48 protein-coding genes, 1 tRNA gene, 3 pseudogenes and 3 riboswitches (2 of these 55 running past the window's edge) are annotated in these 57,252 nt (G+C 66.8%); of the genes and pseudogenes, 24 read left to right on the top strand and 28 right to left on the bottom strand.

The window, feature by feature from the left end:
- Positions 1-101: the beginning of an ECF transporter S component gene (locus ACQCSZ_RS22380; RefSeq protein WP_427005790.1), read on the bottom strand. It extends 532 nt beyond the left edge of the window; only the first 101 of its 633 coding nucleotides appear in the window; the start codon lies at positions 99-101; its stop codon lies beyond the left edge, outside the window.
- A 67-nt stretch (positions 102-168) separates the two neighbouring features.
- Positions 169-310, bottom strand: a riboswitch (TPP riboswitch).
- A 118-nt stretch (positions 311-428) separates the two neighbouring features.
- On the opposite strand from ACQCSZ_RS22380, the gene ACQCSZ_RS22375 reads away from it, so the two are divergent.
- On the top strand, positions 429-998 hold the full coding sequence (locus ACQCSZ_RS22375; RefSeq protein WP_427008421.1) for a heme-degrading domain-containing protein: 570 nt from the start codon (positions 429-431) through the stop codon (positions 996-998).
- A gap of 36 nt (positions 999-1,034) precedes the next feature.
- Positions 1,035-1,298, top strand: a complete 264-nt coding sequence (locus ACQCSZ_RS22370; RefSeq protein ID WP_427005789.1) for a DUF4235 domain-containing protein — start codon at positions 1,035-1,037, stop codon at positions 1,296-1,298.
- Positions 1,299-1,408: 110 nt separating this feature from the next.
- Here the strand turns inward: ACQCSZ_RS22370 and ACQCSZ_RS22365 are convergent.
- Positions 1,409-1,994: pseudogene (locus ACQCSZ_RS22365) on the bottom strand (recombinase family protein).
- A 278-nt stretch (positions 1,995-2,272) separates the two neighbouring features.
- On the opposite strand from ACQCSZ_RS22365, the gene ACQCSZ_RS22360 reads away from it, so the two are divergent.
- Together ACQCSZ_RS22360 and ACQCSZ_RS22355 are read left to right on the top strand one after the other, a co-directional pair.
- On the top strand, positions 2,273-2,689 hold the full coding sequence (locus ACQCSZ_RS22360; RefSeq protein ID WP_427005788.1) for a hypothetical protein: 417 nt from the start codon (positions 2,273-2,275) through the stop codon (positions 2,687-2,689).
- Positions 2,686-2,898 carry a helix-turn-helix transcriptional regulator gene (locus ACQCSZ_RS22355; RefSeq protein WP_427005787.1) on the top strand — a complete coding sequence of 71 codons (213 nt, stop codon included), beginning with the start codon at positions 2,686-2,688 and terminating at the stop codon, positions 2,896-2,898. The genes ACQCSZ_RS22360 and ACQCSZ_RS22355 overlap by 4 nt, the downstream gene beginning before the upstream one ends.
- Positions 2,899-4,076: 1,178 nt before the next feature.
- Here the strand turns inward: ACQCSZ_RS22355 and ACQCSZ_RS22350 are convergent.
- A complete protein-coding gene (locus tag ACQCSZ_RS22350) occupies positions 4,077-4,982 on the bottom strand; it encodes a hypothetical protein (RefSeq protein ID WP_427005786.1) in 906 nt (301 codons plus the stop codon).
- 864 nt (positions 4,983-5,846) lie between these two features.
- Here ACQCSZ_RS22350 and ACQCSZ_RS22345 point away from each other — a divergent pair.
- Positions 5,847-6,305, top strand: a pseudogene (locus ACQCSZ_RS22345) (FAD-binding oxidoreductase); the annotation flags it as partial.
- Positions 6,306-6,589: 284 nt separating this feature from the next.
- Positions 6,590-7,078 (top strand): BBE domain-containing protein, encoded by a 489-nt coding sequence (locus ACQCSZ_RS22340; protein ID WP_427005785.1) that lies wholly within the window; start codon positions 6,590-6,592, stop codon positions 7,076-7,078.
- A gap of 166 nt (positions 7,079-7,244) precedes the next feature.
- On the opposite strand, the gene mnhG is transcribed toward ACQCSZ_RS22340, so the two are convergent.
- From mnhG to ACQCSZ_RS22310, 6 genes are read right to left on the bottom strand one after another with little or no spacing between them, the layout of a single operon-like run.
- On the bottom strand, positions 7,245-7,655 hold the full coding sequence (gene mnhG / locus ACQCSZ_RS22335; RefSeq protein WP_427005784.1) for a monovalent cation/H(+) antiporter subunit G: 411 nt from the start codon (positions 7,653-7,655) through the stop codon (positions 7,245-7,247).
- Positions 7,645-7,923: a monovalent cation/H+ antiporter complex subunit F gene (locus ACQCSZ_RS22330; RefSeq protein WP_427005783.1), complete on the bottom strand. Its 279-nt coding sequence runs from the start codon at positions 7,921-7,923 to the stop codon at positions 7,645-7,647. Before ACQCSZ_RS22330 ends, mnhG begins: the two co-directional genes overlap by 11 nt.
- Positions 7,920-8,465 (bottom strand): Na+/H+ antiporter subunit E, encoded by a 546-nt coding sequence (locus tag ACQCSZ_RS22325; RefSeq protein WP_427005782.1) that lies wholly within the window; start codon positions 8,463-8,465, stop codon positions 7,920-7,922. The genes ACQCSZ_RS22330 and ACQCSZ_RS22325 overlap by 4 nt, the downstream gene beginning before the upstream one ends.
- On the bottom strand, positions 8,462-10,135 hold the full coding sequence (locus ACQCSZ_RS22320) for a Na+/H+ antiporter subunit D (protein WP_427005781.1): 1,674 nt from the start codon (positions 10,133-10,135) through the stop codon (positions 8,462-8,464). The genes ACQCSZ_RS22325 and ACQCSZ_RS22320 overlap by 4 nt, the downstream gene beginning before the upstream one ends.
- Positions 10,132-10,683 carry a Na(+)/H(+) antiporter subunit C gene (locus ACQCSZ_RS22315; protein ID WP_427005780.1) on the bottom strand — a complete coding sequence of 184 codons (552 nt, stop codon included), beginning with the start codon at positions 10,681-10,683 and terminating at the stop codon, positions 10,132-10,134. Before ACQCSZ_RS22315 ends, ACQCSZ_RS22320 begins: the two co-directional genes overlap by 4 nt.
- Positions 10,680-13,700 (bottom strand): Na+/H+ antiporter subunit A, encoded by a 3,021-nt coding sequence (locus ACQCSZ_RS22310; RefSeq protein ID WP_427005779.1) that lies wholly within the window; start codon positions 13,698-13,700, stop codon positions 10,680-10,682. The genes ACQCSZ_RS22315 and ACQCSZ_RS22310 overlap by 4 nt, the downstream gene beginning before the upstream one ends.
- Positions 13,701-13,841: 141 nt before the next feature.
- Here ACQCSZ_RS22310 and ACQCSZ_RS22305 point away from each other — a divergent pair, with 141 nt between their 5' ends.
- The 3 genes from ACQCSZ_RS22305 to ACQCSZ_RS22295 are packed head-to-tail and all read left to right on the top strand — an operon-like array spanning position 13,842 to position 16,956.
- Positions 13,842-15,245: an MFS transporter gene (locus tag ACQCSZ_RS22305; protein ID WP_427005778.1), complete on the top strand. Its 1,404-nt coding sequence runs from the start codon at positions 13,842-13,844 to the stop codon at positions 15,243-15,245.
- A 38-nt stretch (positions 15,246-15,283) separates the two neighbouring features.
- A complete protein-coding gene (locus ACQCSZ_RS22300; RefSeq protein ID WP_211880885.1) occupies positions 15,284-15,766 on the top strand; it encodes a cation:proton antiporter regulatory subunit in 483 nt (160 codons plus the stop codon).
- 5 nt (positions 15,767-15,771) lie between these two features.
- On the top strand, positions 15,772-16,956 hold the full coding sequence (locus ACQCSZ_RS22295) for a cation:proton antiporter (RefSeq protein ID WP_427005777.1): 1,185 nt from the start codon (positions 15,772-15,774) through the stop codon (positions 16,954-16,956).
- A gap of 69 nt (positions 16,957-17,025) precedes the next feature.
- On the opposite strand, the pseudogene ACQCSZ_RS22290 reads toward ACQCSZ_RS22295, so the two are convergent.
- From ACQCSZ_RS22290 to ACQCSZ_RS22240, 11 genes and pseudogenes are all read right to left on the bottom strand, one after another.
- Positions 17,026-17,262: pseudogene (locus tag ACQCSZ_RS22290) on the bottom strand (MFS transporter); the annotation flags it as partial.
- Positions 17,263-17,647: 385 nt separating this feature from the next.
- Positions 17,648-18,658, bottom strand: coding sequence for an alpha/beta fold hydrolase (locus ACQCSZ_RS22285; protein ID WP_427005776.1), 1,011 nt, complete (start codon positions 18,656-18,658; stop codon positions 17,648-17,650).
- A 13-nt stretch (positions 18,659-18,671) separates the two neighbouring features.
- Positions 18,672-19,541: a 3-hydroxybutyryl-CoA dehydrogenase gene (locus tag ACQCSZ_RS22280; protein WP_427005775.1), complete on the bottom strand. Its 870-nt coding sequence runs from the start codon at positions 19,539-19,541 to the stop codon at positions 18,672-18,674.
- Complete coding sequence (locus tag ACQCSZ_RS22275; protein ID WP_427005774.1) at positions 19,538-20,308, bottom strand: enoyl-CoA hydratase/isomerase family protein; 771 nt, start codon at positions 20,306-20,308, stop codon at positions 19,538-19,540. The genes ACQCSZ_RS22280 and ACQCSZ_RS22275 overlap by 4 nt, the downstream gene beginning before the upstream one ends.
- On the bottom strand, positions 20,305-21,465 hold the full coding sequence (locus tag ACQCSZ_RS22270) for an acyl-CoA dehydrogenase family protein (protein ID WP_427005773.1): 1,161 nt from the start codon (positions 21,463-21,465) through the stop codon (positions 20,305-20,307). The genes ACQCSZ_RS22275 and ACQCSZ_RS22270 overlap by 4 nt, the downstream gene beginning before the upstream one ends.
- 58 nt (positions 21,466-21,523) lie before the next feature.
- Entirely contained in the window at positions 21,524-23,626 is a 2,103-nt protein-coding gene (locus ACQCSZ_RS22265; RefSeq protein WP_427005772.1) for an acetate--CoA ligase family protein, read from the bottom strand.
- Complete coding sequence (locus ACQCSZ_RS22260; protein WP_427005771.1) at positions 23,627-24,439, bottom strand: SDR family NAD(P)-dependent oxidoreductase; 813 nt, start codon at positions 24,437-24,439, stop codon at positions 23,627-23,629.
- On the bottom strand, positions 24,436-26,295 hold the full coding sequence (locus ACQCSZ_RS22255) for an ABC transporter ATP-binding protein (RefSeq protein WP_427005770.1): 1,860 nt from the start codon (positions 26,293-26,295) through the stop codon (positions 24,436-24,438). Before ACQCSZ_RS22255 ends, ACQCSZ_RS22260 begins: the two co-directional genes overlap by 4 nt.
- Positions 26,292-27,191, bottom strand: coding sequence for an ABC transporter permease (locus ACQCSZ_RS22250; RefSeq protein ID WP_427005769.1), 900 nt, complete (start codon positions 27,189-27,191; stop codon positions 26,292-26,294). The genes ACQCSZ_RS22255 and ACQCSZ_RS22250 overlap by 4 nt, the downstream gene beginning before the upstream one ends.
- Positions 27,188-28,138 (bottom strand): ABC transporter permease, encoded by a 951-nt coding sequence (locus ACQCSZ_RS22245; RefSeq protein WP_427005768.1) that lies wholly within the window; start codon positions 28,136-28,138, stop codon positions 27,188-27,190. The genes ACQCSZ_RS22250 and ACQCSZ_RS22245 overlap by 4 nt, the downstream gene beginning before the upstream one ends.
- 20 nt (positions 28,139-28,158) lie before the next feature.
- Positions 28,159-29,727, bottom strand: coding sequence for an ABC transporter substrate-binding protein (locus ACQCSZ_RS22240; protein ID WP_427005767.1), 1,569 nt, complete (start codon positions 29,725-29,727; stop codon positions 28,159-28,161).
- Between the two features lie 286 nt (positions 29,728-30,013).
- Between ACQCSZ_RS22240 and ACQCSZ_RS22235 the strand changes: the two genes are divergently transcribed.
- Entirely contained in the window at positions 30,014-30,631 is a 618-nt protein-coding gene (locus ACQCSZ_RS22235) for a TetR/AcrR family transcriptional regulator (RefSeq protein ID WP_427005766.1), read from the top strand.
- The gene (locus ACQCSZ_RS22230; RefSeq protein ID WP_427005765.1) at positions 30,624-31,316 is read left to right on the top strand and encodes an NUDIX hydrolase; all 693 of its coding nucleotides are present in this window, start codon (positions 30,624-30,626) and stop codon (positions 31,314-31,316) included. Before ACQCSZ_RS22235 ends, ACQCSZ_RS22230 begins: the two co-directional genes overlap by 8 nt.
- A gap of 86 nt (positions 31,317-31,402) precedes the next feature.
- Here ACQCSZ_RS22230 and ACQCSZ_RS22225 read toward each other — a convergent pair whose 3' ends face one another.
- The 6 genes from ACQCSZ_RS22225 to ACQCSZ_RS22200 form a co-directional block, all read right to left on the bottom strand.
- The gene (locus ACQCSZ_RS22225; protein ID WP_427005764.1) at positions 31,403-33,067 is read right to left on the bottom strand and encodes an amidohydrolase; all 1,665 of its coding nucleotides are present in this window, start codon (positions 33,065-33,067) and stop codon (positions 31,403-31,405) included.
- On the bottom strand, positions 33,064-34,545 hold the full coding sequence (locus ACQCSZ_RS22220; RefSeq protein WP_427005763.1) for an MFS transporter: 1,482 nt from the start codon (positions 34,543-34,545) through the stop codon (positions 33,064-33,066). The genes ACQCSZ_RS22225 and ACQCSZ_RS22220 overlap by 4 nt, the downstream gene beginning before the upstream one ends.
- Before the next feature lie 141 nt (positions 34,546-34,686).
- On the bottom strand, positions 34,687-35,952 hold the full coding sequence (locus ACQCSZ_RS22215) for an ROK family protein (protein ID WP_427005762.1): 1,266 nt from the start codon (positions 35,950-35,952) through the stop codon (positions 34,687-34,689).
- 85 nt (positions 35,953-36,037) lie between these two features.
- On the bottom strand, positions 36,038-36,499 hold the full coding sequence (locus ACQCSZ_RS22210; RefSeq protein WP_427005761.1) for a benzoate/H(+) symporter BenE family transporter: 462 nt from the start codon (positions 36,497-36,499) through the stop codon (positions 36,038-36,040).
- A 627-nt stretch (positions 36,500-37,126) separates the two neighbouring features.
- Positions 37,127-37,702: a dCTP deaminase gene (dcd, locus tag ACQCSZ_RS22205; protein ID WP_427005760.1), complete on the bottom strand. Its 576-nt coding sequence runs from the start codon at positions 37,700-37,702 to the stop codon at positions 37,127-37,129.
- A gap of 129 nt (positions 37,703-37,831) precedes the next feature.
- Entirely contained in the window at positions 37,832-38,278 is a 447-nt protein-coding gene (locus ACQCSZ_RS22200) for an SRPBCC family protein (protein WP_427005759.1), read from the bottom strand.
- A gap of 273 nt (positions 38,279-38,551) precedes the next feature.
- Here ACQCSZ_RS22200 and ACQCSZ_RS22195 point away from each other — a divergent pair.
- From ACQCSZ_RS22195 to ACQCSZ_RS22135, 13 genes are all read left to right on the top strand, one after another.
- Positions 38,552-38,625 (top strand) — tRNA-Gly (locus ACQCSZ_RS22195).
- Between the two features lie 112 nt (positions 38,626-38,737).
- Positions 38,738-38,887: a hypothetical protein gene (locus ACQCSZ_RS22190; protein WP_427005758.1), complete on the top strand. Its 150-nt coding sequence runs from the start codon at positions 38,738-38,740 to the stop codon at positions 38,885-38,887.
- The gene (locus ACQCSZ_RS22185; RefSeq protein WP_427005757.1) at positions 38,884-40,044 is read left to right on the top strand and encodes a N(5)-(carboxyethyl)ornithine synthase; all 1,161 of its coding nucleotides are present in this window, start codon (positions 38,884-38,886) and stop codon (positions 40,042-40,044) included. The genes ACQCSZ_RS22190 and ACQCSZ_RS22185 overlap by 4 nt, the downstream gene beginning before the upstream one ends.
- Before the next feature lie 119 nt (positions 40,045-40,163).
- Positions 40,164-40,261: riboswitch (glycine riboswitch) on the top strand.
- Position 40,262: 1 nt separating this feature from the next.
- Positions 40,263-40,368, top strand: a riboswitch (glycine riboswitch).
- A gap of 50 nt (positions 40,369-40,418) precedes the next feature.
- Entirely contained in the window at positions 40,419-43,283 is a 2,865-nt protein-coding gene (gene gcvP / locus ACQCSZ_RS22180) for an aminomethyl-transferring glycine dehydrogenase (RefSeq protein ID WP_427005756.1), read from the top strand.
- A gap of 10 nt (positions 43,284-43,293) precedes the next feature.
- Positions 43,294-44,406 (top strand): glycine cleavage system aminomethyltransferase GcvT, encoded by a 1,113-nt coding sequence (gene gcvT / locus ACQCSZ_RS22175; RefSeq protein ID WP_427005755.1) that lies wholly within the window; start codon positions 43,294-43,296, stop codon positions 44,404-44,406.
- A gap of 85 nt (positions 44,407-44,491) precedes the next feature.
- Entirely contained in the window at positions 44,492-44,875 is a 384-nt protein-coding gene (gene gcvH, locus ACQCSZ_RS22170) for a glycine cleavage system protein GcvH (protein ID WP_427005754.1), read from the top strand.
- Complete coding sequence (gene glyA, locus ACQCSZ_RS22165; RefSeq protein ID WP_427005753.1) at positions 44,872-46,203, top strand: serine hydroxymethyltransferase; 1,332 nt, start codon at positions 44,872-44,874, stop codon at positions 46,201-46,203. The genes gcvH and glyA overlap by 4 nt, the downstream gene beginning before the upstream one ends.
- Before the next feature lie 174 nt (positions 46,204-46,377).
- Complete coding sequence (locus tag ACQCSZ_RS22160) at positions 46,378-47,775, top strand: L-serine ammonia-lyase (protein WP_427005752.1); 1,398 nt, start codon at positions 46,378-46,380, stop codon at positions 47,773-47,775.
- Between the two features lie 280 nt (positions 47,776-48,055).
- Entirely contained in the window at positions 48,056-49,066 is a 1,011-nt protein-coding gene (lipA, locus tag ACQCSZ_RS22155; protein ID WP_427005751.1) for a lipoyl synthase, read from the top strand.
- Positions 49,067-49,103: 37 nt separating this feature from the next.
- Complete coding sequence (locus ACQCSZ_RS22150) at positions 49,104-49,937, top strand: methylenetetrahydrofolate reductase (RefSeq protein ID WP_427005750.1); 834 nt, start codon at positions 49,104-49,106, stop codon at positions 49,935-49,937.
- The gene (gene cycA, locus ACQCSZ_RS22145) at positions 49,927-51,387 is read left to right on the top strand and encodes a D-serine/D-alanine/glycine transporter (protein WP_427005749.1); all 1,461 of its coding nucleotides are present in this window, start codon (positions 49,927-49,929) and stop codon (positions 51,385-51,387) included. The genes ACQCSZ_RS22150 and cycA overlap by 11 nt, the downstream gene beginning before the upstream one ends.
- A gap of 3 nt (positions 51,388-51,390) precedes the next feature.
- Complete coding sequence (gene purU / locus ACQCSZ_RS22140) at positions 51,391-52,245, top strand: formyltetrahydrofolate deformylase (protein WP_427005748.1); 855 nt, start codon at positions 51,391-51,393, stop codon at positions 52,243-52,245.
- Between the two features lie 242 nt (positions 52,246-52,487).
- Positions 52,488-52,847: a hypothetical protein gene (locus tag ACQCSZ_RS22135; RefSeq protein ID WP_427005747.1), complete on the top strand. Its 360-nt coding sequence runs from the start codon at positions 52,488-52,490 to the stop codon at positions 52,845-52,847.
- Between the two features lie 152 nt (positions 52,848-52,999).
- Here ACQCSZ_RS22135 and ACQCSZ_RS22130 read toward each other — a convergent pair whose 3' ends face one another.
- The gene (locus ACQCSZ_RS22130; protein WP_427005746.1) at positions 53,000-56,530 is read right to left on the bottom strand and encodes a proline dehydrogenase family protein; all 3,531 of its coding nucleotides are present in this window, start codon (positions 56,528-56,530) and stop codon (positions 53,000-53,002) included.
- 246 nt (positions 56,531-56,776) lie between these two features.
- A protein-coding gene (locus ACQCSZ_RS22125; RefSeq protein ID WP_427005745.1) for an amino acid permease crosses the window boundary here: on the bottom strand, positions 56,777-57,252 show its 3' end. Its footprint extends 988 nt past the window's final position; 476 of the gene's 1,464 nt are visible here — the last part of the coding sequence; the start codon falls outside the window, past its right edge; the stop codon is at positions 56,777-56,779.

Genomic DNA, 57,252 nt, shown 5'->3' with positions numbered 1-57,252 from the left:
ACGCCGCCGGCGACCGCGATCAGTGCGGCCACCACAATGTCCACCACACGCCAGTTGTAGCCGGACCGGGTGAGCGTCTTCCGTGCAGAAATATCAGTCATGTCGTCCTCCTGAGGAACAGGAGGGGAGACGGCTCCGGCGGGCCGCGGCTTGTGCCGCCGCCCCGGGCCCCCTGAGAACTCGACTCCCTTGCGCCGGTACTAACCGGATCAGGTTCGAGGGTCTGCGGCTGTCCGCACTCTCAGCGCCCACCGTTGGTTTCCCTGGATTCCTCCAGATGCCCGACGGCGGCGCTCCCCTGTCGTATTAAAATCATGTCGTATTAAGATCGCCCTTATGGGCATTGCTTAGTTTACACCTGCCAGGCCGCGTTTCCCCGCGCTGACTGGCCACGGCTCACTGACCGGAAGCTGAATCTCTTGACGCACATACCAGCCACACCAGCCTCTTCCCCCGGCCAGGACCCGGCCGATGACCGGGCCTATGACCCTGACTCCGCCGGACCGCAGCCGCAGGGGTCCCTGGCGGCGCTCATCGGGCGCATCCTGGCAGAAATGGACGAGCTGCAGTTCCAGTCGTTCAGCAAGGACGACGCCCTGGACCTCGGACTCCTCCTGGTTGAATTCGGCAGGCAACGCTCGCTGCCCATCGCCATCGACATCAGCAAGGGCGAGCAGGTGCTCTTCCACGCGGCGCTGGAGGGCGCCACCCCGGACAACGAACTGTGGGTCAGGGCCAAGCAGCGCACGGCCGCACGGTACGAGGTCCCCTCGCTGCTGGTAGGCCTCCGGGCACGGGCTGCGGGCGGAAGGATCGAGGACAACGCCTGGTTCGACCAGAAAACGTACGCCGCCCACGGCGGCGCCTTCCCCATCTATGTGAGGGGCACCGGGGCGGTTGCCACTGCCGCGGTCTCGGGCCTGCCCCAGAAGGCTGACCATGAACTCGTCGTGGAGGCCCTGTCCGAAATCCTCGGCCGCACCGGGACGCTAGGCTAGGGGCAGCCCTGTTCCCTCCCGCAAGGAGTCCGAAGAATGAACATCATGATCAAACTGCTCGGCACCGGCATCAGCCTCCTCGCCGGATTCGCCGGGACCAAGCTCGTGGACGCGGTCTGGGAGAAGTCCACCGGCAACAAGCCGCCCAAGGGCCACGACGACGACATTCCCACCACCCTGCGCTCCGCCCTGACCTTCGCGCTGATCTCCGCCTCGGTCAGCGCCATCATCCAGGTCCTCGCCAACCGCGGCACCCAGCGCGCGATCACGCGCTTCGCCAAGACCCAGGACCTGGTCTAGGCGCAACATCTGGGCGGACTCCCGCCGGCTTCGGGGTCTGAGACTGGTAAGGAAATTCACGTCTAGGCCGGCGGTGCGAATTCCGGCTTCGGATGGCGGAATCTCTCGGTTTAGACGGTGGTGTCGCCGGCGCGTTTGATGGCACGGTAGGCGGTTGAGCGCGCTACCGCGAAGAGTTCGGCAAGTTCCACCGTCGTGTGTGTCCCCGCCCGGTGAACGGAGACCAGGCGGGCTTCCTGTGTCTTGGAAAGCTTGGGCTGCTTCCCCCGGAGGCGGCCCTTTGCCTTGGCGACCGTCTTGCCTTCGCGGGTCCATGCGCGGATCAGGTCGGCTTCGAATTCGGCGACCATGGCCACGACGATGAAGAGGAGCCGGCCGACGGGATCGGTGGGGTCGTGGACGGAGCCCCCGATGCTCAGCTTGACTTCGCGGCGGGTGAGTTCGTCGACAATGTCCTTTGCATCGCGCAGCGACCGGGGCAAGACGGTCGAGTTTGGCCACGACCAGGGTGTCCCCGGCCCGGCAGGCGGCCGGCGCTTCCCTGAGTCCAGGCCGGACCCGGTTGGCGCCGGTGAGGCCCTGGTCCCTGAAGGTCTTCTCCGGCGTCACCCCGAGGGTGGCCAGGGCGTTTTTCTGGGCGGTGAGGTCGTGGTCGTTGGTGGATACGCGGGCGTCTCCGATGAGGAGTCCGGTCATGGTGTTGAATGTACCGTTTGTCCCCCCGTCACCGGGCATTTTCTCGGTCGGGTCCTACGGGAATCGGCCGGCCGCGGAAACACGGCGATCGAGATTCGAAAATTTTGGGTGGCGCTTGCGCCGTTGGGGGACCGGCTTGCGGGACCGCTCAGTGGAAGGTGGGCCAGGGCAACTGGGGCGAAGTCCGCACGCGGTTAGTGCCACGGAGACATGTGCCCACCCGATACAGATGACAAGCATCCTTGACAGGAGTGAGGTCCGACTTCAAGATAGGAGCCATGACAAACAAACTTGACAGCCAGGATCGTAGTGAGGGAGACCGCGCAAGATCCCGCGCGTATCAACTGGAATTTTGGGCGGGCATAGTCGCCTACGCGGTGGTGCTCTCCGGCGTGTTGCTGTGGGGCGACTTAGACGGCGATAGTCCGTGGCGGTTCCTATGGGCGGTCCTGCCGGTGCTCCCCGGGCTCTGGATCGTGCGGGCGGTTGTGCGCCACGTGCGGCGGATCGACGACTATCAGCGACTCCTCCTGTTGCAGGGGTTCGGCGGGGGGTTCGCTGTCGCCATGATCGTTTCCGTGACGTTGGCTTTCCTGGAGATTGCGGGGCTCAGGGTTCCTGGCGTTGGGTGGATCATCTACGGTGCGGGAATGCTTGGTTGGATTATCACCGGCGCCGTCGTTGGAAGGCGATGAATAACCATCTCAAGACACTGCGTGAGGGCCGTGGCTGGACTCAGGGGGCACTCGCTGACCAGCTCGGCGTTTCACGACAGACGGTGAACGCGCTGGAAACAGGCCGCTACGATCCCGCTTTGCCCTTGGCCTTTCGTATCGCCCGGTTATTCGCTCAACCCATTGAGTCCATATTCACGCCGCCCGAGGAATCAGACGTCCCTACCTGAAGTTGATCTGGCGAGGAAACCAGCCACTTCCATGAGCCGCGGACTGGAGAAGCTGAACAGTCCTCCCTCCTACCGCTTCGATGTCCGCTCAGGGTTCCCTAAATGGCCCCAGCCGCGGCGGCGGGGTAGCCCTATTCCGCACCGATCAATAGCATGAGGTGTGGCCACGCCAAGTGAAAGTTCAAAGTTGATCAGGCGCCTAACGGTTGTCCTGCTCGGTCTTTCTCTTTTCGCTACGTCTTGCGCCGGAACGGGGCCTGCGGGTGGGGGCGGCGAAACTGCCCTGCCGCCCACGCATGAGCCGACGCCAATCCAACCGCCTACTGGCTCACTGGTCAGTCCTGAAGCTGCGCCGGCGGACGGAGCGATCTCTCATGCTGCCAGCACGCTGAGTCGGGAGCTGGCAGGGGATGCTGAATTCGCCTCAGTCGAAGTGATCAACGGGAACCGAATTATCGTTCATTGGCACGGCCCGGTGGGCGCGAAGCTACGGGACCTACTGGCCCGGTTTCCAAGCATCGACATTTCAGTCCAGCCCGCCGACTGTTCCCCTGAGCAACTTAGCGATTTTGCCAGCGAGCTGTTGGCCTCAGACCCTGCTGTGAACATTCACTTCGGTATCGCCTGATGGGTCGCACCTGACCCTCACGCTGGATGAATCAGTCAGGGCCGCATCGGACATCGCCAGCCTGGAGCGGAAGTACTCGAAGGCAGCTGGGTGCCCGGACAAAGTGGAATTCGGGGGTATTGCCCCACTCGGCGGGTAATCCACACCCAATACGGAACGTCGTAAGGCATACCCGACCGCAACCCTCGACAAAAATCATCTGCAATCTCCGCGCGGTGTCCGCTCAGGGTTCCCGTTACGGGATCCGGGCATGCGGCCATTTACCGCTGCGAAAACGCGGCCATCTATCGGTGTAAGTCACAGCTTCTGTCCACGATGAACGTTTGTAGCGGAAACGGACGAATATGGCACAGTGCGAAGAGACTACCGGAACGTGATGACAGCCAGATCGCCGTCATCACGGACGCCATTCTCGACGACGAGCACATCGACCTCGAGTTCGACTTCCCCCACCCTGCTGAACCTCCCTTCCAGCTGGTCAGGTTCGGGCTTCTTCCGACGGGATCTCAGCCCACATGCCCCGGTGGCCAGTCCGCGTATGGCAGCGGCGTTATGAAGCTTTGATAATGACATCGTCGAAATAGCTGTCGCCCACCTGCCGGGGGTGCTCCGCTCCCAGCTGCACCCGGGTCAGCGTCGTGAACCCTGTGCTGACCTGGTTGCTGTAGAGGAGCCTGGCGTCGAACCAGACCTCAACGGTGGAGGCGGCACCGTTGGCCACCACGTGCATCACCACCTTGTGCCAGGAGCCGAGCTGTACCGCCAGTCCAAGGTTGGTGTACCCGTAAGTGCCCGAAGGGGACGCTACGCGCAGCCACAGCTGGCCGTTGCCGTTGTCCCGGAAAACATCGGCCACACGGATGCCACCATTGAAGAACCGGAAATACGGGACGTTGTTTCCTACGTTGCCCGCCGTCGTGATGTTGAACCAGCCGTCGGCGTAGGCGCCCGAGGAGCCCCCCGGCAGGGTTGCTGACATGTTTGCCACCGAGCCTGAGTCATCCGTGACGTGCAGGAAGGCCGCGCAGCCCCCTGAATGGTGCTGGTCGGAGGTGACAGAGGCCGTCCCGGTCCTCGACGTGCTGGCAATAAATCCCTCCAGCGTTCCGGATTCGAAACTGGTTGCCACCACGGGTACACCCGGGTACTGGTTGGAAGGTGGCGGCGTGCCGCGCTGGCAGACCAGGGCCGGGGCCTTCTTGTTGTTGTTCTTGTTGCTGTTGTTGTTCTTGTTGTTCTTGTTGCTGTTGCTGTTGTTGTTGTTGCTGTTCTTGTTGTTCTTGTTGCTGTTGCTGTTGTTGTTGTTGCTGTTCTTGTTGCTGTTGTTGTTGTTGCTGTTCTTGCTGTTGTTGCTGCTGCTGTTGTTGTTGTTGATCGATGTGGTGGCTGTTGCGACCATCGGGGCGGCGAACATCAGTGCGATGGCTGTGGCGAACGCGAGCAGGGTTTTTTTCATGGGTCTCTCCCCGGAAATTGTGTCCCCGGTGTTTATTGGGGCGGTGAAGCCCGGCGCGGCGAGACCGGCCGCTTCAGGCGCCGGATCTTTCCGGCGCCTGCATCATAGGACACGGTTGTCTCTCTGTCACGAGTAGCGGGTACTCGCTCCCCCGGTACTCCCGGCCAGGGCGGGGAGCGGAGCGTGCAGCACGGAACGGTTGGCAACACTCTCCTCGCTCTGCAGACCAAGGCTTCCGGGCCGCTGGGGATCCGGGCCCGGTATTGCCGGGGCGCGGTCGGGGCAGACCGCGCCCCGTGCGAGCCAGGAGGCCTGCAGCGTTCCGCCACTGGCCCGTTGTCTCACAACCGGTCGTTTCCGCAGTGCCTTCTTCCCCGGTGGCTCCTCGATGGATACCTATTTCGGTCCTGGAGAGACAAGTCTTTGTCCCAGGGACTCTTGGAATCGAATCAAGTACCCTTCCGGATCTGCAACCAGAAACTGCGTGACGCCAGCTTCGTGCTCGCCAGTTCTGTACCACTTAGCCTCGGGAGCCATGAAGAGCGGCCAACCTTCGCCATCGAGTGACTTCACGAGTGGCTCGATCGACGGGACTGAAACCTGAAAGTTGATGCCGCAACCGAGTGGCCGTTCAAGAGGCCCGGTGATCCAGTTCCGACCCATGCCTGCTTGCTCGAGCATGACGTGCGCCTGAGGTGTACTACTGATGTGAGACACAGTTTGAAAGGATTGTGCTCATGTCTGCCCGACCAACCTATTCCGATGAGTTCAAGGCCGATGCCGTGAATCTGGTCATTTCCTCCGGTCGTTCACCAGCCTCGGTGGCCCGAGCTGGGGATCTCCGGAACCGCGCTGAAGCGGTGGGTGCAACTGCACCGGGAAGGAGAGACCGGGGCCGGCGGCAAGCCCGATGATCCAGTGGATCCCGCGAATTACCTTATTGTCCGGCCTTCGTCTGCTGACCACGTCGCCCATGCCATCGGCTTCGCCCGCGCCGAAGGGCTCGAGATCTCCGTGCGGGGCGGCGGCCACAGTTATGCGGGCAACGCGGTCTGTGACGGCGGGCTGATGATCGACCTCGCCTTGATGAACCGGGTCAGCGTGGATCCCGCTGCCAGGCGGGCAGTATGCGGCGGAGGCACAATCTGGCGCGGCCTGGACGCCGCGACTCAGGAGCACGGGCTGGGCGTCACCGGGGGAACGGTCAGCAGTACGGGCGTCGCCGGCCTGACGCTGGGCGGCGGCATGGGGTGGCTGACGCATCGAAGTGGTCTCAGCTGCGACAGCCTCGTATCCGCCGAGCTCGTCACCGCTGACGGGCGCATTGTCACCGCTGCAGCGGACAGTAACCCGGACCTGTTCTGGGCGCTTCGCGGCGGCGGCGGGAACTTCGGAGTGGTGACAAGATTTGAGTTCGTGCTAAGCGAGGTCCCGCCATTGGCCCAGGTCGGTCTGTTCTTCTGGGGTCCGGATCAGATGGGCAAGGCTCTTCAGTTCTGCCGTGAGTTCCTGGCTGCGCTGCCTGCCGACATCATGCCGCCGTCGTCGCGCCTGTGCGTCGGATGGCTCCTCCACCGCTCTGGGAACTCGTCACCCCGCTCCCTTACGTGCAGCTACAGCGGCTCTTCGATGAAGACTCGCCGCCGGGCGTTCTTGCTTATGAGAAGTCCCTCTACCTCGACGAGCTCACTGACGAAGCGATCGAAGTCCTTGCGGCTCATCTACCGCTCATGTCCTCGCCGATGTCCGACACTCCTATTTTCCCGCTCACCGGCGCCTATCGGAGTGTGCCGGACGGGGCCACCGCCTTTGGCGGAAGCCGGAAGGGCGGCTGGCTGGTCAACATCGCAGCCGCGGCGGACCAGCACGACGTTTATGATGCAGAGCGGGCAAGAGTCCGCCGCTTTTACGAGGCGCTGCGCCCGCATGCCACCGGTTCGGGCGGCTATGTGAATCTGATGTCGAATCCTGAGGAAGAGCTGGTGCGTGACACTTACGGGCCGGAAAAATACCGCCGCCTGCAGTCCCTCAAGAAGCTGTGGGATCCGGACAACATCTTCCACCGCAACGCCAACATCCGATCGGACGCCGTGTAAATATCTGCCCGTCCTTACCCGCGAACCCATAGCGGGCCAGGCATTCATCCGGCCCGCGGGTGCCGCTGGATCCCTTACAGTGAATTTTCGTACCGATCCTCCTCGGACCCCGGCTCCCCGGGGCCCCTCACCGGAAACCGGTCACCGAAACCGGCCACGGTTCCGGCTACGGTTCCGGCTTGCGCCGCGCGTCGTCGTCGAAACCGCGCTTGCCGGCCGCCTGCTGCACCACGGCCTCCAGCTCGTCGGTGCTCAGCAGCTCCGGGTGCAGGTGCTTGGTGCGGTACCCTGCCCGGCCCACCATGTGGGCGGACACCGGCACCGTGAGCAGCTGGAAGATCCAGGCCACCGCCAGCACGGGCCACACCCACCAGGTGCGCAGCTGCAGCCCCACCGCGACGAGCAGCAGGAACAGGCCCAGCACCTGGGGCTTGGTGGCGGCGTGCATCCTGCTCATGAGGTCGGGAAAGCGCAGCAGCCCGATGGCCGCGGCGAGCGACATCAGCGCGCCAAGCACCATGAAGACCGCCGAGACGGCGTCGATCACGGCGTCGGCGGAGAGCGGTTCAGGATTCATTGACGTTCCCCCGCCGGTCCGCGACGAACCGTGCCACCGTGACGGAGCCGACGAACCCGATGATCGAGATCGCCACCAGCAGCATCAGGTTGTTCAGGTGCCGGTTGACGGCCATGTCGATGCACAGCGCCGCCCCGAAGATGGCCAGCAGCACATCCGCGGCGAGCACCCGGTCCAGCAGGGACGGACCCCTTCCGATCCGGATGATCGCCCCGGCCGCGGCCAGGGACAGCACGACGGCGGTCACGGTCAGGACAAGCTGCATCATGCGGCCGCCTCCTGGTTGAGTGCGGATAGTTCGTCCTTTGTCCCCATGATGCGGATGAGTCCGGCCTCGGTGTCCCGGACGTCCTTGCGGAGCCTGGCGGCGTCCTCGGCGTTGCGGACATTGATGCCGTGGATGTAGAGCGTGGACGTGGACCTGTCCACCTCCACCACGAGCGAACCCGGAATCAGTGAGATCACGTGCCCGGTGGCGGTCACCAGGAGATCGGAGTGGCTCCGCAGCGGGACGGCGACGACGGCGCTGATCACCTTGGGCCCGCGGGCCACGGCCAGGTACAGGACCTGCCAGCTCGCTGCCACGACTTTGGCCAGGAAGATGCCGGCAAAGACGATGGCGCGCAGCACGTTGAAGCGGCCGCCGAGCTCCACCGGGGGCAGGTAGAACAGCCTGGCCACCACCACGGCGACGAGGGCGCCGAACAGCAGGTTGCCCGGGCTGAAGTCCTGCCACAGGGCGCCCCAGACGAACAGCAGCCAGATGAGCAGGGGCAGCTCCTGGCGCAGCGAGACGCGCCGCCGGCTCATTTCCCGCCGCCCTGCTGCTGGCTGCCCGGCGTAACGCCCGGCGTAATGCCCGGGACGCTCCCGGGATCCCGGCCGGGCCCGGGCTGGGCGATCGCCGGCACGGGCGCCTCCTCGCCGAGCACGGCCTGGATATAGGATGACCGGTCCAGCATCTCCTGGGCCGACTGGTCGGCCACCTTGAACAGCGGTCCGGCGAAGACCGTCAGGCCCACGCCCAGCAGCACCAGCCCCAGGGTGGATCCCACCATGGTCCGCGGCAGCAAGGTCACGTTGGTCCTGCCCGCACGGTCGCCGGTGGCCGAATCCTCCGGGGCCGCGAGCAGCACCGGATCGGGATGCTCCGCGTCCGAGGGCTTGCGCCAGAACGCACGGTTCCAGACCCTCGCCACGGCCAGCAGGGTCAGCAGGCTCGTCAGCACTCCCCCGATCACCAGGGCGTACGCCAGCGGGGTGCCCAGCTGGACCCCGGCCTGCAGCAGCCCGAGCTTGCCCAGGAACCCGGAGAACGGGGGGATGCCGGCCAGGTTCATGGCCGGGACGAAGAACAGCACCGCCAGCAGCGGCGAGAGCTTGGCCAGCCCGGCCACCCGGTCCACCGAGGAACTGCCGCCCCGGCGCTCAATCAGCCCCGCCACCAGGAACAGGCTGGTCTGGATGGTGATGTGGTGCGCCACGTAGAAGACGGCGGCGCCCAGCCCGGCGGCCGTGGACATGGCCAGGCCGAACACCATGTAGCCGATATGGCTGACCAGCGTAAAGGACAGGAGCCGCTTGATGTCGCTCTGCGCCAGGGCGCCGAGGATCCCCACCACCATGGTCAGCAACGCCGCAATCATCAGCGGGGTGTTGAGCGTGTCCCCCGGGAACAACAGCGTCTCGGTGCGCACCATCGCGTAGACGCCCACCTTGGTCAGCAGGCCGGCGAACACGGCCGTGACGGGCGCGGGCGCCGTCGGGTACGAGTCCGGGAGCCAGAAGGACAGCGGGAACACGGCGGCCTTGATGCCGAAGGCGACAAGCAGCATGACGTGCAGCAGGGTCTGCGTGCCCTGGTCCAGGCCCGCCAGTTTGATCGCGAGATCCGCCATGTTGATGGTTCCGGTGGCGCCATAGACCATGGCGATCGCGATCAGGAACAGCACCGAGGACACCACCGAGACCACCACGTAGGTCACGCCGGCACGGATCCGCGGGCCCGTCCCGCCGAGGGTCATCAGCACGTAACTGGCGGTCAGGAGGATCTCAAACCCCACATAGAGGTTGAACAGGTCCCCGGACAGGAAGGCGTTGGACACCCCGGCCACGAGGATCAGGTAGGTGGGGTAGAAGATCGAGACCGGCGCGTCCCGGTCGCCGTCGGCCATGCCCTGGCCGGCGGCGTAGATCAGCACGGCGAGGCTCACGGCGGAGGACACCACCAGCATCAGCGAGGAGAACTGGTCCACCACCAGCACGATGCCCCACGGCGGAAGCCAGCCGCCGATATTCACCGCCGCGGTGCCGCCCTCCCAGACGGAGGCGAGCAGCCAGCACTCCAGCAGCAGGGTCAGGGACAGCAGCCCGATGCTGACCGCCCGCTGGGCCCGCGAGTACCGGATCAGCAGGAAGGTCAGGGCGGCGCCCAGGACGGGAAGTACGACGGCGAGCGGGGCAAGACTGGCGATGTTCACCCTCCGCCTCCTTCCGGGTGATGGGTCAGGTTCTGCGATCCGGGCCGTTCTTCCGCCGCGGCGGCCTCGGCCGGGATCAGGCGGCCGCCCGCCAGCACGCCGGCAGCGCTGGTGCCCGCGGCGGCGTCCATGGCCAGCGGGAATTCCGAGGTTTCCACCGGAACTATGGAGTCGTCCTCCGCGTCGAAGCTGGGCGTCTCGGCCACCCGGCGGTCCTCGGCGTCGTCCTGGATGTCATCCTTGCGGCCCAGCACCCAGGTGCGGTAGATGATCCCCAGCATGAACGCCGTGACGGCGAAGGAGATCACGATCGACGTCAGGATCAGGGCCTGCGGCAGCGGATCGTTGTAGTCCCGCGGGTCCGTGTCCTTGTTGAAGATCGGCGCCAGCCCGGCGTAGCCGCCGGTGGCGAGGATCAGCAGGTTGGTGGCGTTGGCCAGCATCATCAGGCCCAGCAGGACGCGGGTGAGGCTGCGCTCCAGGATCAGGTAGATGCCGCACGCGTACAGGGCTCCCATGACCGCCAGCAGGGTCAGGTTGACGCTCATGCTTTCCCCTTTGCCGTGGTTTCGGCGGGAATTCCGCCGGCTTCCTGGTCTGCGTACGGCTCCGCAGGGTGTTCCTCGAAGTGCTCGTCGATCTCCGCGCCCAGGCTGCGGAGCACATCCACGACCAGGCCGACGACGACGAGGTACACGCCGATGTCGAAGATCGTCGAGGTGACGAACTTGATGTCGCCGAAGACGGGCAGCCACAGCTCGACGATGGCGCTCTGAAACACCTGACCGCCCAGCAGCAGCGGCACCACCCCTGCGGCCGCCGCCGTGGCGAGGCCGATCCCCAGCAACGTGCCGGCCCGGACGGGGGTGGCCTCGCGCAGCTCGAAGCGGCCGCCCGCGAGGTACCGGATCGTCAGCGCCAGGCCGGCGGTCAGGCCCCCGGCGAAGCCTCCGCCGGGCAGGTTGTGCCCTGCCAGGAGCAGATAGACGGAGAAGACGATCACGGAGTGGAAGATCAGCCGGGTGACCACCTCGAAGATGATCGAGCGGCGTTCCGGTGCCATGGTCCGCCCGGCCACCAGCCAGGCGTCGCGGCTGGCGGCGGCGAACCGGCGGCTCATGGCCAGCGCGGCGTCGGCGCGGGTGTTGCCCCGGGCGCCCCTCCAGCGGCCCACCGTTCCTTCGGCCACGGTCGAGGACGCCTGGAGGCGGTCTCCGCGACCGCGGACGAAAATCAGGCTGGCAACACCTGTCGCGGCCAGTGCCAGCACGGAGATCTCGCCGAAGGTGTCCCAGGCGCGGATATCCACCAGGGTGACGTTGACGACGTTCAGGCCCCCGCCGCCCTCGTAGGCCAGTTTCGGGAACTCGAGCGAGACCGGCAGCGCCACGCGGGCACCGAGCGCGTGGATCGCCACGAAGACCATGGTGATCCCGAAGGCCGCGCCGATGATGACGCGGATGACCCGGTATTTTCCGCCCATGCGGTCCCGCAGCCTGGCGGGGAGGCTGCGCATGGCGAGGACAAATGCCACCAGGATGATGGTCTCGACCAGCATCTGGGTCAGCGCGAGGTCCGGGGCGCCCTGCAGGGCAAACATCAGGGCGATGCCGTAGCCGCTCACGGAGACCATCAGCACGGCCAGGAAGCGCTTGTTGGCACGCACGGCGGCCAGCGCGGAGATCACGATCCCGGCGCCAGCCACGAGCTGCAGCGGGGAGTTGGGGTCGATGAAGTACAGGCCGTCGGGCAGCGGCCTGTCGGCGAGGACCAGCGCCGCGAGCGGGAGCACGGTGGCCACGGTGAGGATGACGGAGAGGTAGAAGAACAGCGAACCGCGCTGGGTCCGGCCGGTCACCCAGACCGCCGCGTCGTCAAGCGCGCCGATGGCCTGCTGGTAGGCGCGGTCCCCGTCGATCCAGCCGGGGACCAGGCCCTGCAGCCGGGCAACGGCGTCGCGCCCGTAGAACATCGCCAGGCCGAGCGCAAAGGTCAGGGCGGTCAGTCCGAGCGCCGGGGTGAAGCCGTGCCACAGGGAGAGATGACCGGCCGCGCCCGCCGCGGAGCCGCCGTCGGGGTCCGTGCCGCCGTGGCCGGTGCCGGCAAAGAGCGCCGCGTACGGCTGGATCCAGCCGTCCACGGGTGCCGGCCACAGCCCGTAGATGACCGTCAGGAGGCTCAGGAGGGCGGGGGCGGCGAGGAACGCCGGCTTGATCGGCTTGAACGGTGTGGCTTCGACGCCGGGCTTCACCGCGAAGGCGCCCCACATGAAGCGGGCGCTGTAGGCGAAGGTCAGGATGGAGCCCAGGACAAGCCCGGCCAGGATCAGCAGGCCTGCCGGCGAGCCGGTTCCATAGTGGACGAACGCCTCGAAGACGGACTCCTTCGCCACGAACCCCGCCAGCGGCGGCACTCCTGCCATCGAGGCCGCACCGATCCCGGCCACCACGGCCAGCGCCCGGGCGGAGCCGTAGACCCCTGAAAGTTTGCGGATGTCGCGGGTGCCGGCCTGGTGGTCGATGATGCCCACCACGAGGAACAGGGCGGCCTTGAAGAGCCCGTGGGCCAGGAGCAGGGCGAGCCCGGCGAGCGCCGCGCCGGGCGTGCCGAGTCCCACCACCATGGTCAGGAAGCCCAGCTGGCTGACGGTGCCGTAGGCCAGGATGAGCTTGATATCCGTCTGCCGGAGCGCCCGGTACCCGCCCACCAGCATGGTGGCCAGGCCCAGGCCCAGCACCAGGGGCAGCCAGAACGCCGTGTCCGCAAACCCCGGGGCGAGCCGCGCCACGAGGTAGATGCCCGCCTTCACCATGGCGGCGGCGTGCAGGTAGGCGCTCACCGGAGTGGGTGCCGCCATGGCGCCGGGCAGCCAGAAATGGAACGGGACCAGGGCCGACTTGGTGACGGCACCGATCAGGATGAGGACGACGGCGGCGCCCACGGCCGCCCCGGCCGGTCCGGTGGCCAGGGTGGGGGCCTGCGCCAGGATGGCCGAGATCCGGTAGGTCCCGGCGCTGAAGCCGATCATGATCAGGCCCACGAGCATGGCCAGCCCGCCGGCGGTGGTCACCATGAGCGCCTGGAGCGCCGAGCGGCGTGCGGCCAGCCTGGTGCGAGCGTAGCCGATCAGCAGGTAGGACAGCACGGTGGTCAGTTCCCAGAAGATGAACATCAGGAGCAGGTCGTCCGCGGTGACCAGCCCGAACATCACCCCGGCGAAGGCGAGCAGCTGGGCGCCGAAACCGCCCAGGTAGTCATCCTGGTCCTTGAAGTACCGGGCGCAGTACACGAGCACCAGCGCACCCACCCCGAGGACCAGCAGCGACATGACCCAGGCCAGGGCATCCATCCGGAAGGCGAGCTCAAGCCTGAGCTCGGGGATCCAGGGCAGCACCTCTTCCGTAAACCCGGCGTCCGAATAGACCTGCCCCTGCTGCAGGAGCAGCCAGAGGAAGGAGCCGGCGGGAACCGCTGCGAGCGCGTAGAACGAATTCCTGCCGAACTTCCGGAAGAGGAGCGGCGCCACAGCGGCCACCGCAAAGTGCACGGCAAGGACTGTGATCACTGGTATCTCCGCAACGTCAGGGTTTCGATTGTCAATAGGTTGGAGCAGGCGGTCATTCGTTGGGTTCGGTATCGACAGTTTACCAAGCGTTGACAAATGCTTTACACACTGATTCCGGCGGAGGCGGCTACCATTCAGGCTATGAACCCCGCAGCGGCCCCCGGTGCCACCCGCCCGCCCTCGGAAGTCGAATCCGGGAGCCAGGCCTCCCACAAGGGGCGAGTCCTGGCGTGGGCCGCCTGGGACTGGGGCTCGGCGGCCTTCAACGCCGTCATGACCACCTTCGTCTTCACGGTCTACCTGACGTCCGGGTCCTTCGGCGGCGGGGACCAGGCCTCGGCGGTCCTGGGCAGCGCACTGGCCACCGCCGGCGCCGCCATTGCCCTGCTGGCACCTGTCACCGGGCAGCGCTCGGATGCAGGCGGCCGGCGCAGGCTCTGGCTGGGCGTCAACACGGCCGCCGTCGCGCTCCTGACGGGCCTGTGCTTCTTCGTCTTCCCGCGGCCGGAATTCCTGCTGCTTGGCGTGACGCTGATTGCGCTGGGCAATGTCTTCTTCGAATTCGCCGGCGTGAACTACAACGCCATGCTGGCGCAGGTCTCCACCCCCGGGAACATCGGCAAGGTGAGCGGTTTCGGCTGGGGAATGGGGTATCTCGGCGGCATCGTGGCGCTGCTGATTGTGCTCCAGCTGTTCGTCCAGCCCAGTTTCGACTGGTTCGGCTCGTCCACCCAGGACGGCCTCAACATCAGGCTCGTGGCCGTTTTTTCCGCCCTCTGGTTCTTCGTCTTCGCCCTGCCGGTGCTGTTCGCCGTGCCCGAACTCCCCAAAGCCGGGCCGGGCGCGCGCCCCGGCTTCCTGGCGTCCTACGGCCTGCTCCTCCGCCGCATCAAGGCGATCTACCGGACGAGCCCGCACACCATCTACTTCCTGCTCGCGAGCGCCGTCTTCCGGGACGGGCTGGCCGCCGTCTTCACTTTCGGCGGGATCATTGCCGCCGGCACCTTCGGCTTCGAACTCAAGGACGTCATCTTCTTCGCCATCTTCGGCAACATCGTGGCGGCGGCCGGGGCCATCGCCGGCGGCTTCCTGGATGACAGGATCGGCCCGAAGGCGGTCATCATCGGCTCCCTCGTGGGGCTCCTGACCGCGGGCACGGTCATCCTGGTCCTCGGCAACGGCAGCTATGTGTTCTTCGGCCTGGACTGGTCCGGCAGCACCACGTTCTGGATTTTCGGCCTGTTCCTGTGCCTCTTCGTGGGGCCTGCCCAGTCCTCCTCGCGCGCCTACCTCGCGCGCCTCGCCCCGCATGGCGAGTCCGGGGAGCTCTTCGGCCTCTACGCCACCACGGGCCGGGCCGTGAGCTTCCTCGCCCCGGCACTCTTCACCCTCTGCATCACCATCGCGTCCCCGCTCGTGGCTCCCGGCGAGGCCCAGCGCTGGGGCATCCTCGGCATCATGGTGGTGCTGCTGGCGGGGCTGCTGGTACTCCTGCCGGTCAGGCCGCCGGGAAAGACGGAAATCGCCGTCGTGCCGGAAGCCTGAGGCCGCCGAAACACCGGCGGGCGGACTAGGCTGGAGCCATGAACGTGGACGAGGTAGACCTCCCAGGCCTGGGCCGGCGCAAGGACTTCATGACCGCCTCGGGGCGCCGGATCGGCGTCGTCGAATACCGCGAAGGCCAGACAGAACTGATCGTCTCGACCTGGGACGATCCGGACACCTGCCAGGCGTCCATCCCGCTGACCGCCGACGAAGCCGCGACCCTGGGCAACCTGTTGGGCGGCCAGCGGCTGGCCATGCAGCTCTCGGAAGCGCACCGGGAAGTCCCGGGGATCGTCACCCGCCAGTTTTCGATCGGCGCGGAATCCCCCTTCCATGACAAGGCGATGGGAGATGCCTGCATCCGTACCCGCAGCGGCGTCTCCATCGTGGCCATCATGCGCGAAGGTGAGGTGCTCCCCTCGCCCGGACCCGACGTCGTCCTGCACCCCGGTGATCTCCTTGTCGCCGTGGGAACGCAAGAAGGCCTGGACACGGCGGCCGGCATCCTGCGCAACGGCTGAGCGGCATGGATCCGCTCGCACTGACCCTGATCGAGCTGGGGGCCGTCGTGTTCTGCCTCGGCATGCTGGCCAGGCTGGCCGGGCGGATCGGGATGTCCCCCATCCCGCTGTACCTCGTGGGCGGCCTGTTCTTCGGGGCGGGCGGACTGGTCAAACTCGAAGGCATGCACGAGTTTGCACATCTTTCCAGCGAGATCGGCGTGATCCTCCTGCTGCTTATGCTCGGCTTGGAATATACGGCTGCCGAGCTGGTGACGGGCCTGCGGCGGTCCTGGCAGGCCGGCGTCCTTGACCTGGTACTGAACTTCCTCCCCGGCGCCGGGCTGGCGGTGATGCTGGGCTGGGGGGTGGTGGGCGCCATGGTGATGGGCGGCGTCACCTATATTTCGTCCTCCGGCATCGCGGCCAAGGTGATCACGGACCTCGGCCGGATCGGCAACCGTGAAACACCGGTGATTCTGTCCATCCTGGTTTTCGAGGACCTGGCCATGGCCATCTACCTGCCAATCCTGACGGCCACCTTGGCCGGAGTCAGCTTCCTGGTGGGCCTGCAGACGGTGGGGATTTCCCTCGCCGTCGTCAGCCTGGTGCTGCTGGTGGCCCTGCGCCACGGCCACCATGTGTCCAAGGCTGTGCACAGCGAAAACTCCGAAGTGTTCCTGCTCAACCTGCTGGGCCTTGCGCTGCTCGTGGCCGGGCTGGCTGCCGCCATGCAGGTCTCGGCGGCCGTGGGCGCCTTCATGCTCGGGATCGCCATTTCCGGCGCGACGGCGCACAGCGCCACCCGAATCCTCGAACCCCTGCGGGACCTCTTCGCGGCGATCTTCTTCGTCGTCTTCGGGCTCAACACCGATCCGCGGACCATCCCGCCGGTCCTCGGCTGGGCACTGCTGCTGGCCCTCGTGACGGCGGCCACCAAGATGATCACCGGAATCTGGGCGGCGAAACGCGCGGGGATCGGCGTGCCGGGCCGGTTCCGCGCCGGGGCGGCGCTGATCGCCCGGGGCGAGTTCTCAATCGTCATCGCGGGCCTTGCCGTCGCCTCCGGCGTCGTTCCGCCGCAGCTGGCAGCCCTGGCTACCGCCTACGTGCTGATCATGGCCATCGTGGGTCCGCTGGCTGCCCGCTTTGTCGAACCGCTCGTGAAGATGCCGCGGCCCGCGAAGCCTCAGGCGGTCGGCGCGGCCTGAGCCGCCGTACGCGGGGAAGGGCGGCCAGGTAGCCGCCCGCTGCGGTTCCGCACCGAACAGCAGGGCAGAGATGGCCGGCACCGTGTTGTTCGCGGCCCGGGCCTGAAGCCAGGGAAGGACGACGACGCCGAGCAGCGCCCCGGCGCCCAGGGCGCCCAGCAGCAGCCGGAACCCCGCGGAGCCCATGGTCAGGTGTCCATCGGCGGCGATGGACACCAGCGCCCAGAGCGCGCTGGCCGGAATCGTGAAGGGCGCTGTGTGCAGCAGGATGCGCTTGATCCGCGGGCCCGCGCGGATAAAACGGATCCCGGAAAGAGGGCTTCGCTAACCTTTTCGCGGCCCGCGATGTCCACCGAAGCACCTGGACGTCACGCGCCACGCCGAGCTCCGCCATGAGACCCGAACCCTCGGAAAGTTCTGGGCAGTCGCCTGCACGCTGGGTGGGATGGTCGGGCGCCGGATCGCTTCGGAGAGCGACCAGCCGCCGGCCTGCGGCAGCATGGAGTCCTGCGTGGTCTTGGTCAGCGAGAACATCGTGAACAGCGCTCTCGGAACATGGCTAGTTATCACCGCCCGTGCGCATCTTGGTAGATACTCTGTGAAGATTGCTCGAGTACTCGACACCCGCCAACCACACGGAGGTTGCGTGTGGCACTGCGGGCCGACCCTGAACAGGCGACAGCACCGCCTCTTAGCGCTGCGCCCACACCGCTAGGCCCAGGGTGCCTCCCGATGCCAGGAACTGCTTCTGGTGCTCAGGTTCAATCAGCAGGGTCTGCCCGTCCCGGCTGGCGACGATCCGGCTGCCCAGGAACGCGACGTCCACCATGATCTGGTCCCAGTGCCGGTACTGCACATCGTGCCCTTCGCCCTGGTAGATCCGTTCCACCACGTCGCGCCGGACACCCGCAGTCCCCGTGCGTGGCGTCCCGACGTCGAGTGCGACCTTCCAACGGTCCATCTGCACCAGCGGGACGAGTTCATCGGCGCTTCCCCAGTACAGGAACAGCGGCGCCCGGACCGCTGACAGATCCGGCAGTGGGGTGGTGGCATATAGCTCAAAGGCCTGCTGCAGCCCCTCCGGCGCCCGGTCCCGTCCCTTGGCGAACAGGCCCCGGGTGGCTTCTTCGATCACGGAATCGTCGAAGCCCGGTATCGCGTGCACGGAGCTTTCGGCCGGGAAACGCCACCAGGCCACGGGATCCGCAGCTACCTCCGCAGCGTCGAAGCGGACTCCCACGCCCTCGATCAACTCCCCGAAGGCGCAGGCCAGGTGCAGGGAGCGGATCCCGTCCGGCCGGGCAGCCACCAGTTGGGCCGCGTAAGGTCCGCCGCCGGAAATGGCGATCAACGATACCTGCCCGATTCCCAGCAAATCCAGCAGGGACCAAACGTCATCGGCATACTCCGCGAAGCCAACGGCGGGATCGAATTCGCTCTGACCCAGGCCGTTGCGCTCCACGGAAACCACCCGGATTCCCAGTTCGTGCCGGAAGGACTGCGCAAACTCCAGCAGCCGGAAGGCCCGGACCGTGGTGCCCGCCCCGCCGAGGAACAGCAGCGGCACCGCTCCGGCGTCCCCGTCGTCTATGTAGTTCACGGTGCGGCCGGACGCCACCATGGCGCTGCGCACCTCCGGCCCGAGCGGATCAAAGCCGGAATTCCGGACCTGGATCCCCTCCATGGCAGCCAATACATCCATTAGGGGGTGTCCTTCAGTTGTAGTCGTAGAAGCCGCGGCCGCTCTTGCGGCCCAGCATGCCCGCATCCACCATGCGCAGCAGCAACGGCGGCGGCGCGTAGTGCGGTTCCTTGAATTCCTCGTAGAGCGAGTTGGCCACGTGAAGGGTGGTGTCGAGCCCCACGAGGTCGGTCAGCTTCAGCGGTCCCATCGGATGTGCGCAGCCGGCCACCATCCCGGTGTCGATGTCTTCCGCGGAGGCATGGCCGGCCTCCACCATGCGGATGGCGGAAAGCATGTACGGGATGAGCAGGGCGTTGACCACGAAACCGGCGCGGTCCTTGGAAACGACGACCCTCTTGCCCAGGCCCTCCGCGAAGGCCCGTGCACGCGCCACGGCGTCCTCGCTGGTCTGCAGCCCGGTGACCAGTTCTACGAGCGGCAGGACGGGCACGGGGTTGAAGAAGTGCACCCCGAGGACCCGGTCAGGGCGTGCGGTGGCCGCCGCGATCCTGCCGACCGGCATGGAGGAGGTGTTCGAGGCCAGGACCGCCTCCGGGTCCTGGACGACGGCGTCGATCCGGCGGAAAGCATCAAGCTTCAGTTCGAGGACCTCCGGGACCGCCTCGATCACGAGTTGCCGGTCCGTGAACGAGCCGATGTCCGCGCTGAAGGCGATCCGGGCCAGGACGTCGTCGCGGACGGCGCTGTCCAGCCGGCCGGAGGCGACGGCCTTCTCCAGCGATGCGGTGACGCGTTTGCGACCGCGCGCGACGGCGTCGTCGTTCGCTTCCACCACCACGACGCCGGCGCCGGAGCGGGCGCAGACCTCGGCGATCCCGGAGCCCATGAGACCGCAGCCGAGGACGCCGACCCGTTCGAAACCCCCGACGCCGGCGCTCACTGCCCGCCCCCTGCCGGGCGGTTGAGGGCGGCGTAGGCCAGCTGTTCGATCAGCAGCGAGGCCGAGGCCGAGGACTCGGCGGCAGTATCGATGGCTGCCTTGGTCCACGCCACCGCCATGGCCGGTTTCCCGGCCAGCACGGCGGCCCGTTCCAGGGCGACGGGGAGGGCCTCACCGGCCGGTGCCACTTCGCGGACCAGGCCCAGGCGGTGGGCCTCGGCGGCCGTGAAGCGTTCACCGAACAGGATGATCTCCTTGGCGATGGCCGGCCCGGCCGCCCGGACCAGCCGCGTCAGCCCGCCGGAGCTGGGCAGGATCCCGAGCCCCACCTCGGGCAGACCGAAGCTCGCGGTCTCGTCCGCGATCCGGATGTCGCAGGCCAGCGCCAGCTCAAAGCCGGCTCCCAGGCAGTATCCGGATATCGCGGCCACCGTGGGCTGCGGCAGCCTGGCCACCGTCTCGTAGAGCGAGCCGCTGCCCCGGTAGTAGGCCGCGATCCGCTCCGGCGTCATTTCCGGCAGCTCTGAGGTGTCTGCCCCCGCGGAGAAGGCCCGTGCGGAGCCGGTGAAGACGATGGCCGCGGCTCCGGCCACGGCTGGCGAGCGCAGGGAGCCGATCAGCTCCTGTTCCAGGGCCGTGGAGAGGGCGTTGAGCTTGCCGGGCCGGTTCAGCTGCAGCACCGCCACGGTGCCGTGGTGCTGCACTCTCACGAGGGGTTCGCCGCCGTCCGCCGGGGCCGGGGCCGTCACCGGGGCCGTGGACGTCACTGGGGCGCCGCGCCCGCGTAGGCCAGCAGGCCCTCGGCGCCGCGCTTCTTGATTTCGTTGCCGATGATGATGGTCTGGATTTCGGAGGTGCCTTCCCAGATGCGGTCCACGCGCAGTTCACGCCACAGCCGCTCCACCGGGTTTTCGCGCATATAGCCCCGGCCGCCGAAGATCTGCAGGGCGTTGTCCACGCAACGGTTGGAGGCCTCGGAAGCGCCGAGCTTGATGACGGCGGCTTTGGCGTTGAGCAGTTTGCGGTCCATGCCCTGGTCCGCTTCCCAGGCCACCTGGTAGGTCAGGGCGCGGTTGGTCATGATATCCACGGTGTTCTTGGCCAGCATGTTCTGGACCAGCTGGAACTCGATGATGGGCTGGCCGAACTGGACGCGCTCCTTGGCGAACTCGGCGGCCAGCAGGGTGGCCCGCTCGGCCGCCCCGATGGTGCGGGCCGCGATCATGAGGCGTTCCTCGACGAACCAGTCGCGGGTGAGGTCGTAGCCCTGGCCGATTTCGCCCAGAATCTTGTCCGCGCCGACGCGCACGTCCTCGAAGAGGAACTCCGGGTGCTCATAGACGAAGGTATGGGTGTAGCGCGGGGTCCGCGTGACCGAGACGCCCGGCAGGTCCTTGTCCACCAGGAACATGGTGGGTGCCCCGTCCACGCGGGCCAGCACCAGGATGAAGTCGGCGGCGTCGCCCACCGTGACGAAGAGCTTTTCGCCGTTGATCAGGTAGGAGTCGCCATCCTTGACGGCGGTGGTCTGGATGTTCTGGGGGTCCGAGCCGGCGTCGGGTTCGGTGATGGCCACAGCGTCGCGGCGCTGGCCGAGGATTTCGGGGATGAGGTATTCCTCGCGCTGTGCCGGGGTGCAGGCCTTGAGGGCGTTGGCCGGGCGCCACAGGGTGTCCCACAGGACGCCGGTCAGCTTGCCGACCTCTTCGGAGACGATGGCGTGCTCCAGGACGTTCAGGCCGGCGCCGCCCCATTCGGCTGGCATGTTGATGGCGGCCAGGCCGTGGTTGATGACCAGCTGCTTGACCTTGGCGTGCTGGTCCTCGGTGAGGCCGTTGTTCATTTCGCAGTCCAGCTCGTACTGCATCATTTCGTTGGTCCAGGCGGCAGCGCGCTGCTTGAGTTCGATCTGCTGGGGAGTCATCCGGAAGTCCATGGGGGTCCTCTTTCTCAAGTGGGGGTGTTGGTTGTTCAGGACCGGCTCAGGCGAGCACGATCCGGGCGTCGAGGGCGATAGCTCCGGACGGCGTCGCTGCCACCGGGTTGCATTCGATCTCGTTGATTTCGGGGTGCGCCGCAGCCAGGTCCGAAAGCCTGGCAACGACGTCGGCGGCGGCGTCCAGATCCACCGGCGCCCGGCCGCGGGCTCCGGTCAGCAGGGCTGCCCCGCGGAGGGACAACAGCATGTCCTTGGCCTGCTGCGACGTCACCGGTCCGAGAGCGCAACGGACGTCGTGGAGGATTTCGGCGAAAACCCCGCCCAGGCCGACCAAGACAAGGGGTCCGAAGCGAGGGTCGCGGCGCACGCCGACCAGAAGCTCCACGGCGCCCGAGAGGTCAGCCATTTCCTCGATGGAGCACGACGGCGGTGCGAGCCGGGCGGTGACGTCCCGCCAGGCGGCCAGAAGTGCCACTTGGTTGTCGATGCCAAGGATGACGCCGCCGCGGTCCGACTTGTGTTCGTCGCCGAGGGCCTTGAGCACGAGCGGGTATTTCAGGGACTCCGCGGTGCGCAGCAGTTCGTCCTCCGTGGCGACTTCGGCGGCCGCGACGAACGGGATGCCTGCGTCGGCCAGGAGCCCGCGGGACGGGTAGTAACCGGCGTCCTGGACCTGTGCCACGGCCGCGGGCAGCTCCGGGATGCCGGTGGCCGGTTCGCTGCGGCGGCGGGCCAGCCGGCCCAGCACCCAGGCGGCCTCCTCGATGCCCCGGTAGACGGGGATGCCGCCGTCACGCAGGGCGTCGGCCGCCGCCGACTGCCAGTTCATGGTCTGCACGACGACGGTGCCGCCCTCGGCTGCCGTGTCGACGGCCATCTGCCGGGCGGCCTCGATTTCGCGCTCGGCCAGTTCCGGCCCGTAGCTTCCGTAGCCGCCGAAGTAGCCGCTCATGAGGGTGGCGTCGACGTCGTCGCTGGTGGTCAGGTGCCCCAGTACACGCTGGAAGCACATGATGTCCTGTTCCCCGCCGCCGGCGACGTCCACCGGATTGCTCACCGCGGCTGTCGGCGGCAGTTCCGCAGCGACCGCGGACTGCAGTGCGGCGCCGAACTCGACGACGTCGAGCCCCTGCGCGGCGGCACTGTCACTGGCCACGGAAGCCTGACCGCCGCCGTCGGCGAACACGGCGGTGCGGGCGCCCTGCGGCACACGGCTGCGGACGAGGGCCTGGAGCAGATGGGCCATCTGGGCGGGTGAAGTGACCTGTTCGATTCCGGCGGCCCGGCAGGCGGCCTCCACCACGATCCCGGAGGACACCATGGCGCCGGTGTGCGATTTGGCGTTCCGGACCGAGGCGTCCGTGGCCCCCACCGTCAGCAGGACCACGGGCTTTCCGGCCTCCGCCGCCCGCTGGGCGGCGCGGGCGAAACGGCGGCCGTCCAGGAAGTCCTCGCAGTACACGGCAATCGCGGCGGTGCCATCGTGGCCCACATAGGCGTCGATCAGGTCGGCGGCGTCGAGGTCGGCCTGGTTGCCCAGGGAGGCGAAACGCGAGACGCCCAGCCCGTGGTCCACCAGGAGCCCGGCGAGTTCCAGGGCCAGGTTGCCGCTCTGGGAGATCACGCCGATGTTGCCCACCGGGAATTCGTTGGAGGCGAGCTTGAGGGAGCTTGTATGGTCCAGCACGCCCAGGCAGTTGGGACCCAGCATCCGGGCCCCCGCGGCACGGACCTTGGCCGTGATCCGGTCCTGCATCGCGCGCCCTTCCTCGCCGGCTTCACCGAGCCCGGCGCTGATGCCCACAATGGCCTTGGCGCCGCCCGCCAGCGCGTCGTCAACAGCCTCCTCGAAACCCGCGGCCGGGACGGCGATGACGGCGAGATCGACCGGGCTGCCGACGGCGGTGACGCTGGGTACCGTGGGCAGGCCCAGGACGGTAGGACGGGTGCGGTTCACGAGGTGCACCGGGATGGTGCCCTTGAGGGCCTGCACGGCGATCCAGTTGCCGTACTTGCGAGTGTCGTCGCTGGCGCCGATGATGGCGACGGCATTGGGCGAGAAGAGCGCGTCCAGGCCGGCGGAGGTTGCCTCGGCGGCGCCGTTGCCGGCGTCCGGCAGCGCGGACGGGTCCAGGGTGACGGTCATTTAGTACTCCTTTGCGGGGACGGGCCGGCCGGATCCCCAGGCGTCGGCACCGCCGTCGATGGCGATGGTGGTTCCAGTGATATAGCGGGCCGCGTCGGTGGCCAGGAAGGTGATAACCTCCGACACGTCTTCGGGCTGGCCGAGCCGGCCCAGGGGCACGCCCTGTTCCCACTCAGCCCGGGCCTCGGGCGGGTACTGCTCCAGGCCCTCGCTGATGATGCTGCCGGGCGCCACCGCCACCGAGCGGATCCCGTAGCGGCTCCATTCAAGAGCCAGTCCGGCGGCGAGATTCTCGACGGCTGCCCTGGCTGCGGTGGCATGCACCATGCCGGGGATGCCGCGGCGCGGCGAGAAGGCCATGAAAACCAAAAGGCCGGAGCGGCTGGGGATCATGCTGCGCGTGGCAACCTCGCGGGTGAGGTTCCAGACACTCTCCACGGACAGGCGGTGCACGGCACGCCAACCGCTGAGCGAAATGTCCTCGGCCGGAGCCTGGAACTGACCGCCGGCGTTGTTGACCAGGACGTCGATCCTGCCGAACGTCGCCAGGGCCTCGTCCACGAGTTCTGTGGCGTGCTCGGGTTCCCGGATGTCGCCCGCCACAACGTGTGCCTCGTTCCCGGCTGCGCGGACCAGTTCGGCCGTCTCCTTGAGCAGTGCTTCGCGGCGGCCGGCCAACACCAGGCTGGCGCCGCAGCGGGCCATGGACAGGGCCGTGGCCCGGCCGATGCCGGTGCCGCCGCCGGTGACGAGGACCACCTTGCCAGCAAGGGCCTCCGGGTGGAAGCTCGCCTTGGGCTGGGCGCCGTTCACAGGGGCCTCACGGGCAGCAGCCGGGAGTCAGCCGCATTGACCTGTGCGGCGCTGCCCAAGGAGAGCCCTGTGACCCCGCCAACGAGGCCAGCCGGAAGCTGGAAGTTGGGTGTGGCCTTGATCAATGACTGTGTATAGCGGTGCTGCGGGTTGGCGAACACGCCCTCCACCTCTCCGAATTCGACGATCCGGCCGCGCTCAAGGACGGCCACCTGCTGCGCGATGTTGCGCACCAGGGCAATGTTGTGGGTGATGAACAGCAGGGTCAGGCCCATCTCGGCCTGCAGCGTCCGGAGCAGGTCCACCAAGGACGACTGGACGGAGACGTCCAGGGCCGAGGTGATCTCATCGCAGATGAGGACTTCGGGTTCGGTGGCCAGCGCACGGGCGATCGCGACGCGCTGGCGCTCGCCACCGCTTAGCTGGTCCGGGTAGCGCAGGGCGTGGTCCGGGCGCAGCGAGGCACGCTCCAGGGCCGTGGCCACGATCTCCTTGCCGTTGCGGACCTTCCCGCGCACCGCGGTGACGGGCTGCAGGATCAGTTCCTCCACGGTCCGGCGCGGGTTCAGCGATTCGTAGGGGTTCTGGAAGATGTACTGGATCCGGCGGCGCTGTTCCTTGCTGCGCTTGAAGCTGCTCGCTGCCAGGTTTTGGCCATCGAGGGCCAACGAACCGCTGAAATCGTGGTGAAGACCGGCGATGCAGCGGCTCAGCGTTGTCTTGCCGGAACCGGACTCCCCCAACAATGCCACGCAGTCTCCCGCATAAACGTCCACGTTGATGTCCTGCAGCACGGTGTTGCTGCCGTAGCCGGCCTTGAGCCCTTCAATGCGGACCACCGGCTTCTCGTCCCCGGCCCGTGCGGGCCGGACCGCCCAGCTGCGGGCGGGGACGGCCGGGAGGGGCAGCTCTGCCTTGAAGCAGCGCACCGCGTGACGGGGCCCGACGTCGGTGGTCCCGGGAGCGGCCGCGCTGCAGGCCTCGTCGGCGAGCGGACAGCGCGGGGCGAAGGAGCAGCCTGCCGGCCTGGCCAGTGGCGACGGTGCGTGGCCAGGGATTCCGATCATGGGGCGCAGGGCGTCCAGGTCCGGCACCGCCAGCAGAAGGCGGCCCGTGTAGGGGTGGCTGGGGTTGGCAAGGACCTGCGCGGTGCTGCCGATCTCGACAATCCGGCCGGAGTACATGACGGCGATCCGGTCTGCAAGTTCGGCCACCACGGCCATGTCGTGGCTGATGTAGACGGCGGCGCAGTCATAGGTCCTGCACATCTCGCGGACAGTCTTCAGGACGTGTTCCTGGGTACTGACGTCAAGGCCCGTGGTGGGCTCGTCCATAACGATCAGTGCCGGGCGGGCGGTGAACGCCATAGCGATGGCGACCCGCTGCTGCTGTCCACCGGAAAGCTGGTGCGGATACCGCGCCAGGAAGTCGTCGTCGTCGGGCAGGGCCACTTCGCGCAAGACCTCACGGACGCGCTCCAAAACCTCTGCGGCGCTTCCCGAGAGGCATTCCTTGAGCTGAGTGCGGATGCGCAGGGCCGGGTTCAGTGCGGACGCCGGCGACTGTGGGATGTACGCCACGGTCTGCCCGCGCAACTCACGCACTTCGCGCCAGTGCAGGCCCGCGAGTTCCTTTCCGGCGACGCTGACGCTGCCGCCGCCTACCCGGGTGCCTTCCTTGCAGTAGTTCAGCAGGGCCAACCCGAGGGTGGTCTTGCCGGAGCCGGACTCCCCCACGACGCCAAGGATTTCGCCGGGGCGGACCTCCAGGGAGAGTTCCTCGATGATGCCGGCCAGTGACGGTACGCCGACGATTGTCAGCTGGTCCACGACGAGGGTGGGTGATGGGCTGCTCATGCCTTGACTCCTTCGTCGCTGCCGATTGATGCCTTGGCCAGGCCATCCGTGACCAGGTTGGTGCCGACGGTCAGGATCGCGATGGCGATGACCGGCAGCGCCACGGACCACGGCGATATCGTCAGGGCGATCCGGTTTTCGTTGATCATGAGGCCCCAATCGGCGGTGGGCGGCTGCATGCCCAAGCCGAGGAAGCTTAGGCCAGCCACGAGGCCGATCGAGTAGGTCAGGCGGAGGCCGAATTCCACGGCCAGGGTGGAGCTGATGTTCGGGACGATTTCGCCGAGCATGATCCGCCAGCGCGGGATCCCGACTGATTCGGCGGCCTTGACGAAGTCGCGTTCCACCACGGAGAGCGCAGCCCCGCGGACCACGCGGGCCACGCGGGGAAGGTGCCCCAAGCCCACCATGAGCACCAGCAGCCACAGCTGCGGGCCGATGATGGACAGGAACAGCAGAGCCAGCACGATCTGCGGGAAGGCCAGGGCGACGTCGCCGGTGCGCATCAGCACCTCATCCAGCCAGCCGCGCCGGTAGGCAGCCAGCACCCCCATCAGGGCACCGAGTCCGACGCCGAGCGCGGTGGCCACGAGGGACAGGATCATGAGCGTCTGGCCGCCCGCGAGGAACCGCGAGAGGACGTCGCGGCCCAGGTTGTCGGTGCCGGCAGGTCCCCCAACGCCGGCTGGAGAGAAGGGCGGTGCGACGAAGTCGGTGGGCGAATGCGGAGCCACAAAGGGGCCGAAGAACGCCACGGCCAGTACGACGGCTGTGAGCACCACGCCGATGACAGTGCGCCTGGACTTGAGCGCGCGCCGGAATAAGCCTTGCTTGCGCTTGGCTCGGGCCGATGGGGCCTGGAGGCGGATGGCGTCGTCGGCGATTGCGTTGCTCATGCTGCGGTCCTCACTTTCGGGTTGGCGGCGAGAGTCACGACGTCGGCGAACAGGTTCACGACCACGTAGAACAGGGCGATGATGACGGTCAGCGCCTGGACCACCGGCATATCCCGATTCGTGACGGAGTCGATGAGCTGGAAGCCCACGCCCGGAAAGCGGAAAAGATACTCAACGATCACGACGCCGCCGATCAGCCACGCCAGCTGCAGCGCGATCACCTGGGCCACCGGGCCTATGGCGTTGGGCAGGGCATGGCGCAGGATGACCGTGCGCTCGGGCAGGCCCTTGAGCCGGGCCTGCTGGACGTACTGGCTGTCCAGGACTTCGAGCATGGTGGCCCGCATGATGCGGATGATGTACGGCGAGACAGCCAGCACGAGCGTGAGCACCGGCAGTACCAGCTGGGCGGGGTTGCTCCAGACCTGTTGGCCCGGGACCAACACAAACACGGCGGGGAAGAGGTGGAACAGACCTGTGGCCAGGAGCAGCACCAGCAGCACCCCCACCACGAATTCCGGCAGCGAGGCCAGGACCAGAGTGATGAGGCCGGTGGCGTGGTCCACCTCCGTATCCTTCTTCAGGGCGGTCCAGGTGCCGATGCCGATTGAGAGGGGAATCGCAACTACGGCGGCGCACAGCATCAGGACGCTGGAGTTCAGGAGCATGGGGCCCACGACGTCGGCCACTGGCAGTCGCCCGGCGAGGGAGGTGCCGAGGTCGAAGCTCAGGAGGTGCCCGAGCCAGGCCAGGTACTGCTCCGGCAGGGAACCGCCCAGATGGAGCTGTTCGCGCAGTGCCGCCAGGCGGTCGGGGGTTGCTTCCCTGCCCAGAATGGCCTGGGCAGCGTCGCCGGGCAGCGCCTGGGTGGCAAGGAAGACCACCAGGGAGACCACCCACAGGGTGAAGAGTCCAAAGAGGGACCGCCGGAAAAGGAGGCGGCTCATCCCCCCGCTGCGTGCTTTCATCATTTGTTCAGCCAGGCGTTGCGGAAGCCAAAGGAAGTCAGCGGAATGCCGCTCTTGTCAGGAGTCAGTCCCTGCACAGCGGAGCTGTAGGCGTCAACGCTGTTCGGGAAGCCCCAGATGATGTATCCGCCGCGGTCGAATTCAATCTTGTTGGCCTGCTTGATGAGCCCGCAGCGCGCCGTGGCATCCGTGGTTGCCTGTGCTTTGGTGACCAGGTCCGTCCATTCCTTGTCATTCCAATGTGTCTCGTTGTACGGTGCGCCGGGCAGGCCGGAAGCAGCCGTCTGGGGCAGATAGTCGCGGGTAAACCAGAAGTCCTGGGAAAAGCTCCATTTCAGGTACTGATCGCCGTAGAACTCTCCCGGGTCCACTTTCTTGACGTTGACGGTCACCCCTGCGGCTTTCGCCTGCTCGGCGAATACCTGTGCGGCCTCAACCAGGCCGGCTGCCGCCGGGGATGTCACCAGATCGACGCTGAGGTTGCTCTTGCCTGCTTCGGCCAGCAATTGCCTGGCTTTCTCGATGTTCTGCTGGCGCTGGGCGGCATCCGAGGGGAAGCACGCATCAAATGGTCCATACATGTCGTTACCGATGGTGCCGTGGCCGCCCAGGACCTGGTCCACCATCTGCTTGCGGTCCACAATCAAGCGGAAAGCTTCGCGGACCTTGGGGTCGTCGAAGGGTGCCTGGTCCACGCGCATGGTAAACGGCAGCCACGAGCCGGTAGCCGATTCGAGGACCTTCATGGCCGGGTTGGCCTTCACTACATTGACCTGCCCCAACGGCAACTGGTCTATGGCATCAACCTGGCCACCCAGCAGCGCGTTGACCCGCGCGGTGTCATCCGGGAAATCAATGATCGTGACCTTGTCCAAATACGGCTGTCCGGCCCGCCAGTAGTTAGGGTTCTTGACAAACACGCTCTGCTGGCCGGGAGTGAAGCTGTCCACCATGAAGGGTCCGGAACTGACCGGTTTCTGCGGGTCGTAACCGACGGGGACGATGCCAGCTGTGTACTGGGCAACGGTATCCGGGAAAGTCGCATACGGGGACGTGAAGCTGAAGACGACGGTCTGTGCATCGCTGGCTTTGAGCGCATCACGGTCCAGCGTGGACAGGGCCGTGGCGCCGGCCATCGGGGACTTGGGATCGGTGATCCGCTTGAAAGTGAAGACCACGTCCTCTGCCGTGATGGGCTTGCCGTCGCTGAACTTCAGGCCGGCACGCAGGTGCACCGTCCAGGTCTTGGCGTCGGTCGAGGGTGTGATTGCATCCGTCAGGGCCAACTGGATCTTGTGGTCGTTGTCGTAGGAGGCCAGCGTGTCATAAAGCTGGATAGCCCGAGCCTCGTCGGGATGGGTCACCGGGGCGTGAGCGTCCAGGGTGTCCTTGCTGGAACCACCCACAATGCCGACACGCATGTCTCCGCCAGACTTCGGCGCGGACGTTGCTGCCGCAGCCGCAGGATCGGAGGACGCTCCCGTGGAGCAGGCAGAAAGACCCGTGAGCGAGACGCTCATGGCCAAAGCAGTAATGAGGGTTACTTTGCGACGACGGTGTGCGGTCATGGGCGGTGCCTCCTGCGGCGATGAAGGAAGTTGGGGGACCTGACTGGTCTGACTGACGCGTCGGTCATTGCTATAGCTTTGTGTCTGATCTCACAGCTGTCAAGACCACCACCCATTTTGAACAGAAAACCCTTTCTATTCCGGGAAATCTGAGCCGGTAACAATTGATGGGCTGTCGGTCATGATTCGAATGAATTGGCTAGATTCTGACTCTTGCGTCAGTTTTTCCCCTAAGCTATGGTCAAGTGATACATAGTCAGGCTCCCTATCCCCGGAGGAATCCGCCATGACAGACACGGCCGAGAACCGTGGCTCGCAGGAACGCCGGAACGCGATCCTCGAAGCCGCCTGGCAGCTGGTGGCCGAACGCGGCTACCACCATGTGCGGGTTCAGGATGTGGCACGGATCTGCGGAACCAGCACTGGAACCATCCACTACTACTTCCCAGGCAAAGACGATGTCCTGCGGGAGGCCCTGCGCTACTGCGTGGACCAGGCCTTCGAACGCCAGGGCGTTGTGCTGCGCCAGATCGACAATGCACACAAGAGAATGCTTGCCTTAATCGAAATGCAGCTTCCCGTCGGGGTGCAGGTCCGGAATGAGTGGTCCGTCTGGCTCCAGTTCTGGGCAGAGACGAGCCTCAACCCGGCCTTGCGGCCCATCCACAACGACTTCTATTCACGGTGGATGGACGCCGTGGTCAGCATCGTCAAGAGGGGCCAGCGCCAGGGAATTTTCCGCGATGTGGATCCGATCCTGTTTGCACGCCTTCTCAGCTCCGCCACGGACGGCGCCGCCATCAAGATCCTCACGGGCGCTCCGGACATGACCATCGACACGATGCGCAGCATGCTGGTGACAATCGTGGATAAGGAACTCAGCCTGGCTCCCACGCATGTCTGAGCGGCCCATCACCGAGCGCTTGTCCGGGCACAGCCTGCCGGATCTGACCTCACTCCGGCCGTTCGTCGAAGCAAGGCTCACTGGCAGGCTGCCGGCAATAGCAGACAAGGAACGCCGCGACCCAGGAGGCGGCAAACCCTGGGACGAGCCCGCAAACCGCCGCGCCGCCGTCGTGATTTTGTTGTTCGAACACCGCGGAACCACCTCGTTCCTGATGATCAAACGGGCCGCACGGCATTCAAACCCGGGCCAGTGGGCGCTGCCAGGCGGCATGGTCGACGCCGGCGAGACCCTTGTGGAGGCTGCCTTGCGGGAACTGCACGAGGAAACCGGGGTCCACGCGAGTAAGAGTGATGTCCTGGGTGTCCTCGATGACTTCACCACTCTCCGGGGCATCGTCATCACACCGGTAGTTGCCGCCGTGACAGGCGCGGTGACATTCCGGCGCAATCCCGCGGAAGTCGCATCGATCCACCCGATCCGACTATCACGGCTCCTCGACCCTGGTGTGCCCCGCTGGCGTCCGGACGCCTCAGGCGAACCGTTCCTGCAGATGCCGCTGCGCCACGACATGATTGTCCATGCCCCCACTGGCGCCATCCTTTGGCAGTTCGCCGAAATTGCCCTGCGCGGCGAGTCGGTGCACATCGCAAAGCTCGCCCAGCCGGCGTTCACCGCAAACTAACGCCCTGCCCGGGCTGTCGAAGCAGCCTAGAGACTCCGAATCCGTGGTCCGACGAAAATGGTGTGTGGCAACAACTTTTTCCGGGTTCAGGAGCACTTTTCGTCGCCTAAACACGCCGCGGCTCGGATGACGGTGGTCTGATGGGCCAAGCGCCCGGCGAGCCAGGTCTGCAGGACCTCGATGGACCCCACCTCGGCCGCCGGGGTTTGCAGCGGGTCCCGGTCAAGCACCACGAAGTCCGCGAACTTGCCGGGCTCGATCGACCCGAACTCGTGCTCGGAGAAGAGCTGCCAGGCCGCGTGGATGGTGTGCGAGCGGATGGCATCCTCGATCCCGATGCGGAATTCCGGGCCCAGCAGCACGCCGCTTTGCGTCAGCCGGGTCATGGCCACCTGCATGCTGAGCAGCGGGTTCTCCGGGGTGACCGGAGCGTCGTTGTGCAGCGAGAACTTCATGCCGCAGTCCGCGGCTGCCCCCGCCGGCGTCCAGGCCTGCGCCCGCTCGCCGAAGAGCTCGATCAGCACGTCTCCGTAGTAGTGGATGTGGGCTGCGAAGAACGAGACCGTGATGCCCAGTCCGTGCGCGCGCCTGATCTGTTCCGCGGTGATGGTTCCGCAGTGTTCCAGCCTGAATCTCCGGTCCGTCCCGGGGAATTCGGCCTGCAGCTGCTGCACCACCTCAAGCACCATGTCCACGGCGATGTCGCCATGGACATGGCAGGCCAGTTGCCAGCCTGCCGGAACATACTGCCGGCCGATCGCAAGGAGCTCCTGGGCGGTGTAGTTGCTGCAGCCCCGGTGACCTGCCTCGAGCCCGATCGAACGGGTGGCGGGACTGTCCTGGTAGCCGAAGCTTGTTTCGATGTTGCCGATCCAGGGCGAACCGTCGGTCCAGACCTTGGCTCCCACCTGCCGGAACATCGGATCCTCATCAGCGCCGGCGCTGCGGGCCGGACCCGCCGGCGTCGACATCTCATAGGCGCGGATCCGCACGGGAGCGTCCGTGGAATCGAAGAAGCTCCGGACCGGGCCGTGCGAGCCGGGATGGAAGGCGAGGTCACCGGTTGCGGTGACACCCGCAACGGCCATGCGTGCCAGCTGGCTGGCCAAATACCGGTTGAAAGTCTTGTCGTTGACCTCCAGTTTCGGGCCCATCAGGATCATCGACGCCGGAAGTTCCTTGCCCTCGCCGGTGAGCGAACCGTCGTCGTACCGGCAATATTCGGAACCCGCGGGGTCCGGTGTGTCCGCTGTGATGCCCAGCCGGTCCATGGCGGCGTCATTCGCCCAGGAGGAGTGGGCCGAATAGTGCATCACGGACAACGGGACCGACGGCGAGAGTTCCGTCAGGAGCCGGCCGGACATCGGCGGCAGATCGGGCAGCAGGAGCGGGTCCCAGCCAAAGGCCACCACCCAGTCGCCGGGGCCGGCCTCTGCCACGGCGTCACGGATCTTCCGCAGCACGTCCTCTGCTGTTCCACAGACGACGGCGCGGATGTCGATGCAATCCGGTCCCAGGAAGTTCATCTCCGCTGTCGGGTGGCCGTGGGCCTCCACGAAGCCCGGCAGCACGGTTCGTCCGCCCAGATCGTGGATGTCGGTATCCGGCCCGGCGAAAGCGGAAATTTCCGCGGCTGTGCCGACCGCCAGGATACGGCCCTCGGCAACCGCGACCGCTTCCGCGAGCGAAAACCGGTCATCGACGGTGATGATGTTGGCGTTGAGAAGTACTGTGTCTGCGAGGCTGCTCATGACTGGGATTCCGTCACAGCGGTTTCGGAGCGGCGCGGGCGCAGGAGCCAGCAGACCAGGACGGCGGCGATCACAAAGATGCCGGCCTGGAAAGCCAGGCCCTGGCCGTATGCCTGGACGTCGAGGACCGGTCCGGTCATGAAAATGCCTGCGATCGGTCCGGCGATGGCGAACCCGAGTCCGAAGCCGAACTGCCCGACGGCTGGCTTGACGGCTCCCACGGCGCCCAGCTGGTCCTGCGGAGCGGAGCCAAGAATGACGGCTGCCTGCGGGTTCTGCATCCACATCACGGCAAAGCCCACAATGAACAGGCCCACTCCCGGCAGGAGGATGTTGCCGGGATGGTCCAGGAAAAGCTGAATGGCAAGGCCGAAGGCGCACAGCAGCAGGCCGGAGGTGAACATGGCACGGTTGGAGATGGCGAAACGCCTCTGGGCGATGCCGGCAACCGCCGCGCCAACAATCATGCCCACGTACATGACGGCCACAATCACTGAGACCGCACCGGGTGCCACACCGGCGGGAATTGCCAGGGCGGGGTACTGGCCCAGCAGTGAAGCATCGGCCCAGTTGAAGAGGACACCGGCGATGCAGGCGGCGGAGAAGGCGGGAATGCGGAACAGGTGCATGGGGAAGCCGGGATCCTTGGCGCGCAACTCCCACATGGCGAAAGCCGCGAGCAGAACGGCTGCCAGGCCGAGGCCCACGAGAACCTCGGGAGCACCCCAACCCATGCCGGAGGCGCGGCCGATCGAGTAGACCAGGGCCACGAGGCCAAAGCCCGCGAGCAGGACGCCCGGCAGATCAAACTTCCGGGGCCTGGCGGCCTTGGTTTCGGGAAGCAGGGCCGCGGCGATCAGTCCCGCCAGCAGGCAGATGAGTGCGGCGCTGACGTAGTTGAATCGCCAGCCGAAGACCGTCTGAATGGTGCCGGAGAGTGACGTCATCACCACGATCACGCTCGCGCCGACGCCGAAGAAGATACCGAAGGCCTTGGGAAGTTCGGCCTTGGGATAGATCGCGGGAATCATGGCCAGGCACATGGAGAAGGAGAGCGCTGTCCCCACTCCGGTCAGGGCGCGGCCAATGCCGAACATCCAGGCGGTGCCCGCCGTCGCGGTGATGAGCGAGGCCGCGGTCATCAGGAAGACGCCTGCCAGCAGCGTGCGCTTCCGGCCCTTGTTGTCGCCGATGATTCCGGCACCCAGGAGGCTTGCGGCAAGGACCACGGTGCCGAGGCTCTTGAGGAACGAGGCCAGTCCCGGATCCATCCCGAGCGCCTTGGCCGCGGCCGGCATGGCGACGGCATGGAGGGCAGGGTCCCCGCCTTGAAGGGAGCCGACGACCGCGATGCTGATCATCGCGGCCAGGACCTTCCTACGGTTGGACAACTGGCGGGTGCTCCATTTTGGTTCGGCAGGCTGTTCCGGCGTCTTTGCCGTGGGGGCCAGCTCTCGGGGGTGTGACGTAGCGACCACGCCAGGCTCCTTCTAATAAACGGGGGGTGGCGGGCCATGTCCGGATGATTGTGACGCGCATCTCACGCCTGGCCCTGCATCCATATTATTTCACGCCGTGGATTAAGTCACGAACTATTTTCAGCTCTTTGGCAGGGGCCCTCAGACGGCTTCGAGCCGTTCGGCCACCAGTGAGGGCTGTCCGATGACGCGGTTGCGCCCGGCAAGCAGCATGCCGCGGAGCATCCGGTGCGGAGCTTCCGGGGCAAACTCAACGGCGAGCCGGGTGAGCGAGGGCAGCCCCGCGATTCCGTCCAGGTACCTCCGCATCTCGGTCTCGAGCCCGCCCCGGAACTCGGCGAGGAAGCCGTCGACAATGAAGAGCTCAGGATTCACAACACCGGCCACGGCGTCGATCGTGATGCCAAGCCAGCGCCCGGCGTCGGCGACCGCTTCAACGGCAGCCCCGTCCCCGCCGTCCAGCATTCCGCGCAGCTCTGCCGTCATGTCCTCATAGCCGGCCGACATCCGGCCCAGCGTCGTCGCGTAGTCGGCTCCCGTCGCGCGGCTGTAGAGCGAGGCGAGGCCCAGATGCGTTTCGGCACAACCGCGCCGCCCACACCAGCACTGGAACCCGCCCGGATCAACAACGATGTGTCCGAACTCGCCGGCGAGCCCACCCGATCCGTGTTCCACCGTGGAGCGCGAGAAGAGCCCTCCGCTGACGGCGCTGCGTCCGCCGATGTAGGCCACGGATTTGTCGTCATTGAAGGCATCGCCGCTGATGCAGGAAAGCATGGAGTAGTTGGTCTCCCGGTCCACTCCCACGACGGCGGTGGACCCGGCCGCAGCCAGCATCTCCTCCACGTGGCGGCCCAGCGGGGCCGGCCCCCAACCGTTGAGGACCGAACGGACCACCGTGCCACGATCGCGGTCGGCAGCACCGGGCACGCCCAGTTCGACGGCGAGCACTTGGCGGGACTGCCGGGACGCCGTCTGGAGTAACTGGGTGATGGCCTGGTTCAGGAACGGGAGGTAGCCTTCGAGGCCGTCGTATTCGGGAACCGGAAATTCGTGGGTGGATTCCAGCTCCCCCACGAGGTTTCCGATGGCGGCCAGGATCCGGGTGCGGTCGCATTGGATGGCGAGCATCACCCAGGGGCGCGTGGCAAAGGAAATCGGGCGCACCGGCCGGCCCACCGCAGGCGGGTCGACGTCGCTCTCCTGCACGAGGCCGCGGTCCCGAAGTTCCTGGATCAGATTGGTCAAAGCGGAAACCCTCAGTCCGCAATGACGGGCAATCTCCGCACGCGTCAGGGTTCCATGTCTGGCGAGTGCGGACAACACCGAGGACAAATTGTGCTCACGAAGCCCTGCGACCGAGGCCCCCGACTGGCCCAGCGGCCCGGTCCCACCCACGCCCTTCATTCCCAGCCTCCCTGCCGCACCCTCCGCCGGCCCTGAACCGGCCTGCCATTCATCATAGAGGGCAGGGAAGCAGCAGGCGCCGGCATCAGGCCCTGGTCCGGCGCCGTCCGGCAAAATAGGCAACCGCGCCGGCAAGGCACCCCCAGAAGGGGGACACAATTCCCAGGGAGCAATGCCCGACGCCGTGACCGCAGGGGTGATCAGCGCAGCCGCGGAGCGCAGGTCCGCTGCCGTCCCCGGTGACTGTGTCCTGAATGGCCCCCTGCAGGGCGCCAAGAAGCGCAACGCCGGCGAGCACCGTCAGCATCGCCGCCGGGATGACGGCGAACAGCGCCACGACGGCGGTGCTGAACGCGCCGAAGAGGAGGTAGAAGATCCCGCAGGATATGCCGGCGACAAACCGCCGTCTGCTGTCCGCGTGGGATTCGGGCCCCGCGCAGATGCTCGCTGTAATGGCGGCAAGATTGACGGCGTGGCTGCCGAACGGCGCCGGCCAACGCTTCCGGAGCAAATTTCCGAGTCGCGGACCGTCCACCATGCCGTTCATCAACAGCGTCTGACGTGAACGCCATCCTGCTGCGCTACGGCATCCGCTACCCCAAAGACACGCCAGATGGACGAAGGAACACAGCCAGTGGCTGCACCGCCAACACTTTGACGAACAGACACTGCAGTTCACCTACGAGACCGATGTCGAGCAGGCCGAGCTGCTCGCCAGGCCTCTGGCACGCATCGACAAGCACGGCGCCGCCACGGCCGCGGCGTGCCGCTACACCCCGGTGATTGAGGCGTTGATGTGTCTGCGCGGCATCCAGATCACGACCGGGTCCGGGCTGGCCGTGGAGAGCGGGGACTGGACCCGCTTCACCGGCTCGCCCATCGGCTCCTACCTCGGGAAGTGGACGTGGCAGCACGCGGAGCTAACCCGAGAGCCAGCTATGAGCAGACGGTCTACACCGCCGACGCCCGATTTTAGACACCGGTACGCTCCAGCCGAACTCATCGTCATGCGGTAACGAACCCGCGCATATCAGCCTGGCAATGCAGTCGAGACAACACCCGCCAACACACCTCACCACGACCGGCCGGCACACGATGAGGGGCCCCCGGAACCAAAAGCCAGGAGCCGCTCATCCACGCCTATTGACAACCCGACCTACATATCAGCCTGTGGCTAGAGCTCCGTGCGGTGGAAGTTCAGGTGGCTGCGGCTTGCCGTCGGGCCGCGCTGGCCCTGGTAACGGTTGCCGTACTCACCGGAGCCGTAGGGAAACTCGGCCGCCGAGCTGAGACGGAAGAAGCACAACTGGCCGATCTTCATGCCCGGCCACAGCTTGATCGGCAGCGTGGCCATATTGGACAACTCGAGCGTGACGTGGCCTGAGAAGCCGGGGTCGATGAAACCCGCCGTCGAGTGTGTCAGCAGGCCCAGGCGGCCCAGCGAGGACTTACCCTCGAGCCGGGCGGCGATGTCATCGGGAAGGCTGACGGTCTCGTAGGTGGAGCCCAGGACGAACTCCCCCGGGTGCAGGATGAATGGCTCACCGGAGTCAACCTCGACCAGGCGGGTCAGCTCGGGCTGTTCCTCCGAGGGATCGATGTGGGCGTACTTGTGGTTGTCGAAGAGCCGGAAGAACTTGTCAATCCGCACATCCACCGACGACGGCTGGACCATGGCAGGGTCGAACGGCTCAAGGACAATCCGTTGGGAATCTATTTCGGCACGAATGTCGCGGTCAGAGATCAGCACACGATCAAAAATACCGCATCCGCCGCAGGCGGGACGCACGGGCGGGCCGCACGGGGCCGGTGGGACAGGTCCGGGGCTCCTACCCTGAGGCTGCGCCGGCACTTGGCCGCACGGCCGCCGCGGGGCCGCCTATTCCGCTTCAGGCATGTCTTCCAGCACGGCCTTGAGCTGGTCAAGCTGGCCGACTTCAGCCCTCATCCGCCGGCCGAAGACGTTCGTGAGCCGGTCCAGGAGCCCCTTGGGCTCGTATTCCAGGGCGAAGCGGACGCGCGTGTTGTGACCTTCGGTGCTCAGGTAGTAGCCGCCGTGCGGCCGTTCCGGGCCGACGATGACCCGGTACTGGATCTCGGCGCCCGGCCGCGCTTCGATGATCTCAAAATCTGCGGCGACGGGCCGCCCGCCGGGCCCGGTGCGGGTCTGCCGGTAGACGGCGCCCTTCGCGCCTTCGGTGCCCGATTCCAGCTCGACGCTCCTGATCCCCTCACGCCAACTCGGGAGATTCCGGCCGTCCAGCAGAAAGTTGTACACGCTCAGCGCGTCGCGCGCGATGACGACGTCGTACTCTGCGAATGCCACGGAAATCCTTGCTCGGCGATGGCTGGTGGGTGTAGCCCGTTCCCCCGAGACTGCAGCTAGCCATTTCAGGATAAACAGCAAGCCCGGCGCCGGCAGCCGCGCGGCGGGGTTTTACCGAAGAGTTATCCGAAGCGTTATGGGACCCAGCCGGGTCCGGCTGCGCTGACCCGGCTGCGCTCACCGGCCGCGCCGCGGCGGCGCGGCCGTGCCGCGGCAGGCAAAGTCCTCCGGCTGTTGTAAGCTAGGTTCCGCGGCGCTGGAAAGCGCGGCAACGCGGCTGTAGCTCAATGGTAGAGCGCTAGCTTCCCAAGCTCGATACGCGGGTTCGATTCCCGTCAGCCGCTCCAATCCACGCACCGCGCAGCACCCATGACTGCCCCGGCTGCCCCGGGGCGGGTTAGGCCGGTACCTGTATCGTTCGAAGTCAGGAACCTCTTCGGTTCCGCTACAGGAGCGATCATGGCTGACAAATCCCCCCGTCAAGCAGCATCCAAGAAATCCGGCAAGTCCCTCAAGGAAAAGCGGGCCGACAAGAGGACCGCGGCAGCGCCGCCCAGCTCCATGGACAAGGCCACCAGCACCAAGCCGGCCAGCCCCAAAAAGAAGTGACCGGTTCGACGGACCGCCTCACCCTGGGAGTCCTTGCCGGCTCGCGGAAACCTGACGAGCGGCGCCTCCCGATCCATCCCCTGCACCTGGAGCGCATCATCCCGGAACTCCGGCAGCAGCTGATCCTCGAAAAGGGCTACGGCGAGCGGTTCGGCGTGTCGGACGCCCACCTGGCACCGCTGGTGGGGCGCATCGTTCCGCGCGCGCAGCTCCTGGCGGAGGCCGACGTCGTCCTCCTGCCCAAGCCGCAGCCCGAGGACCTCGCCGAGCTCCGCGACGGGCAGGTCCTCTGGGGCTGGCCGCACTGTGTCCAGGACCGGGCCATCACCCAGCTGGCGATCGACAAGAAGCTCACGCTGATCGCCTTTGAGGCGATGAACCACTGGGCCAGCGACGGCGGCTTCGGCCTGCACGTTTTCCACAAGAACAACGAACTGGCCGGCTACTGCTCGGTGCTGCATTCCCTGGCCCTCAAGGGCTCCACCGGGGACTACGGCCGGAGGCTCAGCGCCGTCGTCATCGGTTTCGGCGCGACGGCGCGCGGGGCCGTCACGGCGCTCAACGCCCACGGCGTCCACGACGTCCAGGTCCTGACCAGCCGGGGTGTGGCCGCGGTGGCCTCGCCCATCCATTCGGTGCGGATTGCCCAGTTCGACCACGATGACAAGGCGCCGTTCCTCAGCGAGGTCATCACCGAACGCGGGCGGGTGCCGCTGGCGCCGTTCCTCGCCGAAAGCGACATCGTGGTCAACTGCACCCTGCAGGATCCCAACGCGCCGCTGACCTACCTGCGCGCCGAGGATCTGGGTGCTTTCCGGCCCGGCAGCCTGATCGTGGATGTTTCCTGCGATGAGGGCATGGGCTTCAGCTGGGCGAAAAACACCACCTTCGCCGAGCCGATGTTCCAGGTGGGCGACCACATCGACTACTACGCGGTGGACCACAGCCCCTCCTACCTCTGGGATTCCTCCAGCTGGGAGATCAGCGAGGCCCTGCTGCCGTTCCTGGAGACCGTGATCTCCGGCCCCGGGGCGTGGACGGACAATGAGACCATCCGCCGGGCGGTCGAAATCCGCGACGGCGTGATCCTGAACAAGGATGTGCTGCAGTTCCAGCGGCGCGGGCCGGAGTACCCGCACCCCCCGCTGGGCGCGTAGGGCCCCTGCCGCAGGCCGATTCGAGCGTAATGGTTCCGGCGATTTTGACGCGGCGGTTTGCGTGTGACCTGAACAGCGGATATATTGTGAGGCGTATCACTCACAAGTGATCGTGCTTATGATCTGCGGCGGGAGAGTCCTGCCGGTACGTTCAGCAGGCGCCGTAGGAGCAAATCCTCCCCAGGAATCTCTCAGGCCCACGTACCGCCGCGGCAAGGCAACTCTGGAAAGCAGTCCGGGAAACCGGGCTCACCGACGGTGCAAGCGGCGCCCTGCGAGAGCGGGCAATGCGGAAACTCTCAGGTCCAAGACAGAGCGGGGAGGAACCCGAATCAACGTGGCGCATCTGCACCACCTGAATTATGGAGTTCCTCATGACCGTCCAATCCGCGCCCACCGTCTTTGCAGACCGGCACATCGGCGCCCGCCGCCAGTCCGACATCGACACCATGCTGAAGTTCGTCGGCTACGACAGCGTCGACGGCCTTGTCGACACCGCCGTTCCGGACTCCATCCGGCAGGCAAGCCCACTGCTCCTGAAGGACGCCCTGAGCGAGGTCGAGGTTCTCGCCGAGCTGCGCCGCCTGGCTTCGAAGAACAAGACCGCGGTCCAGATGATCGGCCAGGGCTACTACGACACCGTGACGCCGCCGGTGATCCGCCGGAACATCCTCGAGGCCCCGGCCTGGTACACCGCCTACACGCCGTACCAGCCGGAAATCTCGCAGGGCCGGCTGGAGGCGCTGCTGAACTTCCAGACCATGGTCCAGGACCTGGTGGGCCTGCCGGTCGCCAACGCCTCCCTCCTGGACGAAGCGACGGCGGTGGCTGAGGCCGTGCTGATGATGCGCCGGGCGAACAAGAACAAGGCCGCCCACGACGGCAAGACCGTCCTGGACGCCGACTGCCTGCCGCAGACCATCGCCATCGTCAAGGGCCGCGCCGAGGCGCTCGGCTTCGAGGTCGAGGTCGCCGACCTGTCCAAGGGCCTGCCCGACGGCGTCATCAACGGCGTCGTCCTGCAGCAGCCCGGTGTTTCGGGCCGGGTGTTTGACCACGCTGACGTGATCGCGGCGGCGAAGGAACGCGGCGCGCTGGTGACGGTGGCCGCTGACCTGCTGGCCCTGACCCTGATCACCCCTCCGGGCGAGCAGGGCGCGGACATCGCCGTCGGCTCCACCCAGCGTTTCGGTGTCCCGCTGTTCTTCGGCGGCCCGCACGCGGCCTACATGGCCGTGCAGAAGGGCCTGGAGCGGTCCATGCCGGGCCGTCTGGTCGGTGTGTCCAAGGACGACGCCGGTGTTCCCGCGTACCGCCTGGCGCTGCAGACCCGCGAGCAGCACATCCGCCGCGAGAAGGCCACCTCCAACATCTGCACCGCGCAGGCGCTGCTGGCCATCGTGTCCTCGTTCTACGCCGTCTACCACGGCCCGGACGGCCTCAAGGCAATCGCCGAACAGGTCCACAACAACGCCCGCACCCTGGCCACCACCCTTCAGGCCGCCGGCCGCGAACTGGTCGCCGATACCTTCTTCGACACCGTCACGGTCCGGGTCCCGGGCAAGGCCGCCAAGGTCATCGCCGCCGCCCAGGCACGCGGCATCAACCTGCGCCACATCGACGGCGACACCATCGGCGTGTCCGCTGATGAAACCACGACGACGGAGGTCCTCTCAGCCATCGCCGTCGCCTTCGGTGCCGGTCCGGTTGTCGACGCGAAGGGCTTTGAACTGCCCGGATCGGTGCTCCGCACCTCCGATTACCTGCAGCACCCGGTGTTCAACACCCACCGCTCCGAGACCCAGCTGCTGCGCTATATCCGCAGGCTGAGTGACCGGGACCTGGCACTGGACCGCACCATGATCCCGCTGGGTTCGTGCACCATGAAGCTGAACGCCACCGCGGAGATGGAAGCCATCTCCTGGCCGGAATTCGCCTCCATCCACCCGTTCGCCCCGGACTCCCAGACCGAGGGCTGGCGCGAACTCATCACCGGGCTGGAAGCGGACCTCGCCGAAATCACCGGCTACGACCAGGTGTCGCTGCAGCCGAACGCCGGATCCCAGGGCGAGCTCGCCGGCCTGCTGGCCATCCGCGGCTACCACCGCTCCCGCGGTGACGACCAGCGCAACGTCTGCCTGATCCCGGCCTCGGCCCACGGGACCAACGCCGCCTCCGCGGTCCTCGCCGGTATGAAGGTCGTCGTCGTGGCCACCGCATCGGACGGCACGATCGACCATGCCGACCTGAACGCCAAGATCGAGGCCAACAAGGACGCCCTCTCGGCCATCATGATCACCTACCCCTCCACCCACGGCGTGTACGACGCCGACGTCACCGAAATCTGCGACGCGGTGCACGCCGCCGGCGGCCAGGTCTACGTGGACGGCGCCAACCTCAACGCCCTGGTCGGGCTGGCCCAGCCGGGCAAGTTCGGCGGCGACGTCTCGCACCTGAACCTGCACAAGACCTTCTGCATCCCGCACGGCGGCGGCGGACCCGGCGTCGGCCCGGTCGCGGCCAAGGCCCACCTGGCACCGTTCATGCCCGGTGATGCCAACAAGGCAGCCCACGACGACGGTCACGGCGGGTCAAAGGGTGTGGCCATCTCCGCGTCCAACTACGGTTCCGCCGGCGTCCTGCCGATCTCCTGGGCCTACGTGAAGCTCATGGGCGGCGAAGGCCTGACCGAGGCGACGAAGTCGGCGCTCCTCGCGGCCAACTACGTCGCCGCACGGTTGAACGAGTACTTCCCGGTGCTGTACACGGGTGAGGGCGGGCTCGTGGCGCACGAGTGCATCCTGGACCTCCGCGACCTGACCGCGAAGACCGGCGTCACCGCCGAGGACGTGGCCAAGCGCCTCATCGACTACGGCTTCCACGCCCCCACGCTGGCGTTCCCGGTTGCCGGCACGCTGATGGTGGAGCCCACCGAATCCGAGGACCTCGCGGAGATCGACCGGTTCATTGAAGCGATGATCACCATCCGGCAGGAAATCGACCAGGTGGCCAACGGTGACTTCACCGTGGAGAACAGCCCGCTGCGCAACGCACCCCACACCGCGTCCGCCGTCGTCTCCTCAGAGTGGACGCGGACCTACAGCCGTGAGCAGGCCGTGTTCCCGGTCCACCACCTCAAGCAGGACAAGTACTTCCCGCCCGTGGGCCGCATCGACGGCGCCGGCGGGGACCGCAACCTGATCTGCTCCTGCCCGCCGCTTTCCGAGTTTGAAAACTAAGGATCCCGACATGACTGAGAACTACACCGCGCTCTACGAAGAGCACAAGAAACTCGGCGCCTCCTTCACCGACTTCGGTGGCTGGCAGATGCCCCTGAAGTACAGCTCCGAGCTGGCCGAACACCACGCCGTGCGCAAATCCGCCGGCCTGTTCGACCTCTCCCACATGGGCGAGGTCTGGGTCACCGGACCCGAAGCCGGTGCCTTCCTGGATTACGCTCTGGTGGGCAAACTCTCCGCAATCGCGGACGGGAAAGCCAAATACTCGCTCATCTGCAACGCCGACGGCGGCATCATCGATGACCTCATCACCTACCGTTTCGGCGACGAGAAGTACCTGGTGGTCCCCAACGCGGGCAACGCACCCACCGTCGCCGCTGCCCTGGCCGAGCGGGCCGCGGACTTCGACGTAGAGGTCGAGAACGTCTCCGCGGAGATGTCCCTCGTCGCGGTCCAGGGGCCCAAGGCCGAGGCCATCCTGCTGAAGCTGACCGATGAGTCCCAGCACGCGCTGGTCACCGACCTCAAGTACTACGCGTTCAACGAGGTCACCGTGGCCGGCCACGACGTCATCCTGGCGCGCACCGGCTACACCGGTGAGGACGGCTTCGAGCTCTTTGTACCGAACGACGGCGCCGCCCCCCTGTGGGCTTCGGTGGCCGAAGCGGGGGCTGAGTTCGGCATCGTTCCGTGCGGCCTCGCCTCCCGCGATTCGCTCCGGCTCGAGGCCGGCATGCCGCTCTACGGCAACGAGCTTTCGCTCGAACGGTCGCCGTTCGACGCCGGCCTGGGTCCCGTCGTGGCGCTGAAAAGCAAGGAAGGCGACTTCGTGGGCCGTTCGGCACTGGAGGCCGCCAAGGAGGCCGGTTCCGAGCGCAAGCTGGTGGGCCTGAAGGGCCTCGGACGCCGTGCCGGCCGCGGGCACTACCCGGTCCTCAAGGACGGCGTAGTGGTTGGTGAGGTCACGTCCGGACAGCCCTCCCCCACCCTCGGCTACCCCGTTGCCATGGCCTACGTGGATGTTGCACTCACCGAGCCGGGCACGGCCCTGGACATCGACCTGCGCGGCAAAGCGGAGCCCTTCGAGGTTGTTGCCCTGCCGTTCTACAAGCGCCAAAAGTAATTACTCCCGACGCTCCCTCACCTTTCGCAGTGTTTGGGCCGACGCTCTCTCACTTGTTGCACTCCAAACTTAAGGAAAAACACACATGGCCAAGGTTGCCGCTGAACTGAAGTACTCCGCCGAGCACGAGTGGATCGCCGCTGATGGCTCGGGACCGTCCGTGATCGGCGTGTCCGCCGTTGCCGCCGAGGCTCTGGGCGACATCGTGTACGTGGACCTGCCCGAGGTCGGCTCCACGGTGACCGCGGGGGAGACCTGCGGGGAGATCGAGTCCACCAAGTCCGTTTCGGACCTGTACTCCCCGGTGACGGGCGAGGTCACGGAGGTCAATGACGGCGTCGTCGCCGATCCTGCCGTGATCAACTCCGATCCGTATGGTGCCGGGTGGCTGTTCAAGGTCTCTGTGACCGAAGAGGGCCCGCTGCTGTCCGCGCAGGAGTACGCTGCAGCCAACGGCGGCGAGCTGTGAGCGCCGCCGGCACCGCCACGGCAGTCACCGCCTTCGAGCAGGTCGTGTCCCCGTCCCTGGACGCGGAGCTGTCCGTCCTGGATCCGGAGATCGCCGCGAGGATCGATGCCGAGCTGGGCCGGCAGCGCGACGGCCTGGAGATGATCGCCTCGGAGAACCACACGGCGGTGGCCGTGATGCAGGCGCAGGGCTCGGTGCTGACCAACAAGTACGCCGAGGGTTACCCGGGCAAGCGGTACTACGGCGGCTGCGAGCACGTGGACGTCATCGAACAGCTCGCCATCGACCGGGTCAAGGCCCTGTTCGGCGCCGGGTTCGCGAACGTGCAGCCGCACTCCGGTGCGCAGGCGAACGCCTCGGTCATGCACGCCCTGATCAAGCCCGGCGACACCATCATGGGCCTGAACCTGGCCCACGGCGGGCACCTGACCCACGGCATGCGGATCAACTTCTCCGGCCGGCTCTACAACGTGGTCCCGTACCAGGTCCGCGAGGACACCCACACCATTGACATGGCCGAGGTGGAGGCCCTGGCGCTGGAGCACAAGCCGGCACTGATCGTGGCCGGCTGGTCCGCGTACGCCCGGCAGCTGGACTTCGCCGAGTTCCGCCGGATCGCCGATGCCGTGGGCGCGTACCTGATGGTGGACATGGCCCACTTCGCCGGGCTCGTCGCCGCCGGGCTGCACCCCAACCCGGTCCCGCACGCGCACGTCACGACGTCCACGACGCACAAGACCCTCGCCGGTCCGCGCGGCGGGATCATCCTGTCCAACGACGCGGACATCGCCAAGAAGATCAACTCCGCGGTGTTCCCCGGCCAGCAGGGCGGCCCGCTGGAGCACGTCATCGCCGGGAAGGCCGTGGCGTTCAAGATCGCCGCATCCCCGGAGTTCAGGGAACGCCAGGAACGCGTCCTGGCCGGCGCCAGGATCCTGGCCGACCGCCTGGTCCGGCCGGACGTCACCGCCAAGGGGATCAACGTGATCTCCGGCGGCACCGACGTGCACCTGGTCCTGGTGGACCTGCGCGACTGCGAACTCAACGGCCAGGAGGCCGAGGACCGCCTCGCCGCGATCGACATCACCGTCAACCGCAACGCCGTCCCCTTCGACCCGCGCCCGCCCATGGTCACGTCCGGCCTGCGGATCGGCACCCCCGCCCTGGCCACCCGCGGCTTCGGCGAAGCGGCCTTCCGTGAAGTTGCGGACATCATCGCCGAGGCACTGACCGCCGACGCCGGCGCGGACCTGACCGGCCTCCGTCACCGGGTCGAGGCCCTCGCCGCCGCCCACCCGCTCTATCCCGCGGTTGCCAACCACGGCTGACCGCCTCGCTTGGCCCGTTGGGGCCGACATCCTCCGCGTGCTCGGTCGCGAAGACGCCCGCTGAGCGGACGTGCCGCTCCCTTAGACGCACGCCTCCGGATGCCGGCCCCAAAGGGGCCTCTCTGCTCACCTCACCCACTATCCCCGCCACGATTACCTAGTTAGGAACCGACAATGGCCGTTGGAGTCTTTGACCTTTTTTCCATCGGAATAGGACCGTCCAGTTCGCACACCGTGGGCCCGATGCGGGCGGCCGCGGTGTTCGCTGAAGAACTGAAGGCCTCCGGTGTACTGGGCAGGGTGGCGTCGCTGCGGGTTGACCTGTACGGGTCGCTGGCGGCAACGGGCCACGGCCACGGCACCATGACGGCGATCCTGCTCGGCCTGGAAGGTTTCCACCCCGAAAAGATCCTGCCGGCCGAGGTGGAGGAGCGGCTCGCCGCGATCGCCGAAACCGGCACGCTTCAGCTTGCCGGTTCGGTACCGCTGCCCTATGGCGTCACGGACATCATCCTGCGCCCGTTGACCATCCTGCCCCGGCACACCAACGGCATGACGTTCACCGTCACTGACGAAAAGGGCGGGACCCTGCACAGCGCGACGTTCTTCTCCGTCGGCGGCGGCTTCATCGTCCGCGAGGGCGAGGAGGACGCGGCCCTGAAGGAGCTCGACGAGTCCAAGAACGAGCTGCCCCTGCCGTTCCGGACCGCGGCGGAACTGCTGGGCCGGTGCCAGTCCAAGGGCCTGTCCATCGGCGACATCATGTTCGTCAACGAACGTGCCTCCCGGACCGAGGAGGAGATCCGCGAAGGTCTGCTGCACATCTACTCCGTGATGGAAGAGTGTGTGGATGTCAGCCTCAAGCGCGAGGGGCTGCTGCCCGGGGGACTGAAGGTCCGCCGTCGTGCGCCCGACTGGCACGAACGCCTCCTGAAGGAGGACAAGGACCGGGACCCCAAGTACTGGCAGGAATGGGTGAACCTGATCGCGCTGGCAGTGAATGAGGAGAACGCGTCCGGCGGCCGGGTGGTCACCGCCCCCACCAACGGCGCGGCCGGCATCATCCCCGCCGTCCTGTACTACGCGCTGCACTTCGCGCCCGGCATGGACAAGGCCACCCAGGGAGACCGCGACGACGTCGTGGTCAAGTTCCTGCTCACGGCCGGTGCCATCGGGGTGCTCTACAAGGAACAGGCATCCATCTCGGGTGCCGAGGTGGGCTGCCAGGGCGAGGTCGGATCGGCGTCGTCCATGGCTGCCGGTGCCCTCGCCGAGGTCATGGGCGGCACGCCCGCGCAGGTGGAGAACGCCGCGGAAATCGCGATGGAACACAACCTCGGGCTGACCTGCGACCCGATCGGCGGGCTCGTCCAGATCCCCTGCATCGAACGCAACGCGATCGCCGCCGCGAAGGCCATCAACGCCGCCAAAATGGCGCTCTGGGGCGACGGCTCGCACCGTGTCTCCCTCGACGAGGTCATCGTGACCATGCGCGAGACCGGCAAGGACATGAGCTCCAAATACAAGGAAACCGCCATGGGCGGCCTCGCCGTGAACGTCGTGGAGTGCTGAACGACGGACATGACCATTGGCAACCAGCGCGGAGCAGACCAGCCGATACCGGCCGACAAAGGCAGCTCCAACCGGCGGAAGCGTCTCATGAAGCAACGGGTCGAGGCCTGGGCGGTAGGCACCACCGGTCTTGGCGGCCTGTTTCTGATTGTCTACGCATCGGCCCGGTATGCACCGTGGTGACCCGCTTCGGCCACCGTCGCCGCCCCGCCCACAGGCATTCCCAGCGCCAAGACCTCTATTGCCGGCAAAGCCGGCCCACATTCAAAGGAACCAGAAAATGACCCTCGCACCAGAAGGCCGGAAGATGCTGCGTATTGAGCAGCGGAATGCGGCCACACCGGTGGAACGTAAGCCCGAGTGGATCAAGGCCAAGGTCCAGATGGGCCCGGAGTTCGTGCAGCTCAAGAACCTCGTGAAGAAGGAAGGCCTCCACACCGTGTGTGAGGAGGCCGGCTGCCCCAACATCTTCGAATGCTGGGAAGACAAGGAAGCGACGTTCCTGATCGGCGGCTCCGAGTGCACCCGGCGCTGCGATTTCTGCCAGATCGACACCGGCAAGCCCTCCCCCGTGGATGTCTTCGAGCCCACCAAGGTGGCCCGCTCGGTCCAGGCGATGCAGCTGCGCTACGCCACGGTCACGGGCGTGGCCCGGGACGACCTCGCCGACGAGGGTGTCTGGCTCTACGCCGAGACGGTCCGCAAGATCCACGAACTGAACCCGGGCACCGGCGTCGAACTGCTGATCCCGGACTTCTCCGGCAGGCCCGAACACATCGAGGCGATCTGCGACTCCAAGCCCGAGGTGTTCGCGCACAACGTGGAGACCGTGCCGCGGATCTTCAAGCGCATCCGCCCGGCGTTCCGCTACGACCGGTCCCTGGACGTGATCACGCAGGGCCGGGCGCTGGGCATGGTGACCAAGTCGAACCTGATCCTGGGCATGGGCGAAACCCGCGAGGAAATCTCGGCGGCCCTGCAGGACCTGCACGACGCCGGCTGCGACCTGATCACCATCACCCAGTACCTGCGCCCGTCCGAGCGGCACCTGCCGGTGGACCGCTGGGTCAAGCCGCAGGAGTTCGTGGACCTCCAGCAGGAAGCCGACGAGATCGGCTTCCTCGGCGTCATGTCCGGGCCCCTGGTGCGCTCCTCCTACCGCGCCGGCCGGCTCTGGGCCACCGCGATGCGCAAAAAGGGCCGGGACATCCCGGCCGCCCTCGCCCACATCGAAAGCTCCGGCAGCACCCGCCAGGAAGCCAGCACCCTGCTGGCAGCCCAGGCCAGCTGACCCCGCCAGCTTGCCATCCGATATCCAGAGAGGACCAATGATGTTCCCTACCCGAATCGAAATCATCCCATCAGCCGGGATCGTTGACCAGGTCCAGTCCCTGGTTCCGCTGACCACCACGCTGACCATGACCTGCCTGCCCCACCACGGCATCGAACGGACCATGCGCGCGTCGGTGGAACTGAGCATGCTCGGCTACAACGTCATCCCGCACCTGGCCGCGCGCAGCATCAATGACCGTGCCGAGCTCACCCGCATCATGCGCGACTGCGACGTGGCCGGGATCGGCGAGGTGTTTGTGATCGGCGGCGACCGGAAGCAGGCCGCCGGCCCGTACGACTCGGCCCTCCCGCTGCTGGAGGACATCGCGCAGTACACCGGCGGCCTGATGCGCGCCGGCGTGGCGGGGTACCCGGAAGGCCACCCGTCGGTGGCCGCCCTGGACCTCGTGGACGCGCTGCTGGCCAAGCAGCACCTGGCCACGCACGTCGTCACGCAGATGTGCTTCGCCGCCCCGAAAATCCTCGACTTCGCGGCGCTCCTGCGCCGCGAAGGCGTGCGGCTACCCGTCTGGGCCGGGGTGGCGGGGTCCGTCCCGCGGACTAAACTGGTCACACTGGCCACGCAGATCGGCGTCGGAAGTTCCCTGAAGTTCCTGACCCGCAAGGGCCCGCTGGCGCGCAAGCTCCTCAGCGGGGACCGCTACTCACCCAACACCCTGGTGGCCGGGCTCGAAGGCCAGCCCGGCATCGCAGGCATCCATCTCTACAGCTTCAACAACCTCGATGCGGTCCCCAATGAAGCGGGCCCCGCGTCTTCCACAACAGCACTCCAGCCAGCATTGATTCGAGGAGCAGCACGTGAGTACTAGAACCATCGTTTCCCCGGAAACGCCGCATCTTGAGCGGCAGCTCAGTAACCGGCATATCCAGCTGATCGCCATTGGCGGCGCGATCGGCACCGGCCTGTTCATGGGCTCCGGCAAGACCATCTCGGCCGCCGGCCCGTCCGTCATCTTCGTGTACATGATCATCGGCTTCATGCTGTTCTTCGTCATGCGGGCCATGGGCGAACTCCTGCTGTCCAACCTGCACTACAAGTCCTTCAGCGACTTCGCCGCGGACCTGCTGGGCCCGTGGGCCGGGTTCTTCACCGGCTGGACCTACTGGTTCTGCTGGGTGATCACCGGCATCGCGGACGTCATCGCCATCGCCGGCTACTCCCAGGAACTCTGGCCGGGGCTGCCGCTGTGGATCCCGGGCCTGGTCACCATTGGCATCCTCCTGCTCCTGAACCTCGCCACGGTGAGGGCGTTCGGTGAGACCGAGTTCTGGTTCGCGCTGATCAAGATCATCGCCATCGCCGCACTGATCATTGTGGGCCTGTTCATGATCTTCAGCGGTTTCCAGTCCGACGCCGGCCCGGCCACCTTCTCGAACCTGTGGAGCCACGGCGGTTTCTTCCCCAACGAATTCATGGGTTTTGTTGCCGGCTTCCAGATCGCCGTGTTCGCCTTTGTAGGCATCGAACTCGTCGGCACCACCGCCGCCGAGGCCAAGGACCCGGAGAAGAACCTGCCCAAGGCCATCAACTCCATCCCCATCCGCGTGCTGCTCTTCTACGTCGGCGCCCTCATCATCCTGATGTCCGTCACCCCCTGGACCCAGTTCCAGGCCGGCCACAGCCCGTTCATCGCCATGTTCTCCCTCGCCGGCCTCGGCGCCGCGGCCACCATCGTGAACCTGGTGGTCCTGTCCTCGGCCATGTCCTCGGCCAACTCCGGCATCTACTCCACCTCCCGCATGGTCTACGGCCTGGCCCAGGAGGGCGACGCCCCGACCGTGTTCAGCCGGCTGTCCCGCCGCAAGGTCCCGCAGAACGCCCTGTTCCTCTCCTGCGTCCTGCTGCTCTCCGGCGTCATCCTGATGTACGCGGGCTCGGACATCGGCAAGGCCTTCGACATGGTCACCACCGTCTCCGCCGTCTGCTTCGTCTTCGTCTGGTCCATCATCCTGGCCAGCTACCTGAAGTTCCGTTCCCGCCGCCCGCACCTGCACGAGGCCTCCAAGTACAAAATGCCCGGCGGCATCCCCATGGTCTGGGTGGTCTTCGCGTTCTTCGCCTTCGTCCTCTGGGCGCTGACCACGCAGCCGGACACCCTCGTGGCGCTCCTGGTCACCCCGGTCTGGTTCATCGTGCTCGGCGCCGCCTGGCTCGTCCTGCGCAAGCGTCCGTCCCACCTGGCCCGCTACGCGGAGTTCCAGAAGGACCTCGACGGCGAGAAGGTCATCGCCGATCAGAAGGCACAGCGGGAAAGCTGAGCCATGGAAACCGAACACATTCTGACCGTCAACTGTGCCGAGTCCCCGGGAATCGTCCACGCGATCACCGGCTACCTGCTGGACCACGGCTGCGACATCATCGACACCAAGCACTTCGGTGACCGCAGGGAAAAGCAGTTCTTCATGCGCGTGCACTTCGCGTCAGGGAACAAAGCCTTCAGCACCGAAGAGCTGCGCCGGGACTTCGCACCCCTGGCCGACGAATGGGCGATGAACTGGCAGCTGGAGCCGCACGGCCGCAAACGCCGGGTGCTCATCATGGTGTCCAAGTTCGGGCACTGCCTCAACGACCTGCTGTTCCGGGCCCGCACGGGCGATCTTCCGGTGGACATCGTGGCCGTGGTCTCCAACCACACGGACCACGAGGAGCTGGTCAAGTGGCATGACATCCCGTTTTTCCACCTCCCGGTCACCAAGGAGACCAAGCCGGCGCAGGAAGCCCGGCTGCTGGAACTTGTGGATGAACACGATGTGGAACTTGTGGTCCTGGCCCGCTACATGCAGGTGCTCAGCGATGAGCTCTCGGCCGAGCTGACCGGGCGCACCATCAACATCCACCACTCGTTCCTGCCCAGCTTCAAGGGCGCCAAACCCTACCACCAGGCCTACGACCGCGGCGTCAAGACGGTGGGCGCCACCGCCCACTACGTCAACGCGGAGCTGGATGAGGGACCGATCATTTCCCAGCAGGTCATCGACGTGGACCACACGTACACGGCCGAGGACCTGGTGCGGGTGGGCCGGGACGCTGAGTGCAAGGCGCTGAGCAACGCGGTCAGGTGGCACTGCGAGGGCCGGGTCATGCTCGACGGAAACCGGACCGTGATTTTGCGCTGACCCGGCTGGCACGGTCTTTGGCCGGCCTGAAGCCCGGGCTTCAGGCCGGCCGGTTCGGGTACCCACGGTGTACCTACTTGGAGGATGTACTTACGCGGGCCATTGAACACTCGTGGTCAGTGGCCTATCCTGAGACCGTTGAAGGTCAAGCAGAGGCCCATGACGACGATTTCGAAAACGAGCGCTGTCCTATGCGTATGCCGTTCGGCGACTGCATCGGAGACGTTCGGGATAGGCCGACAATGAAGCCAGCCACAAACCGTCCCCCGCTTTCCGCAACTTCGGGCGGCCATGCCCTCAAGCCCGCACGCACATTGGTGCCTGCCGCGTATCACGGGGCCGAGGCCCAGCACCCCGGCCTGGGCCGCCGCGACGCGCACTACCCCACCCTGGTGGAGGCCGAATATGTGGGCAGCCCGTACTGCGAGCGGTGCGGCACGGACGAATTCATCTATCTGGAGACCTTTGTTCCCGCCACGCACCGGCGGGACGGCTCAATCAACAAGCTTGGCGAGGCCACCTACTTCTGCTCCGGCTGCGAAGACTACTCGGCCCACGCCGTGCCCGCCTCCTGGGTGCCGCCGGGCTGGTACTTCGGCTAAGCAACACAGACCCATGCCGCGCAGACCTAAGCCACGCAGACCCAAGCCACACCGACCTGACCCGCCGGGCAACGGCACGGGCCGGGCGGCCACCATTGGAGGGTGGCCGCCCGGCCCGTGTTTTATTTGTGCGGACTGGCTGGAGCGGACTCCTAGATGAGTCCGTCCGAGAGGTGGTTGGGCGTGCCGAAGCGGTGCGCCGTGATGCTGATGGCCTGCTCGTGCAGGAACGGCAGCAACTCCACGCGGCCGGCCTCCGTGACCGGGTGGGCGTAGACGGCCAGGTCCGGGCGGCCGCCGGTTGCTTCGGCCAGCGCCGTGGCGTTGCCGCCGATCAGCCGGATCCGGCCGCCGGACAGTTTGCCTGCCGCGGCGAGCGTTCCCGCGGAGGCCAGCCAGTCGGCGTCGTTCTCCACCGTGACGGCGATGCCGAGCCCGGACAGTGCGGTGCGCAGCCCGGCGGGCAGTTCGACGGCGGCGGACACCGTCAGCGCGGAGCCGGCCAGGACGCCGGCGGCGACGGTCCGGACGAGGTCAGCGAGCGGTTCACCTTCCGAGAGGCGGACCGTGACCGGCAGCGGACGATAGCGGAAGATGTTGCGTTCGGCGCCCAGGCCGGAGACGTCCTTGGCCGTGCCGAAGTCCTCGGCCCAGGCGGCGGCGTCGGAGGCCAGGGCGCGCTGCACCCGCTCCAGCTCGGCGGGGGCCAGGATGCCCCTGGCGGCATCCTCGAGCCGTCGCACGCCGGAGTGCGCAGCCGTGGCTCCCCCGTTGGCCCGTGCCGTGCTGGCCCTGCTGCTCCAGTCGCCGAGCCCGGCGAGGTAGTTGGGTCCGCCGGCCTTGGTGCCGGCGCCGACGGCGGATTTCTTCCAGCCGCCGAAGGGCTGGCGCTGGACGATCGCGCCGGTGATGCCGCGGTTGACGTAGAGGTTGCCGGCCTGGACGGAGTCCAGCCAGATGCCCAGTTCCTCCGGATCCAGGGAGTGCAGGCCCGAGGTGAGGCCGTAGTCGATCTGGTTCTGGATGGCGATGGCCTCTTCCAGGGTGTCCGCGGTCATGACGCCCAGGACGGGTCCGAAGAATTCGGTGAGGTGGAAGTAGGACCCGCGGCGCACGCCGTAACGGACGCCCGGGCTCCAGAGCCTGCCGGTGTCATCGAGCCTGCGCGGCTCGACGGCCCAGTTTTCGCCTTCGCCGAGCGTGGTCAGGGCGTCCAGGAGCTTGCCGTTCGCGGCCTCGATGATCGGACCCATCTGGCTGGCGGGATCCTCCGGGTAGCCCACCTTCATCGAGGTGACAGCGTCGATGAGCTGGTTGTGGAAACGCCTGGAGGTCCCCACGGAACCCACCAGGATGACGAGCGAGGCGGCTGAGCACTTCTGCCCGGCGTGGCCGAAGGCGGAGTGCGCCACGTCCTTGGCCGCCAGGTCCAGGTCCGCGCTCGGGGTGACGATGATGGCGTTCTTGCCGCTGGTCTCGGCGAGCAGGGGCAGGTCCTGGCGGAAGGAGCGGAACAGTTCGGCCGTCTCGTAGCCACCGGTGAGGATGACCCGGTCCACCGCGGGGTGCGAGATCAGCTGCGCACCGAGTTCACGCTCGCCGAGCTGGACCATGGTGAGCACGCCCCGCGGGACACCGGCTTCCCAGAGAGCCTCGATCATCACGGCACCGCTGCGGCGGGCCTGCTTTGCGGGCTTGATCACGACGGCGGAGCCGGCGGCGAGCGCCGCGAGGGTGGAACCGGCCGGGATGGCCACCGGGAAGTTCCACGGCGGGGTCACGACGGTCAGCTTGGACGGGACGAAGGCGGCGCCGTCGACGTCGTCCAGTCTGCGGGCGGATTCGGCGTAGTAGTGGGCGAAGTCAACGGCCTCGCTGACCTCGGGATCACCCTGGTCGATGGTCTTGCCGGTCTCACTGGCCATGACCTCGAGCAGTTCGGCCCGCCGGGATTCCAGGACGTCGCCGGCGCGGTGCAGGATCGCGGCACGCTCATTGCCGGAGAGCGCGCCCCAGGCCTTGCCGCTCTCCACGGCGGTGGCGATCACGGTGTTGAGGGTGTCCGCGTCACTGATGGTGGCCGCTGCCACGGCGGCGTTGCCAAGGGTGGAGGTGGTGACGCGCTCCAGGATGGCCCGCCCCCAGTCGCGGTTGGCGGGCAGCGAGGGGTCTGTGTCCGGGGTGTTCTCGAAGGAGTCGTGGGGCATCGGCGCGGCCGGGAGGCTGCGGTCCTGCCGGCGGTTCGGCGGCGGGACCTCGTCGTCGAGCCTGGCGAGGGAGGCAAGGAAGCGCTGCTTCTCCCGCTCGAACAGCGATCTGCTTTCTGGGGAGTTCCCCCCCAGTTCAAAGACGGCGGACATGAAGTTGTCCCGGCTGGCGCCTTCCTCGAGCCGGCGGATCAGGTAGGCGATCGCGACGTCGAACTCGGCGGGGTGGACCACCGGGGTGTAGAGCAGGAGCGAGCCGACGTCCTGCCTCACGGCTTCGGCCTGGCCCTGGGCCATGCCGAGCAGCATCTCGAATTCGATGCCGGATTCCACGCCGCGCCGCTTGGCCAGCAGCCAGGCGAAGGCAATGTCGAAGAGGTTGTGGCCTGCGACCCCGATCCGGATGTTGCGGATCCGGTCCGGGTGCAGCGCGTAGTTGATCACGCGCTTGTAGTTGGTGTCCGAGTCCTGCTTGGTGTTCCAGGTGGCGAGCGGCCAGCCGTGCAGGGAGGCCTCCACGTGCTCCATCGGCAGGTTGGCGCCCTTGACCACGCGGACCTTGATCGCTGCGCCGCCGCCGGCGCGCCGGGCGGCGGCCCAGTCCTGGAGCCGGATCATGGCCGCGAGGGCGTCGGGCAGGTAGGCCTGCAGCACGATGCCGGTCTCGAGGTTCTTGAATTCGGGCTTGTCCAGGATCCGGGTGAAGACCGCGATGGTCAGGTCCAGGTCCTTGTATTCCTCCATGTCCAGGTTGATGAACTTCGCTTTGGGGAAGGAGGCGGCACGGGTGAAGAGCGGGGTCAGCTTCTCGACGACGTGCTCCACGGCCTCGTCGAAGGCCCAGGCGGAGTGCGGGGCGACGGTCGCGGAGACCTTGATGGAGACGTAGTCGACGTCGGCCCGGGCCAGCAGGGCGTGGGTGCCCTCGAGCCGGCGGGAGGCCTCGTGGTCACCGAGCACTGCCTCGCCGAGGAGGTTGACGTTGAGCTTGATGCCCTCCTTGCGGATCTTCGCGATGGCCAGGCCCAGCTTGGCGTCCGTGGCATCGATGATGAGGTGGCCGACCATTTCGCGGAGCACTCGGCGGGCGATGGGGATGACCACCTGCGGCAGGACCGGGGCCAGGGTGCCGCCGAGGCGGACGGCGCCGCGCATGTACCAGGGCAGGAACGCGGGCACCTTCGGAGCGAGGGCGGCGAGGTTCCGGGCGGCGACCCGGAAGTCCTCGGGGCGGACGACGCCGTCGACGAATCCGACCGTGAAGTCCAGGCCGTTGGGGTCCTTCAGGACACCCGCGAGTTGCTCGGCCGACGCGTCCACGGGGACCTTCGCGGCGTCGGCGAGCCAGCGGCGCACCTGGGCAATGGTTTCTTCGGCGAGGGCAGCGGCGTCAAGGACCGGGGAGCCTTCCGGGACGGCTGCGTGGTCGGCTTCATTGCCTGTGCCCACGACGGGTGCCGTTGAAATGTTGGTCATGGCTGGTACTCGTTCTTTCTCATCAGGTGGAGCTCTTATGACCCAGTATGGAACCGGATTTTCATAAGATAAAGCGATGTTTTCCGAGCAGTACTGGTTAGAAAAAGTGAACATTTCGGCGCCCGTCCAAACGGCCGGAAAATCCCCGGAATCCCCGGTTGCGCTATCACTTAGGGTTCCCAAAAACCCTGGATAGGGGCCGTAAGTGATAGCGCAACGGGGCGAGGGGAGATGAGCCTGCCGGGGTCAGCCGATGGGGCGGTGCATCTCCACTGCTTCCTCGTGCCGGGGGCTGTCCGGGTTCATCAGCGAGTGCTTGCGGCCGTAGCCGAAGTAGATCACCAAGCCGATGACGAGCCAGGCGGCGAAGCGGAGCCAGGTGGCGAAGGGAAGCTGGGTCATGAGGAATCCGGAGGACAGGATGCCGAAGGCTGGCACCAGGGGCATCAGCGGGAGCCGGAAGGTACGCGGGGCGTCGGGCTTCTTGTAGCGGAAGATAATCACCGACAAGCAGACGACGACGAACGCGGCGAGGATGCCGATGTTGGTCAGGTCAGCCACGGCCTTGATCGGGAAGACGCCGGCCAGCGCTGCGGACGTGATGCCGGCGATCCAGGTGACGCGCTGCGGGGTGCCGTGGCGGTCCGTCTTCGCGAACCAGCCCGGGAGCAGCCCGTCCCGGCTCATGGAGAACCAGACGCGGGTGACGCCGAGGAGGAACG

It is taken from the genome of Pseudarthrobacter sp. H2 (assembly GCF_050157045.1).
GTDB lineage: Bacteria > Actinomycetota > Actinomycetes > Actinomycetales > Micrococcaceae > Arthrobacter.
Note: the sequence above shows the minus strand (reverse complement) of the source record. Positions and strands in the feature narration are given on the sequence as shown.

Bases quoted from the DNA above. Each gene is read 5' to 3' on its own strand.
- ACQCSZ_RS22270 (WP_427005773.1), bottom strand. From the start codon at position 21,465: ATGACTCCCCAGCAGATCGAACTCAAGCAGCGCGCTGCCGCCTGGACC.
- gcvT (WP_427005755.1), top strand. From the start codon at position 43,294: ATGACTGAGAACTACACCGCGCTCTACGAAGAGCACAAGAAACTCGGC.
- lipA (WP_427005751.1), top strand. From the start codon at position 48,056: ATGACCCTCGCACCAGAAGGCCGGAAGATGCTGCGTATTGAGCAGCGG.
- ACQCSZ_RS22245 (WP_427005768.1), bottom strand. From the start codon at position 28,138: ATGAGCCGCCTCCTTTTCCGGCGGTCCCTCTTTGGACTCTTCACCCTG.
- ACQCSZ_RS22350 (WP_427005786.1), bottom strand. From the start codon at position 4,982: ATGAAAAAAACCCTGCTCGCGTTCGCCACAGCCATCGCACTGATGTTC.
- ACQCSZ_RS22285 (WP_427005776.1), bottom strand. From the start codon at position 18,658: ATGGATGTATTGGCTGCCATGGAGGGGATCCAGGTCCGGAATTCCGGC.
- ACQCSZ_RS22150 (WP_427005750.1), top strand. From the start codon at position 49,104: ATGATGTTCCCTACCCGAATCGAAATCATCCCATCAGCCGGGATCGTT.
- ACQCSZ_RS22305 (WP_427005778.1), top strand. From the start codon at position 13,842: ATGAACCCCGCAGCGGCCCCCGGTGCCACCCGCCCGCCCTCGGAAGTC.
- ACQCSZ_RS22240 (WP_427005767.1), bottom strand. From the start codon at position 29,727: ATGACCGCACACCGTCGTCGCAAAGTAACCCTCATTACTGCTTTGGCC.
- gcvP (WP_427005756.1), top strand. From the start codon at position 40,419: ATGACCGTCCAATCCGCGCCCACCGTCTTTGCAGACCGGCACATCGGC.
- purU (WP_427005748.1), top strand. From the start codon at position 51,391: ATGGAAACCGAACACATTCTGACCGTCAACTGTGCCGAGTCCCCGGGA.
- ACQCSZ_RS22370 (WP_427005789.1), top strand. From the start codon at position 1,035: ATGAACATCATGATCAAACTGCTCGGCACCGGCATCAGCCTCCTCGCC.
- ACQCSZ_RS22225 (WP_427005764.1), bottom strand. From the start codon at position 33,067: ATGAGCAGCCTCGCAGACACAGTACTTCTCAACGCCAACATCATCACC.
- gcvH (WP_427005754.1), top strand. From the start codon at position 44,492: ATGGCCAAGGTTGCCGCTGAACTGAAGTACTCCGCCGAGCACGAGTGG.
- ACQCSZ_RS22250 (WP_427005769.1), bottom strand. From the start codon at position 27,191: ATGAGCAACGCAATCGCCGACGACGCCATCCGCCTCCAGGCCCCATCG.
- ACQCSZ_RS22190 (WP_427005758.1), top strand. From the start codon at position 38,738: ATGGCTGACAAATCCCCCCGTCAAGCAGCATCCAAGAAATCCGGCAAG.
- ACQCSZ_RS22255 (WP_427005770.1), bottom strand. From the start codon at position 26,295: ATGAGCAGCCCATCACCCACCCTCGTCGTGGACCAGCTGACAATCGTC.
- ACQCSZ_RS22230 (WP_427005765.1), top strand. From the start codon at position 30,624: ATGTCTGAGCGGCCCATCACCGAGCGCTTGTCCGGGCACAGCCTGCCG.
- ACQCSZ_RS22360 (WP_427005788.1), top strand. From the start codon at position 2,273: ATGACAAACAAACTTGACAGCCAGGATCGTAGTGAGGGAGACCGCGCA.
- ACQCSZ_RS22215 (WP_427005762.1), bottom strand. From the start codon at position 35,952: ATGAAGGGCGTGGGTGGGACCGGGCCGCTGGGCCAGTCGGGGGCCTCG.
- ACQCSZ_RS22210 (WP_427005761.1), bottom strand. From the start codon at position 36,499: ATGAACGGCATGGTGGACGGTCCGCGACTCGGAAATTTGCTCCGGAAG.
- ACQCSZ_RS22315 (WP_427005780.1), bottom strand. From the start codon at position 10,683: ATGAGCGTCAACCTGACCCTGCTGGCGGTCATGGGAGCCCTGTACGCG.
- ACQCSZ_RS22300 (WP_211880885.1), top strand. From the start codon at position 15,284: ATGAACGTGGACGAGGTAGACCTCCCAGGCCTGGGCCGGCGCAAGGAC.
- ACQCSZ_RS22295 (WP_427005777.1), top strand. From the start codon at position 15,772: ATGGATCCGCTCGCACTGACCCTGATCGAGCTGGGGGCCGTCGTGTTC.
- ACQCSZ_RS22160 (WP_427005752.1), top strand. From the start codon at position 46,378: ATGGCCGTTGGAGTCTTTGACCTTTTTTCCATCGGAATAGGACCGTCC.
- ACQCSZ_RS22135 (WP_427005747.1), top strand. From the start codon at position 52,488: ATGAAGCCAGCCACAAACCGTCCCCCGCTTTCCGCAACTTCGGGCGGC.
- ACQCSZ_RS22330 (WP_427005783.1), bottom strand. From the start codon at position 7,923: ATGATGCAGCTTGTCCTGACCGTGACCGCCGTCGTGCTGTCCCTGGCC.
- ACQCSZ_RS22235 (WP_427005766.1), top strand. From the start codon at position 30,014: ATGACAGACACGGCCGAGAACCGTGGCTCGCAGGAACGCCGGAACGCG.
- ACQCSZ_RS22265 (WP_427005772.1), bottom strand. From the start codon at position 23,626: ATGACCGTCACCCTGGACCCGTCCGCGCTGCCGGACGCCGGCAACGGC.
- mnhG (WP_427005784.1), bottom strand. From the start codon at position 7,655: ATGAATCCTGAACCGCTCTCCGCCGACGCCGTGATCGACGCCGTCTCG.
- ACQCSZ_RS22355 (WP_427005787.1), top strand. From the start codon at position 2,686: ATGAATAACCATCTCAAGACACTGCGTGAGGGCCGTGGCTGGACTCAG.
- ACQCSZ_RS22130 (WP_427005746.1), bottom strand. From the start codon at position 56,530: ATGACCAACATTTCAACGGCACCCGTCGTGGGCACAGGCAATGAAGCC.
- ACQCSZ_RS22325 (WP_427005782.1), bottom strand. From the start codon at position 8,465: ATGAGCCGGCGGCGCGTCTCGCTGCGCCAGGAGCTGCCCCTGCTCATC.